Genomic DNA, 45,968 nt, shown 5'->3' on the forward strand with positions numbered 1-45,968 from the left:
CGATCGCGGCGATGAGCACCGCTCCGGCGACCACGAGACCGATGAGTATCCGGTGGGTGCGTGTCAGCTGCATCGCGGCCACCCGCTTTCCCTCCCCGTTCTCCCGTATGAGACGTCATGTTCTGGCGTCGTGCTCCGACTTCTGGCGGGCACAGCCTGGCACACGAGGGCGCGGGGCGTTGCGCGGGGAGGGGCGAAGCCCGGTACTCGGGGGAGTACCGGGCTTCTTGAAGCCGCTTTTGTGCCGGGGCGTCGCCGACTGGTCCGCCGGGCCGGGCCGGGTGTGTGGCCGGCTCGTTCGCCGGGCCGGTCCGGGGGTTGCTAGCTCGTCTTCTTGACGGACGACTTGCGGGCGGAGGTCTTCCTGTCCGTCGACTTCTTGCGGTCGTCGGACCCGCTGTCCGAGGACTTGGAGTCGTCCGCCTTGTCGGTGGCCTTCTGGCTCGGCGCGGTCGAGCCGGAGTCCTTGTCGGCGGCGACTGCGGCCACCGCTTCCTTGGCCGCCTTCTCGGCGCCCTTCCGGATGTCGTCGGCGGAGGGGGTCTTCGCGCCCGCGTAGCCCGCGCCGTTGTAGGTGAGGGTGATGACGACGTTCTCCGTACGGGCCACGACCGTCGCGTACTTGAAGTCCTCGCTGGTCTTGGTGAGGTCGTAGGTGACCGTGGTGGCCTGGTCCCCGATGCCGCCGGCGGGCGTTTCGGCGACCTTCTTGGCGCCGTCGGCCGTCTTCGCCTTGTCGACCTGCTTCGCGAAGTCCTGCTGTGCGCGCTTGGCGCCGCTGCCCAGGGCCTGGTCCGAGTCGAAGCGGGTGAAGCCGACGTCGAGCCAGCGGTACTGGGAGCCCTTCACGCCGTTGTCGTCGAGGCCGTTCCAGGAGCAGCCCGCGCGTGAAGTGAGGTCGCTGGACTTGGTGGCCGTGCCGTTCTTCGACTTCGCCGAGGGAACCAGGGACGTGACCGTCTTCTTGGTGATCGACTTGCACGCGTCGGGCAGTTGGACGAATTTCGCCGGCTCGACGGTCGGTTCCGCCTTCTTGCTCGCGCTCGGCGCCGCGGACGAGGCGGGCGAGCCCGAATCCTTCTTGTCGCCGTCGGAGTCCGACGAGCAGCCGGCGACGACGAGCATCACCGGTACGGCGGCGCAGGCGAGTATGCGGGAGAGTCGCGGGGCTGAACGGTGCATGGTTCCTTCACTCGGGTGGCGCGGCGGGCGGGCTGCCAGGCGGTCGGGTGGCCGGGTGGGTGGCCGGGCGGGTGGTCGGCCGGGTTCCGGAGGGTGTCCCGGAAGCTGTTCCGGAGGGTTTTCCGGAGGGCCACGGTACGACGGACTGCGACCGGATGCCGCCTCGGCCGGGGACCCGGTGGCCGCGGGCGGCCTCGGTCAGGGGCGCCCGGGGCGGGGTCATTCGCTGAACTCGTCGACCAGCTTCCGGGCCAGTGCCTGGGCCTTCTCCTGCAGTTCCTTGCTGTCGGGGACGGCGGTGGATACGGCCGGCTGCTCGGTGTACTCGACAGTCACGATGACATTCGATGTGCGGAATACCACCTTCACCGTGCGGTGTTGTGCGGTGGAACCTGCCCGGGTGAGCAGATCGTCCAGAAATGCACTGTCGCCGAGGTCGTCGAGGATGCGTGGCTGAAGGCTCTCGTCCGGGGTTCCTGCGCCGTCGTCGGTGTTCTCGTCGTCGGTGCTCTTGCCGTCGGGGGTGGGGCCGGTCAGGGAGTGCGAGGTGGATTCGGAGGTGTCGCCGGACGTGTCGCCGGAGGCTTCGTCGGAGCCGGCTGGGGGCGTCTGCTTCTTCTCGCCCTTGCCGTCGCCGCTCTCCGCGCTCTCCGTGGCGTCGGGGGTCGCGGAGGGGGAGGAGAGGCCGGCGGCGGTCTCCTTCCTCGTGTACACCTCGCGGGCGCGGTCGTCGTCGCTCACCGCGGGGTCGTAGGACACGACGCGCTCGAAGTCGATGAACAGGCTGTGCGAGGAGGAGGAGCCCTCGGACTTCCAGCGGCAGCCGACCCGGCGGTCGGTGTCGTAGGTGACGGTGGCGGTGCCCTCGTAGACCTTTCTCTGCTGGTCCTCGGCGAGTTCGGCGGCGCCCGGGAGCAGGTCCTTCAGCGTCGATGACTCGACGGCGCGGCACGGCTCGGGAAGAGTGCGGTACTTGCCGGGGGCCGCGGCGGCGACGGTTTCCGTGCCGGACTTGCTGTCAGCTGCGGAACCACCGGTTCCGGTGTCGGCGCTGCAGCCGACGACGAACGCTGCCAGTAGCGCGGTGCCGGTGACGTAGGCCATTCGTCGCACGGTCCTGGGCTCCCTTCGTGCGAAAAACGGTTGCCGCCCGATGGCGACCGGTGGACACAATGTGTATCGCACGCGCCGCTGTGAATGCCGGTCGGCCGACTTATTTGCCGACCTTGGCACCGGTTTTGCGCTTTCAGGCTTTTCGGGGGAATCGAGGAACTATGTCGTATGTAGAGGTGTCGGGGGCGAAGGTTCCCATCCGCATGTGGGCCGACCCGGCCTCGGTCGAGGACGTCGCGATGCAGCAGCTGCGCAATGTTGCCACGCTGCCCTGGATCAAGGGTCTCGCCGTCATGCCGGACGTCCATTTCGGCAAGGGCGCGACGGTCGGTTCGGTGATCGCGATGCACGGCGCGGTCTGCCCGGCGGCGGTCGGCGTGGACATCGGCTGCGGAATGTCCGCGGTGAAGACCTCGCTGACGGCCAATGACCTGCCGGGCGACCTGTCCGGGCTGCGGTCGAGGATCGAGCAGGCCATTCCGGTGGGCCGGGGCATGCATGACGAGGCCGTGGAGCCCGACCGGCTGTACGGCTTCCGGGCGCCGGGCTGGGACGACTTCTGGGGACGGTTCGACGGAGTGGCCGATGCGGTCAAGTTCCGTCAGGAACGTGCCACGAAGCAGATGGGGACGCTCGGATCGGGTAACCACTTCATCGAGTTCTGCCTCGACGAGGCGGGTTCGGTCTGGCTGATGCTGCACTCCGGATCGCGGAACATCGGCAAGGAACTGGCCGACTTCCACATCGGGCAGGCGCAGAAGCTGCCGCACAACCAGGACCTGATCGACCGGGACCTGGCGGTCTTCATCGCCGACACCCCGGAAATGGCGGCGTACCGGAACGACCTGTTCTGGGCGCAGGAGTACGCGAAGCACAACCGGGCCATCATGATGGCGCTCTTCCAGAACGTGGTCCGCAAGGAGTTCAAGAAGGCCAAGGTGACCTTCGAGCCGGTCATCTCCTGCCACCACAACTACGTGGCGGAGGAGCGGTACGAGGGAATGGACCTGCTGGTCACGCGGAAGGGTGCGATCCGCGCGGGTTCCGGGGACTTCGGGATCATCCCGGGTTCGATGGGCACCGGTTCGTACATCGTGAAGGGGCTCGGGAACGAGAAGTCCTTCAACTCGGCCTCGCACGGGGCCGGCCGGAAGATGAGCCGGAACGCCGCGAAGCGGCGCTTCTCGACGCGCGACCTGGAGGATCAGACGCGGGGCGTGGAGTGCCGTAAGGACTCCGGTGTCGTGGACGAGATCCCGGCCGCGTACAAGCCGATCGAGAAGGTCATCGAGCAGCAGCGGGACCTGGTGGAGGTCGTCGCCAAGCTCAAGCAGATCGTGTGCGTGAAGGGCTGAAGCCAGGCCTTCGGGCACGGGCGGACGAAGGGGCCGGGGACGCGGGTGGGGTGTCCCGGGCCCCTTCCTGTCTGCCCGCTTCCGGTTCAGTCCGGTCGGGTCGGTCGGGGTCGGGTGGGGTCGGTCCGGTCCGGCCTGGTCGAGGCCGGTCCGGTCAGGCGGTGCGGTGGACCTTGGAGTTGGAGGCCTGGGCGCGGGGGCGGACGACCAGGAGGTCGATGTTGACGTGGCTGGGCCGGGTGACGGCCCAGGAGATGGTGTCGGCCACGTCGTCCGCGGTGAGGGGGGCGTCGACGCCCGCGTACACCTTGGCAGCCTTCTCGGCGTCGCCGCGGAAGCGGGTGGTGGCGAACTCCTCGGTCTTGACCATGCCGGGGGCGACCTCGATGACGCGGACCGGGGTGCCGACGATCTCCAGGCGCAGCGTCTCGGCCAGGACGTGCTCGCCGTGCTTGGCGGCCACGTAACCACCGCCGCCCTCGTACGTGGAGAGGCCCGCGGTGGAGGACAGGATCACCACCGTGCCGTCGCCGCTCGCGGTGAGGGCGGGGAGCAGTGCCTGGGTGACGTTGAGCGTGCCGATGACGTTGGTCTCGTACATCTGGCGCCAGTCCGCAGGGTCGCCGCTGGCGACGGGGTCTGCCCCGAGCGCGCCTCCCGCGTTGTTGACGAGGACGGCGAGGGTGCGGAACGCCGTGGCGAACTCGTTCACCGCATCGCGGTCGGTGACGTCCAGCTCGTAGGCCGTGGCCTGGTGGCCCGCCTCGTTGATCTCGGCGGCGAGCGCCTCGATGCGGTCCTTGCGGCGGGCGGTCACCACGACGCGGTAGCCGGCGGCGGCGAGCTGTCGGGCGGTCGCGGCGCCGATGCCGCTGCTCGCTCCGGTGATGACGGCGATCGGGGTGGCGGCCATGGCGGACTCCTCGGACAGCTGATCGGTACGGGGGTCAGGATAGGCGGGTACGGGGTGGAGCCGGGCGGCGCGGGGTGCGCTGGGGCGAGGCGCTGCGGGGCACGGCGGGGTGGAGTGGTGCGAGGTCAGGGGTTGCGAGGGGCGTACATGATGACCGCCATGCCGGCCAGGCAGATCAGGGCCCCGATCACGTCCCAGCGGTCGGGACGGTAGCCGTCGGCGACCATGCCCCAGGCGATCGAACCGGCGACGAAGACCCCGCCGTACGCCGCGAGGATGCGGCCGAACTCGCCGTCCGGCTGGAGTGTGGCGACGAAGCCGTAGGCACCCAGCGCGATGACGCCCGCCCCGATCCAGACCCAGCCCCGGTGCTCACGCACGCCCTGCCAGACCAGCCAGGCGCCCCCGATCTCGAAAAGCGCGGCGACGACGAACAGAGCAACGGATCGGGCGATCGACATGGGGCAAGGCTGCCATGTGAGGAGAGGAGCAAGGCGCGCCGAACGGGTCGGTAAATAAGGATGATTCGGGGCGATCTGTATCTTCGGGACATGCTAGTGACGCATAGAGCTGCACGGGCCGTCTCCGCGACGGCGATGCTGGCCGGGAGCGTGGTGCTGGTGGCGGGGGCTGGGGCGGGAGCCGCGGTCGCTGCGCCCTCGGGTCTTCCCGGCCCCTTCGCGGTCATTGCGCCTGAGGCCGATGTGGCACACCACGGGCATGTCGTGCTGTGGGGGGCGGGGCTCAAGGTCCGGGTGCGGACCGAGAACCACGGCCCGTCGAACCTGGCAGGTGTGACCGTGCGGGTGCGGACATCGGTGGCGCTCGCCGGACGGCAGGAACTTCAGCAGAGCTGTCTGCAGGCCGACCGGCGGACCGTGCTGTGCCGGACCGGCGGCCTGCGCGCCGACGGGGCACAGGAGCGGCGGCTCGCCCTCGAACTGCGGCTTGCGGCACGGCTGGACGAGGTCGTCGTGCGGGTCGACACGCTGTGGAACGGCGGAGCGAGCGACCGGAACCCCGGGAACAACGACCACGAGGTGCTGGCTCCGGCCACCGGGGACGAGTACGTGTTCTGAGCCCTGGCCGGCGGGGCCGGTGAGGCGGGACCCACGCTCGTCGGGGCCGGCGGGGTCCGTGGGGCGCTCATCGGGGCCGGCGGGGTGGGCGCCGGGCTCATCGAGTGAGTGCGGCCTGCAGGGCCGCCGGGTCGGGGTGGTCGCTCGCCCAGGCGATGTAGCCGTCGGGGCGGACGAGCAGGGTGGTGGTGCGGTCGCCCTGCCAGTGGGCGTGCACCAGCGGGGCCGGTGATGCCGGAGTGGCGGCGCCGGTGGGGGTGACCAGGACGAACGTGCCGTCGCGCAACAGCTGGTGCAGGCGGCCCTCGCGCAGGCTCAGGTCGGGGGCACGCTTCGCGGTCAGCGGGTGCGCGCCGCGCGGGGCCCGGTAGGCGATGGCGATGCCGGAGACCATGCCGATGGCCTTGTCGGAGGCCGGCCGGATGGTGGACAGTGTCCTGGCCGCTGTGGTCCTGACCGTCCGCTGGAGCGCGGTGCGGGCCATGGCGAGGCGGACGAGCGCGCCGCTGGTGCGGAGCACGGTCGCGCCGACCGGGTGCCGTTCGGTGTGATAGCTGTCGAGGAGCGCCTCCGGGTCGGCCGTGTGCCCCCGCAGTGCGGCGGCGAGCTTCCAGGAGAGGTTCGCGGCGTCCTGGAGGCCGGTGTTCATGCCCTGGCCGCCCGCCGGGGAGTGGACGTGGGCGGCGTCCCCGGCGAGGAAGACCCGACCGGTCCGGTAGGACGGCACCTGGCGTTCGTCGCTGTGGAAGCGGGAGATCCAGCGGGCGTCGTGCATGCCGAAGTCGGAGCCGAGGGCGACGCGGCAGATCTCGCGCAGCTCGTCGAGGTCGACGGGGTCGCTGTCGGCGGCCTGGCGCGCGCGGTGCCACCCCATCACGCGGTACCAGCCGTCGCCGAAGGGGGCGATGAAGGCGAAGGCGTCTCCGCCACCGCTGACCGTCAGGATGTCGGAGGGCTTCTCGGCGAGCCGGACGTCGGCGAGGACGATCGACCGGATCACGGATTTGCCGGGGAAGGGGAGCCCGAGCGCATGGCGCACGGGGCTGCGCATCCCGTCGGTGCCGACGAGGTAGCGGGCGGTGAGGGTCGTCCGGCTGCCGTCCGGCTCGCGCAGTTCGGCGGTGACGGATTGCGATCCGGGGCTCTGGTGGAGCGTGGTCAGCTCCGTGTCGTGCCGGAAGCGGACGCCGGCGGTGCGGGCCCGGCGCTCCAGCAGGCGCTCCACCTCGTACTGCGGGGTGATCAGCACGAACGGGAAGCGCGTGTGCAGCCGGGAGAGGTCGAGCGAGAGCTTCCCGAAGAAGCGCAGGTCGGTGAGGGGGGTGCCCGTCCTGATCAGCTCGTCGGCCAGGCCGCGGCTGTCGAGCAGTTCGAGCGTGCGCGCGTGCACGGCGAAGGCGCGCGTCATGTTGCTGGTCCGGCTCGGGCGGCGCTCCACGAGCGTGACGGAGACGCCCTGGGCGGCGAGATCCCCCGCCAGCAGCAGGCCGGTGGGGCCCGCGCCCACGATGAGTACGTCGACGGTCTCGGGTGCGGTGCTCGGGGTGGTGGTCATGGCTGCCTCCTGGGCCCGTCCATCAGCTGTCACCTTTGCGCCGACGTGTGTCGGTCAACGCATGTTGGTCAACGGACGTTGGTCAACGCTTGTTGGCAACGGTAGCTCCGATGCGACTGGCATGTCAACGGATGTTGGCCTACAGTTGTTGGCATGACAGAGCCCGTCGCCGCGCCCCGCCGTTCGGACGCCACCAAGGCCGCGATCCTCGATGCCGCGCGCGAGCGGTTCGCCGCCGACGGGTACGAGCGCGCCACCATTCGTGCCATCGCCCGTGACGCGAACATCGACCCGTCGATGGTCATGCGCTACTACGGCAACAAGGAGGGGCTTTTCGTCGCCGCCTCAGCGATCGACCTGCGGATACCCGACCTGGGGGCGATGCCGGGCAAGCACGTGGGCGCGGTGCTCGTCGGGCATTTCCTGGACCGCTGGGAGGGCGACGGCGTCCTCACGGGCATGCTCAGGGTCAGCGTCACCAACGAAGCGGGCGCGGAGCGAATGAGGGCGATCTTCGCCGAGCAGATCGGCGCGATCACGACCGGGGTCTGCCCCGTCCCGGCCGAAGCGGCCCACCGTGCGGCGCTCGTCGCCTCGCAGATACTGGGGATGGCCCTCGCGCGCTACGTGCTTCGGTTCGGGCCCGCGGTCGAGATGTCGCGCGAGGAAGTGATCGCCTGGCTCGCGCCCACCGTCCAGCGCTACCTGACCGCCGAGAAGCCGTAGCCCGAGCGGGCAGGCCGGGTCAGGCCGGGCCGGGTCGATCAGGCCGGGGCAGGTCAGGCGGAGGCCGGCTCGACCGGAGTCGGTTCGACGGGGCCGGTTCGGCCGGGCGGTCGGGCGTTGTCTGCTTCGTACACTCTCTGCATGTCGCAGAAGTCGCAGCCCGGCCGCAGTGCGCTGATGGCCGAGCTGACCGTCGAGTCACGCCGCTACATGGCCGCCTACGCGCTCTTCAACCAGGCCGTCGCGGACCATCTGCGGCTCCACCCGACCGATCTCCAGTGCCTCAACCTGCTCGGCCTGGAGTCGGGACCGGTCACCACGGGCCGCATCGCGGAGCTGACCGGGCTGACCACGGGATCGGCGACCCGGCTGGTCGACCGGCTGGAGCGGGTCGGGTACGTGAGGCGCGAGCGGGACACCGCCGACCGCCGACGGGTGCTCGTCGCGACCGTGCCGGAGCGGATGGCGGAGATCGGTGCGGTGTGGGAGCGGCTGAACGGGGCCTGGGCGGCGATGTTCGAGGCGTACGAAGACGAAGAAGTGGCCCTGCTCATCGCCCACATGCGGCGGACGGTCGAGCTGAGCGCACTGCAGGTCGAGGCATTGCGGCAGGCCCACGGTGGTACGTGACGGCCGACGCCGGGTCTACGCGCCGTCCGTCGATGTGGGCGCGAATTCCTGGAGGGCCTTCGTGACGATCGCTTCCAGACGCGAGTGGTGGGCGCCCCGCCAGTAGACGCGGTCGCACTCCGTGCACTGCGCGAAGACGTCGTAGGAGCGCCGGGTGCCGTGTTCCAACTGGTTACTGACCGTGTCCTTGTCGGCCTCCTTCAGCGGGCCGTTGCAGGCGGTGCACCTGGTCCAGGGCGCGAGGCGCGGGGCGAACCGCTCCAGCACATCGCGGAGTTGCTCCTCCGGGCGGTCGCTGTAGACGTAGGCCCCGGCCCAGATCTCCCGCCGGTGCAGCAGCCCGCGGTCCCGTGACAGCAGTACGCGCCGCTCCTGTGCCGACCGGGCGGCCAGCGCGGGGTCGCCGATGTCCTCGCTCTCGTACGCCGCATCGACCCCCAGCAGCCGCAGCCGCCGGGCGAGCGTGCCGAGGTGCACGTCGAGCAGGAACCGCAAGGGCGCGCCCGGGACCTGCTGGGGGCGTTCCACGGCACGCACCTCGACCAGTTCACCGGCTCCCGGGATGTGCGAGACCGGTACGGACCGGCCGTCGACCAGGATCTGTCCGGCCTCGGTGAGCGGGATGCCGAGCGATTCCACGACATGGCCGAGAGTGGAGGCGCCGTCCGTGGTCACGGCCGTGCGCCCCCGGCGGCGTTCATGCGCGACGAAGAGCCGCAGCTCGGGGGCGACTTCGAGGTGGATCTCCGGTCCGTTCACTCCGCCAGGATGTCATCGGCCGGGTGCGCCAGCCAGGGGGTTTCGGTTGTCGGGGTGAGCCGGACGCGTACCCGGCGGGCGAAGGCTCAGGGGCGGAAGGCGGCGGCGTTCTCCTCGGCCCAGGCGGCGAAGGTGCGGGCCGGGTGGCCGGTCAGCTTCTCGACATCGCCGGTCACCTCGTCCGGGATGCCGTCCGAAGCGGCCGTGTACGCGAGCAGCGCGTCGGCGAACGCCTCGGGCACGAAGCCGGCGACGGACTTCTTCCAGGCCGCCCCGGTCACGGTGTTGATGGCGATGGGGCGCCCGGATGCCGCCGCCAGCAGGCCGACCTGCTCGGCGGCGGTGAGCGATTCGGGGCCGGTCAGGTGGTATGCCTCGCCCTGGAGGCGAGGGTCGGTGAGCACGGCGAGGGCGGCCTCGGCGATGTCTGTCGCGTCGATGGGGCTGGTGTGGCTGTTGGGGTACGGGAGGTCGACGGTGCCGTGGGCCCGTACCGACTGCGCCCACTGGTACGCGTTGCCGGCGAAGGCCCCCGGGCGCAGCAGCGTCGTGGTGAGGGGTGAGGCGAGCAGAGCCTGCTCCACCGCGTGGTGGGAGGCGGCGATCGGGTTGTCCTGGGCGTCCGGGGCCAGGACCGAGCTGGAGGAGAGCAGCACGATGTGGCCGACCCCGGCCGCCCCGGCCGCCGACAGGAAGGCGTCGATGCCGGACGGCTCGGCGTAGAGGAAGACGGAATCGACGCCGTCGAGAGCGGCCCCGAAGGTGGCCGGATCGCCGAGGTCGCAGGCCACGACGGGTACACCGGCGGGCAGTGCGGTGGCTGTGGCGGCGAGGTCTTCGGGGGTGCGCGAGGCGGCGCGGACGGCGTGGCCGTCGCTGTGCAGCAGCGAGACGAGCGTGGAGCCGATACGGCCCCGGCATCCGGTGACGAGAGTGAGCATGGTGGAGGAGTCCCCTCTGCAGGTGCGGATAGGGCAGAACCGTGGATCCGCGGGCATGGCAGATCTGCGGCCCCAGCAGACCCACAGGCATGGCAGATCTGCGGCCACGGCAGATCCACAGGCATGGCAAATATGGCTGTGTCGCGAATAAGCTGCGTGACGCAGATAAATATCCAGGGGTGGGACCGGTCCGTCAAACGTTTTCGAGGTCGAGCCGCCAGTCGTTCGTCAGCAGCGCATGGCCGGGCGGGTACTCGAAGTCGCACTCGCCGAGGAGGGTGAAGCCCGCCTTGCGGCACACCGCGTTCGACGCGCCGTTCCCCACGGACGGATAGGCGTGCAGGAAACGGTGCTTGCGCTCGGCGCGGGCCTGCTCGGCGACGGCCGTCGTCGCGGCCGTGGCGATGCCCAGCCCCTGGAATTCGGGGAGGACGGCCCACCCCGTCTCGTACACCTCCTGGCCCTGCCAGGTTCGCTCCCAGAAGCCGATCGTGCCCACGGCGCCGTCCCCGTCCGTCAGGGCGATGCGGAACATCCTGCCCCGGCCCGCGCGGTCCGCGCTGAGCTTCACGTAGCGCTCGTGACGCGCCAGGAGTTGTTCCTCGGTCTCGGGGCCGCCCAAGTGGTCCATCAACTCGGGCGCGTTGGCACGGCGGAGCAGCTCCAGATCGGCATCCGACCAGGCCTCGATCCGTACGGACGACGAAGCGGTGCGTTCCATACCGGAACTGTAGGACGCCGCACTGACACCCGGCGTCAGTGCGGCGCGAATGCCGTCGGGGGCACGCCGACCGTGGCGGTGAAGTCCCTGATCAGATGGGCCTGGTCGCTGTAACCGAGCTCCGCCGCGAGTGCCGCCCAGTCCACCCGTGGGTCCGACTCGGCCCGCTCCAGCGCCTCGTGGATGCGGTAGCGGAGGATGACCCACTTGGGGCCGACGCCGACGTACGCGGCGAAGAGCCGCTGGAGCGAGCGCGGCGACAGCCCCGCCGCGCGGGCGAGTTCGTCGACGCGGCGCACCGTGCGGTCCGTGCGCACCAGGTCGGCCAGGGCCGTCGCGCGCTCGGCCTGCGGGTCGGGTTCCGGGCCGAGCGCCAGCAGATACCGGTCGAGCGCCGCCACCCGAGCATCCTCGTCCGCCGGGCCGAGGATGTCGGAGGCCGGAGCGGGCGGGGTGAACACCTCGTCGGCGGGGAGCCGCCGCCCCGTCCATTCCGAGACCGGCCGGTCCGGTGCGAACGGCCGGAAGCCGCCGGGCCGGAACTTCACCCCGCAGACCCGTCCCCGGCGCTCCAGCTTCTGCGTGAAGAGCTCCAGCCCGATGCCCGAGACCTCCACGAACCCGGCGGGGCCGGGCCGGGCCGTGCCGTCGTCCTGCTCGAACCGCTGGAAGACCAGGTTCACGGACGGGTGCGGCACCACATGGGAGGCGTACGGCTGGGACAGGTCCCAGTCGATGAGCCAGTAGTTGTCGATGTAAGGCCGTAGCTCGGCGGCGGGTTCACGGCGGCGGAAACGTACCTGGGCGAAGAGTTCGGGGGCGTCGACGATGCCCCGGGTGTCGCGTCGAGGACCGGCCATGGCGGCGATCCTATGATCCGCGGGCCGCCGGGGTGGGGGGCGATGTCGCGTTTCTTCAAGCGCCCGTCCGCCCGGTCGTGCATCGTCGAACGATGACGAAGATCAGTGAGTTGCTGGATTCGGCCGTCGGACCGGCCGTGGCCGTGCTGGACGGGATCGACGACAACAGCCTCGGCGCGCCCACGCCGTGCGCGGAGTACGACGTACGGGCCCTGATCAACCACCTCTTCCAAGTGATCGTCAACTTCCAGGCCCTGGCGGCCAGGCAGGAGGCCGACTTCGGTACGGCGCCGGACGTCGTCACCGGGGACTGGCGGACCCGCTTCGGCGAGGAGGCGGCCAAACTGGTGGCGGCCTGGGCCGTGCCCGGCGCGGACGAGGGGACCACGGGGGCCATGGGGCTTCCGGCCAGGACCGTCGGGAACATGGTGCTGGGCGATCTGACCGTCCACGCCTGGGACCTGGCGCGGGCCACCGGCCAGGAGTTCACCCCGGACGAGTCCGTACTGGGCGAGATCGGTACCGCGCTGGCCTCGATGGCCCCGATGGCCAGGGAGGCGAAGGTGTTCGGCGAGCCGCACCCTGTGCCGGACGGGGCCGGCCCGTTCGACGAGGTGCTCGCTCTGACCGGCCGGGATCCCGGCTGGCGGCCTCCCCTCGCCTGACCTCGGCGGCCGGAGGGCGGGGGGCCGGGGACCCGCCCTCCGGGGCATCCGGGAGGCCGTCCAGCCTGGTGAGCACGCCGTCCACGACGCCCCCGGCGTCCACCAGAATCGCGCGTTCGTCCAGCCGGGCCGGCTGGAGATCTTTCATCGGCCAATGATTCGGCCAGTGATTCAGCCATCGACTGTTCGGCCGGTCTACCGGCTCCACACATGCACTGCGTCGCCCGACCCCGACACCGTGTACCAGGTGCCGTCGCCGAGCGCCGTGGGCGCGCCGGATATCGGGAACGGGTACGTGACCTGCGCGGCCACCCGCATTTCCGCCCCGGCCGTGCTCACCAGCCAGTGGCGCGGCTCGCCGTACTCCTCGTCCCGCTCCGCCGTCCCGGCGATGACGGTCTCCTCGTCGAGGAAGCCGCACTCGTAGTCCCAGAGCGTCTCGTCGGCGTCCTGGTCGTCGGGATCCGCCTCGGGGTGGCGGGGGACGGCGTGCTCGGTGGCGAGTTCGGCGAGTACGGAACCGTCCTCGATCCGGTGCACGCCGAGCATCTCCTCGTAATGGGTCACCGTCACGAAGCGGTCCCCCGAGGGGCTCACCCCCGTCAGGATCCGTTCGTCGTTGCAGAACTGCTCGACGGAGAGCTTCTCGCCGTCCCACCGGCCCCACCGCAGCGGCACCCCGTCCTGGCCCTCGCCGACGCTCAACCCCATCCGGGCAGGGTCGGGATGCGGGACGTGATCGGAACCGGCCGCCACCGTCTCGGTCTCCGCCCGGCCGAGCACCCGCCCGTCGGCGGCGTCGATGACCAGCCACTCGTCCAGTGCCTCGGGATCGGGTCCGGACGCGGCGACCGGCCCGCGGATGTGGGCCCAGACCAGTGCACCGTCCGCGGAGAACACGGCCGACCCGCTGTCCGCGTACAGATGCCGGCGGTCGGCCGCGTACTCCTCGTACGCGCTGTGGAGCATGCGGCAGCTGCCGTCCCAGCAGCCGTGCCGCACCTCCCAGCGCACCGCCCCCGTGGGATCCACCGCGCGCACCGCGTGTACCCCGGCGAAGACCGCGAGGTCGCCGCGCGGCGCCACCGTGAAGGTGCCGAAGTCGCGGGGCCAGGGCGCGGGGAAGCGGACCGGCGCCGCGTCCGGGGCGCCGGGGTCGACGGCGACGAGTTCGGTGTCGCCGCGCTGGACGAGCAGGCGTCGGCCGACTGCCCGCGGCCCGTCACCGGGCGTGGGTTCCGCGTCTGGCCAGTGCAGCAGCTGCGGGGCGTCCGCCGTGTTCTGCGCGCGGTCCAGCGGTGCGGCGAGCGTGGTGACGAGGCGTGCGGCGGCCGTGTCGGCCATGGGGCGGGCCCTCTCCTTCGTGAGCGTGCGAGTGCGTGCGTCTGCGCCGACCCGTGCGTCGGCGCATCGGTACATCGGTACGGGGAGAACCGTAAGGCCGGCCGTCGGGTGCCCGGTCGGCGCCCTCAGTCCTGGTATGTGTCCGGGACGATGGCGACGGGGCAGGGCGAGTAGTGCAGCACCGCGTGGTTGACCGGGCCCAGTTGGAGTCCGTGCCATCCGCCGGCCCGCCGGGCGCCGACGACCAGGAGCTCCGCGGTCTCGGCGGCTTCGATCAGTACCTGGTGCGCCGGTCCCTGCGCCACCGACCGGTGGATGACGACGGCTCCGGAGCCGTCGGCATGGGCCTCCTGGCTGTCCTGCTTCTTCCGCGCCTCCAGGGTTTCCAGGGCCTTCAGGACGTCTTCGAGGTGTTCCTCGGCCTGGTGGCGGTAGGCGGATGAGGAGGAGCCGGGGAGCGGCGGGTGGCTCAGGAGCGCGTGCGCGGGGCGGCGCCAGGCGCGTACGGCGGTGAGCTCGCCGTGTCGCGACGCGGCCTGGGCCAGGGCGAAGACGGCGGCGGCCGACGGACCGGTGGCGTCGCTGATGCCGACGACGACGCTCCCGGGTGTCGCCGGTGTGCCGGGCTGCCGCGCCGGAATCACCACGACCGGGCAGTGCGACCGGCCGGCCAGCGCCAGTCCCACGGACCCCAGGAGCATTCCGGCGATACGGCCCCGGCCACGGGAGCCCAGGACGACGAGTGAGGCCTCGTGGCTCTCCCGTACGAGGGTGGCCACCGGGTCCTCGGGCTGCACGTCGGCCACCACGCTCACCTCGGGACTGAGATCCCGCACCCGGTCCCGGGCCGAGGCGACCAGATGTTCGGCGAGGAGCTGTTCGCCGGGGACCTGGGGGTCGGCGGGGGGCCGCAGGCCCTCGTAGTGCTCCCACAGCGACGCGTGTACGAGGCGCAGGGGGAGCCGGGTGCGAGCCGCTTCCGCCGCGGCCCAGTCCAGGGCGCGCAGGCTGCCCTCCGAGCCGTCCACCCCGACGACCACCGGGAGCCTCATCGCTCCCACCGCCTTTCCCGCTTCCGCGTCGGTCCGATCGCCTCCACGGTGCGTCGACCGTCCCTACGGCTCGATCGTCAGTACCCGGTCCGGGCGGCGGCGCGGTGTCCGCGGCCCGGTGGGCCCGTAACCCAGGCGGATGATCATCTGGGGGTGTCCGGTGCCGTGGAGCGGGTCGCGCAGGACCCAGCGCAGGTCCGGCCATTCGATGGGCTGGGTCGCGAACGAGGTGGACACCGCGTCGAGCGTGGCGGCGAGCAGGACGCGCTCCAGCGCCTGACCGGCGCGGAGCCAGTCCGCCGGGCGGTCGTTCTCGGTGCTCAGCAGGGCCAGCTGCGGTCGCCGCTCGAACAGGACGCGGGCCCGGCCGTCGGGGGCGCGGGTGCCGGTGAAGTCGCGGTTGATCGCCCGCCCGGAGGCGTCGCGCGGGCCGAAGGCGTAGTCGGGGATGCCGTCGTCCGGTGCGTCGGTCTTGGTGAACCGGGCCCAGTGCTCCTGCTCGGCCTCTCGCGCCGGGTCGCCCCGGTCGTATCCCTCGGCGTCCCGGATCAGGTCGAGCACGGTCTCCAGATGGGGCGGGACGAGGAACGCGAGGTCCGCGCCCTCGGCACGGGCCGCGCCCACGAGGCGTGCGCGGACGTCGTCGGGGATCGGCTGCTCGTCGAACGGGTAGCGGCTGGTGTGCCGCTCCGCGATCGCGGGGTGGAGGGCACGGAGCGCTTCGTCGGCCCGATCGCTCGGGGTGCCGGGGCGGCTGCCTAGGGCGGCGTCGAGCCGTACGGCTGCCAGGAACGCCGGATCCGACGGTGCGGGCAGCAACGTGGTGGCCGCGGCCAGGCCGTGGTGGGCGGCGGACACCCGCAGGTTCAGCAGGGCCGCGCCGCAGCCCACGTGCAGGGCGCGGGCGGAGGGGTCGGCCGCCGGCAGCGCGCGTTCGAAGTCGGCCCGGAGGGCGAGAGTGCGGTCGCCGCGTGAGTACCGGAAGAGCCAGGGCTGGGCGTTGTGCATGGATGGTGCGGCGGTGGCGTCGGCGACGAGGTCGGTCACCACCGTGTCGGTGAGCGTCTGGGCGGACATCTGACCCCCCGCGGATCGGGAACTGTCGATGTCTTTCCAGCATGTATCAAGTGCCGCCGGGACGGTACGGGAGACGGTCCGGGTTTCCGGGGCCTCGCCGGGCGGGGACCGTGGTCGAGGAGCCCGGGACCGGGCATTTGCCCCGGAGTGGCCGCGGACGGTCGCCCCGAGGCGTCCTCAGACGCCTGCCCCCAGGCGGGTGACCAGGTGGTGCCAGGCCTCCTCCAGGCGCTCCACCGGCATGCCGCGCTCGATGGTGAGGTGGTGGACGAGGGCGGCGTCGATGGAGGCCAGCAGCGTGTGCGCGAGCAGCTCCGGATCGCCGGGCACCTTCGCCTGCCGCAGCAGCATCGCGAGGTGGTTGAGACGCAGACGGAGCGCCGGGACGGTGTAGTTGCGCAGCGGGTCGGTCCGGCTGGCCAGGATCAGCGGGTGGTTGTCGCGTTCGTGGCGAAGGACGGCGGGCCCGAAGGCGTGCAGCCGCTCCGCTGCGGGGGCGTCCGGGCCCAGTGGCGGCGGGCCGGAGAGGAAGGCGGCCTGGAGCTGCTTCTCCCGGTGGTCCAGGAGCGCGAGCAGGAGCCCGGCCCGGTCGCCGAAGCGCCGGAAGACGGTTCCCTTGCCCACCCCCGCCGCGGCGGCCACCGACTCCATGGTCAGGTCCGCCGCCCCGCATCCGGTCAGGAGCCGGGAAGCGGCGTCCAGCAGGAGCGTGCGGTTGCGTGCTGCGTCCGCCCGCAGCTGCGGGGGTTCGTCGATCGGGGCGAGCGGGAGATGCGTCCGCACTTCTCCCGGTTCGGGCAGCCTCGGCGTCGGAGGAGTGGCGGAGCCGGTCATGTCCTCAGCGTAACGCCCGGAAGCGACAAGTGGACCGCGGTCCGCTTAGGTGGTACAACTTTAAACGGACCACGGTCCGCTTGATACGGCTCATTCGACGTATTCGATGTACCTGCCTCTCCGCCTCCCGGGAGTTACCCATGTCCGTACGCATCCTCGCGCTCGTCGGCAGCCTCCGCGCCGGTTCGCACAACCGCCAGCTCGCCGAAGCCGCCGCCAAGCACGCCCCTGAGGGCGCCGAGATCGAGCTGTTCGAGGGCCTGGCCGAGGTGCCCTTCTACAACGAGGACATCGACGTCGAGGGAAGCGTCCCCGCCGCTGCCGCCCGGCTGCGTGAGACGGCGGCGAACGCCGACGCGTTCCTGCTCTTCTCGCCCGAGTACAACGGCACCATGCCGGCCGTCCTGAAGAACGCCATCGACTGGCTGTCCCGCCCGTTCGGCACCGGCGCCATCTCCGGCAAGCCGGTCGCCGTGGTCGGCACCGCCTTCGGTCAGTACGGCGGCGTCTGGGCGCAGGACGACGCCCGCAAGTCCGCCGGCATCGCGGGTGCCACGGTCCTGGAGGACGTCCAGCTGTCCATCCCCGGCTCCGTGACGCGCTTCGCGGAGACCCACCCGGCCGACGACGCCGAGGTCGTCACCGCCCTCACCGACGTGATCGGCAAGGTGCGCTCGGCCGCTTCCGTGGCTGCCTGACCTTGCTGTTTCAGCTCTGATTCATCCGCGCGCGGCCGCGGGGTGGGCAGGACGCCCCCACGCAGCCGCGCGCAGTGCTGTTCCAGAGGGGCTGCGCTTCCTCACTCCCCGGGGTCGCCGCCTTGCCGCTGGGCGCCCCGTACGGCATGGCCCCGACCCCGGGTCAGGGCCAGACCAGGCAGTACGCCTGATGCCCCGCGTCGTGCAGCCGGTGCGAGAAGTCCTGCCACTCGTGCAGGAGTTGATAGACGTTGAACGCGTCGCGCGGGCCGCCGCGGTCCGGGACCGTGGACCAGATGAACGCCGCGGCACCCACCGACTCCTCGCCGACGCCGCGCAGCGGGTCGACGACCGTCATCGGAAGCTTGACCACCGCGTAGTCGGGGTGCAGCACCACCAGTTCGAGCGGCGGGACCCTGTGCAGGGGTACGCCCTGAATTCCGGTGAGAACCATCGCCGCCACCGTCTCCGGCTTGATCTTGGTGAACATGCCGCCCATGCCCAGCTCGTCACCGCCGAGCTCCTCGGGGCGCATCGAAATCGGCACGCGTGCCGCGGTGGCCCCGTCGGGGGCACCGAAGTACTTGTAGGTCACCCCCACCCGGCCACCACTCCTGCTTCCGGCTTCACCATGCTGCGCCCCACCGGCCCGTATGCCTTGCTCGCGCTCCGCATCACGCCGGTGCCGACCCCGCCGGGCAGGCTCGGGCCCCAGGCCGTCGGTCCCTTCGCCCACTCCGCCACCGCGATGCATATCTCATCCACCCGACTACTACTTAGGAGACACAGCCCCCGCCGCGCAACCCGATCATCGTGTCAGTGACCTCCCCCACGGGCGTGCGGTGAAACACCTGTCCGCAAGACCGTCCGTGGCTCTGACACCATGGCTTGTGTGAGCTTTCCCTATGACGCCCCAGTTTCGCAGACGCTTTTCGACCGCGCGTCCCTCGTGACGCCCGGCGGCGTGAACTCTCCCGTACGTGCCTTCCGGGCCGTGGGCGGTACGCCCCGCTTCATGGTGTCCGGCAGCGGCCCGTACCTCACCGACGCCGACGGCCGTGAGTACGTCGACCTCGTGTGCTCGTGGGGGCCGATGATCCTCGGCCACTCCCACCCGGAGGTCATCGCCGCAGTCCAGGAGGCCGTCGCCCGCGGCACCTCGTTCGGTACGCCCGGTGAGGGCGAGGTCGCGCTCGCCGAGGAGATCGTGGCCCGGGTCGAGCCCGTGGAGCAGGTGCGGCTGGTGTCGTCCGGCACCGAGGCGACCATGTCCGCGATCCGCCTCGCCCGCGGATTCACCGGCCGGGCCAAGGTGGTGAAGTTCGCCGGCTGCTACCACGGCCACGTCGACGCGCTGCTCGCCGCCGCCGGTTCCGGGGTCGCGACCTTCGGCCTCCCGGACACCCCGGGGGTCACCGGTGCGCAGGCCGGCGACACGATCGTGCTGCCGTACAACGACCTGGAGGCCGTCCGCGAGGCGTTCGCCGCGCACCCCGGCGAGATCGCCTGTGTGATCACCGAGGCATCGCCGGGCAACATGGGTGTCGTGCCCCCGCTGGACGGTTTCAACGCCGGGCTCAAGGAGCTGTGCGCCGCGAACGGTGCGCTCTACATCTCCGACGAGGTCATGACCGGGTTCCGTACGTCGAAGGCCGGCTGGTTCGGCGTCGACGGGGTGCGGCCCGACCTGATGACCTTCGGCAAGGTCATGGGCGGCGGCTTCCCGGCCGCGGCCTTCGGCGGGCGTGCGGACGTGATGGCCCACCTCGCCCCGGCCGGTCCCGTCTACCAGGCGGGCACCCTTTCCGGGAACCCGATCGCCACCGCCGCCGGTCTCGCCCAGCTGCGGCTGCTCGACGACGCGGCGTACGCCAAGGTGGACGCGGTCTCCGCGGAGATCCGCGGCCTGGTCAGCGAGGCGCTGGCCAAGGAGGGCGTGGCGCACACCGTGCAGGCGGCGAGCAACATGTTCTCCGTCTTCTTCACCGACCGCCCGGTGCGGAACTACGAGGACGCCAAGCAGCAGGAAGCTTTCCGCTTCACGGCCTTCTTCCACTCGCTGCTGTCGCAGGGCGTCTACCTGCCGCCGTCGGCCTTCGAGTCCTGGTTCGTCTCCACCGCCCACGACACGCAGGCCGTCGAGCGCATCGCCGCCGCCCTGCCCGCCGCCGCCCGCGCCGCCTCGGAGGCCATCGCATGAGCGAGAACGGAAGCGGTGAGCAGGAAGCCGGAGCCCGCAAGGGCAAGAACGGCAAGGACATCACCGTCGTCCATCTGATGCGGCACGGCGAGGTGCACAACCCGGAGGGCGTGCTCTACGGGCGCCGCCCCGGCTACCACCTCTCCGAGCTCGGCCGGCAGATGGCCGACCGGGTCGCCGAGCACCTGGCCGGCCGTGACATCACCCATGTCGTCGCCTCGCCGCTGGAGCGCGCCCAGGAGACGGCCACCCCGATCGCCAAGACGCACGGCCTGGACCTGGCCACCGACGGGCGGCTCATCGAGGCGGCCAACGTCTTCGAGGGCAAGACCTTCGGCGTCGGCGACGGCGCGCTGCGCAAGCCGGACAACTGGAAGCACCTGACGAACCCGTTCCGCCCGTCGTGGGGCGAGCCGTACATCGAGCAGGTCGTACGGATGATGGGCGCACTGGACGCGGCGCGCGACGCCGCCCGTGGCCACGAGGCGGTGTGCGTCAGCCACCAGCTGCCGATCTGGATCGTGCGCAGCTTCGTCGAGCGGCGGCGGCTGTGGCACGACCCGCGCAAGCGGCAGTGCACCCTCGCCTCGCTGACCAGCTTCACGTACCAGGGCGACAAGATCGTGTCGGTCGGGTACTCGGAGCCGGCGCGGGACCTGGTGCCGGCGCATCTTCTGGCCGGGGCGAAGCCGGTGAAGGGGAAGTCGAAGGCGTTCGGCGCGTAGCCGGCCCATGGGCCGGCGGGGGCGGCGCGGGATGCGGGGGTCCCGGGCCCGGTCGCCGGGTGCCGGTTTGTTCCTGGCCGATGTTTTGTCCTCGATCGCCGGACGGGCTTGATTTTCGCCCGTCCGGCGATTCGTTCGCGGACCACGATGGCGGTCGAGCGCTGCTCCCGCCCTGTCTCGTCCTGCCTCGCCCCGTCCCGCCTGCTAGGTCATGTGTTCGGTCATGGCTGGGGCCTGGTCACGCAAAGAATTGTGTGTTAATCAGCGGAACCCCTTGGCTGATTTCGCCATCTAACCCATCGCCAGTTTGTATGGACTTAAGGCAAAACGACCGCAGATGGGGTAATCATGCGCGACATCAGCCGAAGGGGTCTGCTCGGAGCCGGGCTTGGAGCCGCCGCCGCCGTCGGGGTTGCGGGCTGCGGCACCTTCGGCTCTTCCGGCTCTTCCGGCACGAGTCGGTCGGGAACCACGGGGGAGAAGGGGTCCGACGGGAACACTCGTGGAACCGGGCCCGCGAAGAAGGACGTGCGCGAGATCGGGGACGGTTCCACCGCCGACACCGGAAAGCAGCCGCACCAGCCCGCCAAGCCGGTGCCGCTCGAACCCGGCGAGACCCCGCCGCAGTTCGTGATCTTCTCCTGGGACGGCGCGGGCGAGGTCGGCAACGGACTCTTCCCGCGCTTTCTGGAACTCGCCAAGGATCATGACGCGGCGATGACCTTCTTCCTGTCGGGGCTCTATCTGCTGCCCGAGTCGAAGAAGTCCATGTACCGGCCGCCCAACAACCCCGTCGGCGCCTCCGACATCGGTTATCTCACCGATGCCCACATCAAGGAGACGCTGAAGAACGTCCGGCAGGCCTGGCTCGACGGGCACGAGATAGGCACCCACTTCAACGGGCATTTCTGCAGCGGCTCCGGATCGGTCGCGAACTGGTCGTCCGAGCAGTGGCGGAACGAAATCGATCAAGCGGTCTCGTTCGTCACCGAATGGCGCACGAACACCGGCTGGACCGACCTCGACCCGCTGCCTTTCGACTACCGCAAGGAACTGGTCGGCGGCCGCGCCCCCTGTCTGCTCGGCCAGGAGAATCTGCTGCCGACGGCGCGCAAGCTCGGCTGGCGCTACGACGCCAGCTCGCCCGGCGGCACCCAGGTCTGGCCCAAGCGGCGGGACGGCGTCTGGGACCTGCCGCTCCAGGCCATGCCGTTCCCGGGGCACACCTTCGAGGTCCTCTCGATGGACTACAACATCCTCGCCAACCAGTCGCTGAATTCGACCAAGGGCATGCCCTCGCGGTATCCCGAATGGCGCAAGCAGGCCACCCAGTCGTACCTCGCCGGTTTCAACCGCGCGTACTCCTCGAATCGCGCACCCTTCTACATCGGAAACCACTTCGAGGAGTGGAACGGCGGCATATACATGGACGCCGTCGAGGAAGTGCTGAAGAAAGTCGCGGGGAAGCCGGATGTGCGCCTCGTCTCCTTCCGGCAGTTCGTCGACTGGCTCGACGTCCAGACCCCGGCAGTACTCGACAAGCTCCGCACACTGGAGGTCGGACAGTCGCCCGAAGGCGGCTGGAACGCCTTCTTTAAACAAGCCTGACAACGGGCTTTACGGGCACCGAGGGGGGTGCCCGAGATCGCCGGAACCGCCATGCGAAACTTTTCACATGAGCTATGGCCGCGCACCTCGACGCCGCTTCACCCTGCTCGCCGCCCCCGCTGCGGTCGCCGCCCTCGCCCTCACGCTGACCGCGTGCGGCGGGGACGGCAACAAGGCCGGCGGCGGTGGCAACACGAACTTCGTCACGGGCAGTGGCGGCATTTCCACCGTGGACAAGGGCGACCGCAAGGCCGCCCCGAAGCTGGACGGCGAGACCCTCGACGGCAAGCAGCTCGACGTCGCCGACTACAAGGGCAAGGTCGTCGTGCTGAACATGTGGGGCTCGTGGTGCGGTCCCTGCCGGCTTGAGGCGCAGTACTTCTCCCGGGTCGCGAGGGAGATGAAGGACAAGGACGTCCAGTTCGTCGGGATCAACACCCGGGACCCCCAGAAGGGCCCCGCGGTGAGTTTCGAGAAGGACTACGGAGTCCCGTACCCGAGCCTCTTCGACCCGACCGGCAAGCTCATGCTCCGCTTCCCCAAGGGCACGCTGAACCCGCAGGCCATTCCGTCGACCGTGGTGCTGGACCGGGACGGGAAGATCGCCGCCCGCTCGCTGGCCGCGCTCGACTCCGAGCAGCTGCACAAGATGATCGACCCGCTGATCGCGGAGAAGTGACCAGGTGATCGCCCTCGCCGTCGCCGGCCAGAACGAGACCGTGATGAGCGGGGCCCTGCTGGTCGCCCTGCCCCTGGCCGTGCTCGCCGGGCTGGTCTCGTTCTTCTCGCCGTGCGTCCTGCCGCTCGTGCCCGGCTACCTCAGTTACGTCACCGGGGTCAGTGGCACGGACCTGGCGCAGGCCCGGCGCGGGCGGATGGTCGCGGGGGCCTCGCTCTTCGTGCTCGGCTTCACCGCGGTGTTCGTCTCCGGCGGCGCGCTCTTCGGCTTCTTCGGCCAGACCCTTCAGGCGCACAGCGAGGTGCTCACCAAGGTCCTCGGCGTGCTGATGATCCTGATGGGGATCTTCTTCATGGGCCTGATGCCCTGGATGACGCAGCGTGAGTTCCGTATCCACAAGAGGCCGGTGACCGGGCTGGTGGGCGCACCCGTGCTAGGCGCCCTCTTCGGGATCGGCTGGACACCGTGCCTGGGCCCCACGCTCAGCTCGGTGAGCATCCTCGCGGTGGAGCAGGGCACCGCCGGACGCGGGGCGATACTGACCGTCGCGTACTGCCTCGGCCTCGGCGTCCCCTTCGTGCTCGCCGCCGTCGCCTTCCGCAAGGCGCTCGGCGCGTTCGGCTGGGTCAAACGGCACTACGCATGGGTCATGCGCATCGGCGGCGGCATGATGATCGTGACCGGTCTCCTCCTGCTGACCGGTGTGTGGGGCACGATGATGCAGCAATTGCAGGTCTGGTCCAACGGCTTCACGGTGGGGATCTGAGTTCCATGAGCAACACCAAGTCCACCCCCCCCGCTCCGGAGCGCGAGCGCCCGGACGAGTGGGACGGGGAGAACGCCCGCGAACTGGGCGCGGCCGGTTCCCAGCTCTCCACCGCCCCGAGCGAGGAGAGCTCGGCCGGACTGCCGGCCATGGGCGTCATCGGCTGGGCCCGCTGGTTCTGGCGGCAGCTCACCTCGATGCGGGTCGCGCTGATCCTGCTCTTCCTGCTGTCGCTCGGCGCCATCCCCGGCTCGCTGATCCCGCAGAACAGTGTGGACGAGCTGAAGGTGGAGACCTTCAAGAAGGCCCACACCACCGTCTCGCCGATCTACGAGAAGCTCCAGTTCTTCGACGTCTACAGCTCGGTGTGGTTCTCCGCGATCTACATCCTGCTGTTCATCTCGCTCATCGGCTGCATCGTGCCGCGCACCGGCCAGTTCGTGGGCCAGCTGCGCAGCCGCCCGCCGGGCGCCCCCAAGCGCCTGACCAGGCTGCCCGCGTACACCACCTGGCGCACCGGGGCAGAGCCCGAGCAGGTCCGCGAGGCCGCGCTCGCGATGATGCGCAAGCGGCGCTACCGCGCGCACACCGTGGGCGACGCGGTCGCCGCCGAGAAGGGCTATCTGCGCGAGGCCGGGAACCTGGTCTTCCACATCGCCCTGATCGTGATGCTGGTGGCGTTCGCCGTCGGACAGCTCTACAAGTCCGAGGGCGGCAAGCTGGTCGTCGAGGGCGACGGCTTCTCCAACACGCTCACCCAGTACGACGACTTCAAGTCCGGTTCGCTCTTCGACACCGACTCGTTCGCCCCGTTCAGCTTCAAGCTCGACAACTTCGTCGGCACGTACGAGCGCAGCGGCCCCCAGCGAGGTACGCCCAGGACCTACGAGGCCCGTGTGACGTACGAGAAGGGCGCGTACGGCAAGTCGCAGAAGGCCGTCATCAGGGTCAACGAGCCCCTCGTCATCGACGGCACCAAGGTCTACCTCAACGCGCACGGCTACGCGCCGATCGTCTCCGTCAAGGACGGCAAGGGCAAGGAGGTCTACCGGAGCGCGGTGCCGCTGCTGCCCATCGACAACAACGTCACCTCGTCCGGTGCGATCAAGGTCTTCGACGGCTACCGCGACAAGAACGGCAAGAAGACCCAGCTGGGCTTCCAGGCGTTCTTCGTGCCGACCTTCGCGGGCAACGGCAAGGGCACGATGTTCTCGCAGTTCCCGGCCGCCGACATGCCCGTACTGGCACTCAACGGCTTCCACGGCTACCTCGGCCCCGACTCCGGGCTGGCGCAGAACGTGTACCAGCTGGACAAGTCCAAGATGACGGAGTTCAAGGACGCCGACGGCAAGCAGCTCAAGCAGCGGCTGCTGGTCGGCGAGACGATGAAGCTCCCCGACGGCGCGGGCTCCATCACCTTCGAGGGCGTCCAGGAGTGGGCCAGCTTCCAGATCACGGAGCAGCCGGCCAGCGGCTGGGCGCTCGCCGGGGCCGTCGCCGCCATCGCCGGACTCGCGGGCTCGCTGTTCATCCAGCGGCGCCGGGTCTGGGTGCGGGCGGTACGCGGCGCCGACGGCGTCACGGTCGTCGAAATGGCGGGTCTCGGCCGCAGCGAGTCCGCGAAGCTTCCCGAGGAGCTGGCCGACCTCGCGGGCACGCTCATCGAATCGGCACCCCCCAAGCCGGACGCCGAGCCCGGAATCGAGTCCGGCACCGAGTCCGATTCATCCCCCGAACCCGAACCCGATTCCGGATCCGACTCCGTCGAAGAATCCTCCGAAGAACCTGCCGAAGGGGCTGAGAAGTGAATCTCGCCGCCGCAACCAACGAGAACCTGGCGCACACCAGCAATGTGCTGATCTATTCGTCGATGGCCGTCTACACCCTGGCCTTCTTCGCCTACATCGCTGAATGGGTGTTCGGCAGCCGCAGCAAGGTCGGCCGCACCGCCGCCGCGCTGACCGGGGCCGGGGCCGAGGGCGCCGACGCCGCAGGCTCGGTGAAGGTGCAGGTCGCGCAGCAGGGCGGCGGCACCGCCGTGCTGGACCGCCCGAAGATCATCACGCGCGCGGCGGCCGGAACCCGTGACGTACCGGACGGGCCCGGCGCGGCCGGCGGCACGTTCAAGGGCGACCTCTACGGGCGGATGGCGGTCTCCATGACCGCGCTCGCCTTCCTCGTCGAGGCCGGCGGGGTCGTCGCCCGCGCGCTGTCCGTGCAGCGTGCCCCCTGGGGCAACATGTACGAGTTCTCCATCACCTTCTCCACGGTGGCGGTCGGCGCGTACCTGGTCCTCCTCGCGCTGAAGAAGAACGTCCGCTGGATGGGGCTGCTCCTGGTCACCACCGTCCTGCTGGACCTCGGCATCGCGACCACGTGGCTCTACACCGACAGCGACCAGCTGGTGCCCGCGCTCCACTCGTACTGGCTGTGGATCCACGTCTCCACCGCCATCCTGTGCGGCGCCGTCTTCTACATCGGCGCGGCCGGCACCCTGATGTACCTTTTCCGCGACAGTTACGAGAACAAGCTCGCCAAGGGCGTGCAGCCCGGCTCGTTCGCACAGTCCGTGCTCTCCCGGCTGCCCGCCGCCGCGACGCTCGACAAGTTCTCGTACCGCATCAACGCCGCCGTCTTCCCGCTGTGGACGTTCACGATCATCGCGGGCGCCATCTGGGCGGGCGACGCCTGGGGCCGCTACTGGGGCTGGGACCCCAAGGAGGTCTGGTCCTTCATCACCTGGGTCGCGTACGCCTGCTACCTGCACGCCCGCGCCACCGCCGGCTGGAAGGGCCGCAAAGCCGCCTACCTGGCGCTGATCGCCTTCGGCTGCTGGCTCTTCAACTACTACGGCGTGAACATCTTCGTCACCGGCAAGCACTCCTACGCCGGCGTCTGACCCGTTCCCCGTACGGGTGCGGATCCCGCGCCCGAGGGCCACGCTGGAACCATGACCGACGCGACCGAGGTCATCGAGCCCGGAACCAGCGAGACCCACGGTGACCTGCACACTCTGAGGTTCACGCTACGGCTGCCCCACCCCGTTCCGCGGGTGTGGGCAGCCGTTGCCAGTTCCGGGGGGCTGGTCGGCTGGCTCGCCGCCGCCGACCCCTTCGAGCCGCGCATCGGCGGGGCGATCACGCTTCGCTGGCTCAACACCGGCCAGGACGGGCAGGCCACGGTCGCCTCCGGCACCGTCACCGCCTGGGACGTCGAGCGGGTCGCCGAGTACACCCTCGAAGGGCTCCACGGCCGCATCCGCTTCCACCTGGAGCCACCGCGCGGCGACCATGTGCTGCTGCGGTTCACCAACGAGTTCCGGGGCGACGACGAACTGCGCCTGGACTGTCTGGCCGGCTGGCACGACCATTTCGGCTACCTCGTGGACGCGCTGGACGGGTACCCCGCCGACTGGTCGAAGTGGACCCCGCTCCGGTGGGCCGGGCTGCGTGAGGAGTACGTGGCGGCCGAGCGGTGACCGGTCACGGCGCCGAGGACGGCGGCAGGCACTTCGGGTCCGGTGGCCCGCCCTCCGGCCAGGCGATCGCCACGAACCGCTGACGGGCGTCCTCGGGCGCCAGCTCCACCACCGGAACCGCCTTGTTGTACGGGTTGCCGTGGTTGTCCAGGCAGATCCAGCCACCGGCCCCCGACACCTTCAGCGAGCTCTTCACCCGCGGCCACTGCTCGCCCACGTCCGCGAGGAGCGGCAGCCGTGCGTCCTTCGGGGTCGCCTGCCGGACGGCGTGCACCGCCAGGGTCATCGCGTCGTGCGCGACGATGACCTGGCCGTCGGTCAGCGCCCGGTGGTCCGTCGGGCCGATCGGACCGGCCGGCTCCTTCGACACCGTGGCCAGCAGGTCCAGGAAGGCCCGGTAGTCCGCCGGGGAACCGCCCGTCGCGCTCGCGCCCTTCCGCCCGGCCACCCAGGTGTCCGGGTGCGCCAGCGAGGCGTAGCGGACGGTCACCTTCCGGCGCAGTGCGCTCCGGTCGAGCTTCTTGTCGCTGCCGAGGTACGAGCCCTCGTCGCCGGTCAGGACCGTGATCGCGCGACTCTGGCAGCCGCGGGCCCCGAGCGCGTTGATGAACTGCCGCAGCTGGACGTGGCGCCCCGCGAAGAACACCGTCTCCGCGTCCGTGTCGCAGATCAGGTGGGTGATCTGCTGGAAGGTGTTGGCCGTGGTGCCCTCGTCGTTGGGGTCGCCGCGCGAGGTGAACAGCTCCGGCTGGTACCGGGTGCCCTTCACCAGCTCGGTGAAGGCCGCCCGCAGGGTGTCCGTGTAGTGGTCCCCGGTACGGGTGTCCTGCACCAGCAGCGCCCTGTCCGCCCTGACCTGCCCGAAGTGGGCCAGGGCGCGCGCCTCGTCCCGGTTGGTCGGTGAGACCCGTGCCAGGCCGGGGAACGGGTCTCCTTTCGGGCCGTTGGCGATGTCGTCGGCGGTGATCGTGGTGCCGACGACCGCGATGCGCGCGGCGGTCAGCTCCCTGACCGCCGACTTGATCTGCGTACTGCTGGTGGCGACGCCCGAGACGGCCCGCAGGTTGTCCGGGGCCCCGGTCATCGTCTTCAGCCGGTCCACCGCCGGCCGCCACAGCAGGTTGTTCTTCCCGGTGTTGGCGAGCACCAGACGGATCTTCGGCACCTGCTCGTTGGAGAGGCGGTTGGCCCGGTACTGCGCGGCGAACGCGCCCTGCAGCTCCCGCTGCATCTTCGTCTGCATCGCCGCGTTTGTCGACGTCAGCGGCAGCAGCAGCGCGATCGTCGCGTACCGGCCGGACTTGAGGGTGGCGTTCTCCCGGGCGATGGCCGAGGCGACCTCGGTCAGCTTCGAGCGCCCGAAGTCGTAACCGTCGCCGGAGACGCCGACGCACTCGTCGCTGCCCTGCGGCCGTTCGACCCCCTTCGCGCAGGAACGGTCCTCGGGGGCGGTCAGCCGGCCGATGCCGTACCAGCCGGACGTGATCACCAGGGCGCCGGCCAGCACCGAGGTGACGACCTTCTGCCGTGTCGTGTACCAGAGGCGGTAGCGCAGTGGATTACGCATCCGGGCCGCCGTTCCCCCGCTGTCGCCGCTGCCCGCCGCCGTCCGCGTCCGGCTCTCCGGGAGGCATGGACAGCGGACGCCAGGCCCTGATGTCCCGCGGCCAGTGCGTCGCCGCGTCCCACAGCACGCTGTTGCCCGTCGGATGCCGGCCGGACAGTTGCCGCAGTTCGTGCGCCATCTTGTCGATCACCTCTTCGTCCGGCAGGGCCAGTGGGTCGGACAGCAGCCAGATGCCGTGCAGCAGCCGGCGCAGCAGTACATGGAGCTCCGCGACCGCCGGTTCGAGCCCCCTCGGCGCCGCGTTGTCGGCCCGGCCGAGCGCGACCGCGCGCCGCGGATCGGGGCCGGTGTGTCCCCGGACGCGGGGATACGGTGCCGAGGCGATGAAGCGCAGCGATTCGAGCCACTGGGTCACGTCCGGCCCGTCGAACCGCAGCCGCAGATGCCCCACGCACGCCTCCGCGTCGCCCAGCACCAGTTTCTGGTGCAGCAGGTGCGGGACGCTGGGGCGGCGGCCGCCGGGCCCGTACGCCCCGCGCAGCGAGACGTGCACCGCCTGCCACACCGCGTACGAGGGATGGTCGTCGTCCCGGAACCGCAGGCGGTGCAGCAGCAGGGCGCGCAGCAGCGGATCGGCGACGAAGTGGCCGGGCCCGACCGGCCAGTCGTCCGCCCGCAGCGCGTCGCGCATCCGCAGCGCCACGTCCCCGTCCGGCGACCCCCGGCCCAGACGGCTCTCCGCGAGCAGCCGCGCAGACTCCTCGCCGTGCGCGGCGGCCAGCACGGCGAGGAAGTCCAGCCGCTGCCCGGGGCCGGGCAGCAGCCGCGCCAGCAGTTCCTCGGCGACCTGGGCGGGCGCCCGGTCCTCGCGCACCTCCACCGTGCGGTCCAGCAGCGACCCCGGTACCAGCGAGGCGGGCTCCGGCGCCTCGCCCGCCGCCAGCGCCAGCAGCTCGACCGCCAGCGGACGCCCGCCCGTCAGCCGGTGCACACCACGGGCCAGCCCGGCCGGGATACGGCTCGCCCGGTCGTGCCGGTCGAACGCCGAGCGCACCTGCTCCGGGGTGAGCGGGGTCAGCTCCACGGCCAGGATCCCGGCCGTCACCCCCGTGCCCCTGGACCAGTGCGAGCCGTGCGCCACCTCCGGCAGCCGCCGCCGCACCGCATGGCTCAGCCCCTCGTGGTCCCGGACCCGGGACGAGGCGAACACCGCGATCCGGTCGAGCACCCCGGCGGCCCGCTGCCGCAGCAGCGGCTCCACCAGCTGCCGGCCCAGCGGGGTGTGCGCGTTGTCGACGAGCAGCACCGGGCGGCCCCGGCGGGCGCCCCAGGCCAGGCCCCCGTACGCGGCGACCAGGTCGGCGGCGAGCGCGAGCACCAGATGGTCCTCGGCCCGGCGGCGCAGATCGCCGCCGCGCTCGAAGTCGACCGCCAGCTGCCGCAGCCCGGCCCGGCCGTTGCCGCCCGCGTGCGGATAGCTCCCGTACCAGTCGGCCGAGCGCCGCTGGAGGCGGCTGAACGACACCTCCAGGACGGTTTCGACCGTGGCCTCCGCGACCATTCCGGCCATCGGGGCCACCGAGTCGAAGGCGCTGGCGGCCAGCTTCGTCAGCACCTTGGTGACCCAGCCGGTCGCCGCCTCCCCGCGGCCGTCCACGGTCGCCAGCATCGGTCCGAGCGACTGGAGATCCCGCCGCGCCCGGGTCTCGTCCTCGCGGGTCCAGGAGATGGAGGCCACCGCCACCAGCCCGAGGCTCAGCCGGGGGAACTGCACCGGACGGGCGGCGCGCACCTTCGCCGTCAGCTGGGTGGCGAGCTCCGGCAGCGCTCCGGTGACCGGGGTCCAGCCGGGGCCGGCGTCCTCGGGGGCCACGACGGCCTCGCAGTCGACCAGGGCGACCGGGGTGATCTCCCGGTACAGATGGCGCAACTGCTTGAGGACGGCCGTCTTGCCCATGCCGCGCCCGCCGGTCAGCACGGCGACCGGGAGATCGTCGCGGTGCTCGTAGCCGACCCGGGCGGAGTTGTGCGGAGTGAGTCCGGTCAGGCGCGCCGCAAGTCCGTCGTTGCCGAAAATCGCCTCGCGCCCGTACAGCTCTCTCTCCACAGCGCCCCCAGCGTCGACGACCGATCCGATCTGTCACACCGTCAACACAAGGGTATCGCCCAGGTGTTGGAGGGGAGAGAGGAATTTCGAACGATTACCGGCCGCACGGCGGCGGATCAGCCGGCGCCGATGTCCTCGTTCCAGAGCCCGGGGTGCTCGCGTACGAACTCCCGCATGAGCGCGACGCATTCGGCGTCGTCGAGCAGCACGATCTCCACCCCGTGCAGGGCCAGCCAGTCGTGCCCGCCGCTGAACGTCCGCGCCTCCCCGATCACCACCCGCGAGATCCCGAACTGCCGCACGAGGCCGCTGCAGTACCAGCACGGGGAGAGCGTCGTCACCATCGTCGTGCCGCGGTACGAGCGCTGCCGTCCGGCCGCGCGGAACGCCGCGGTCTCCGCGTGCAGGGACGGATCGCCGTCCTGGACACGGCGGTTGTGACCACGGCCGAGCAGGGCGCCGTCCGCTCCGTACAGGGCGGCGCCAACAGGAACGCCGCCCTCGGCAAGACCCGTGCGGGCCTCGGCGAGGGCGGTGGCGAGCATGTCCGCGTCCTTCACGGTCGTGGGAGCTACTCGCCGGAGGCGCTGGGGCTCTCGCCGTTCTCACGGCGCTTCAGCTCCTCCTCGCGGCGGCGCAGGTCCGCCTCCCAGTCCTTGAGGAGCGACTCGTCCTTCTTGTTCTCGTCCTTCAGCGCCTTCAGGAACTCCGGATTGTCGTCCGGAGCCACCCACTGCGAGCGGTGGTTGCGGTGCCATTCGGAGGGCGTACGGCCCCCGGCGGGCGCGTGGCGCATCTTGCCCGCGGCGAGCCACACGATCGGGCCGACGATCCAGAACAGCAGGATGATGAAGACCCAGGCGATCTTCGGCAGGTGCTTGGCCTCGTCCTCGGGGGTGTTCAGGCAGTCGATGAACGCGTAGATCGTCAGCGCCAGAGGCAGGAGATAGATCAGGGCCCGGAACATGATGGAAAGGTCCCCCTGCGGAGAGTTGGCGGGGCTTGTCCCGCCCCGGTTCGGGCCCAGGGTAACCGGTGGCTGTGACATATCACGGCGAGCCGGGTGAACCGGCCGCAGGACGCGGCGGCGACCGGGTCGCGGACCGGCCGGGGTGGGGTCCTCCGGGTGATCGACGACGGTGATGACAAACTGGACCGCATGGCTTACGACGATCTTCGTTCCCTCCTCCGGGCCCTGGAGCGCGAGGGCGAGCTCAAGCGCATCAAGGTTGAGGTCGACCCCTACCTGGAGGTCGGCGAGATCGTCGACCGGGTGAACAAGGCGGGCGGCCCCGCGCTGCTCTTCGAGAACGTCAAGGGGTCCTCGATGCCCCTGGCCATGAACGTCTTCGGGACCGACAAGCGGCTGCTCAAGGCGCTCGGCCTGAAGTCGTACGCCGACATCAGCGACAAGATCGGCGGGCTCCTCAAGCCGGAGCTGCCGCACGGCTTCGTCGGGGTGCGGGAGGCCTTCGGCAAGCTCGGCTCGATGGTGCACGTGCCGCCGAAGAAGGTGAAGCAGGAGAGCGCCCCGGTGCAGGAGGTCGTCCTCACCGGCGACGACGTGGACCTGGACCGACTGCCCGCGCTCTTCACCTGGCCCGAGGACGGCGGCTCCTTCTTCAACCTGGGTCTCACCCACACCAAGCACCCGGAGACCGGCGTACGGAACCTGGGGCTGTACCGGCTCCAGCGGCACGACAAGCGCACCATCGGGATGCACTGGCAGATCCACAAGGACAGCCGCAACCACTACCAGGTCGCCGCCAAGCGGGGCGAGCGGCTGCCGGTCGCCATCGCGTTCGGCGCACCGCCCGCGGTGACGTACGCCTCCACCGCGCCGCTGCCTGGGGACATCGACGAGTACCTCTTCGCCGGGTTCATCCAGGGCAAGCGGATCGAGATGGTCGACTGCAAGACCGTGCCGCTCCAGGTCCCGGCGCAGGCCGAGGTCGTCATCGAGGGGTGGCTGGAGCCCGGGGAGATGCTTCCCGAGGGACCGTTCGGCGACCACACCGGCTTCTACACGCCGCAGGAACCGTTCCCCGCGCTGACCATCGACTGCGTGACCATGCGGAAGCGTCCGCTGCTCCAGTCGATCGTGGTCGGCCGCCCGCCGACCGAGGACGGGCCGCTGGGGCGGGCCACCGAGCGGTTCTTCCTGCCGCTCCTCAAGGTCATCGTGCCGGACATCGTGGACTACCACCTGCCCGAGGCGGGCGGCTTCCACAACTGTGCGATCGTCTCGATCGACAAGAAGTACCCGAAGCACGCCCAGAAGGTGATGAGCGCCGTCTGGGGCGCGCACATGATGTCGCTGACCAAGCTGATCGTGGTCGTGGACTCCGACTGCGACGTCCATGATCTGCACGAGGTGGCCTGGCGGGCGCTCGGCAACACGGACTACGCGCGGGACCTGACCGTCACCGAGGGGCCGGTCGACCATCTCGACCACGCCTCCTACCAGCAGTTCTGGGGCGGCAAGGCGGGCATCGACGCGACGAAGAAGTGGCCCGAGGAGGGCTACACCCGGGACGGGGGCTGGCCGGACATGGTCGAGTCCGATCCTCAGACGGCGGCGAAGGTCGACCGCCGGTGGAAGGAATACGGACTGTGAGCGCCGCCGAAGCAGCACTGGGCTCAGAGCCCGTACAGCCGAACAGCAAGGTCAAGGCGTTCCTGCGGCTCGTGATGATCGAGCACTCGGTCTTCGCGCTGCCGTTCGCGTACATCGCCGCCCTGACCGCGATGTTCCAGGCGGACGGGTCCATCGACTGGGTCACGCTGCTGCTCGTCACCGTCGCGATGGTGGGGCTGCGGACCTTCGCGATGGCCTGCAACCGGATCATCGACCGGGAGATCGACGCCCGTAACCCGCGCACCGCGAGCCGGGAGCTGGTCACCGGGGCGGTCTCGGTGAAGTCCGCGTGGACGGGGGCGCTCTTCGCCGTCGTACTCTTCCTCGGTGCGGCCGCGCTGCTGAACCCGCTCTGTCTGGCGCTCGCACCGGTCGCCGTCGTGCCGATGGTGGTCTATCCGTACGGGAAGCGGTTCACCCACTACCCCCACGCCATCCTCGGCATCGCGCAGGCCATAGGGCCGATCGGCGCCTGGCTGGCGGTGACCGGCAGCTGGTCGTGGGACGCGGTGATCCTCGGTCTCGCGGTGGGCATCTGGATCGGCGGCTTCGACCTGATCTTCGGCTGCCAGGACGTCCAGGCGGACCGGGCGCACGGGGTGCGCTCGGTGCCGGCCCGCTTCGGCATCCCGGCCGCGCTGTGGGGCGCGCGGGTCTGCCACGTGGTGACGACCGGGCTGCTGGTCTGGTTCGGGCTGGCCACCGAGGCCGGGCTGTTCTACTGGATCGGCATGGCGGTCGTCGCCGTCGCGTTCGTGTACGAGCACCGGGTGGTGCGGCCGCACGATCTGTCCCGGCTGAACCGGGCGTTCTTCTCGGTCAACGGGTTCATCGGGATCGCGCTCTTCGCCTGCGCGCTGCTGGATCTGCTGGTGCGGGGCCTGACGGTCTGAGCCGGTTTTGTGCCTGTCGGGCGGCGTGTCGGGGCGTGTCCGTCCGCGTGTGTAACAGGGATGTCTTAGGGATGTATTAGGGGGTGGCCGGGCGGAACGCGTTGCCCGGCCAGGTGGCTCTTGGTGATCAGGAACGCTCGCTCGTACGGACTCGTACCGGGCGACCGGCACCTCCCACCGAACCACCGAACCTGAGGACGAAATGATGCGCGTACGCAAGCTCACCTTCGCAGCACTGGCCGTTGCCGCAGGCCTCTCGCTCACGGCCTGCCAGAACGGCGAGGACGACATGGGGCAGAGCGCCCCGTCGTCCGCGGCCGGAGCGTCCTCCACGAGCGGCGGTTCGGGCTCGGGCGGTTCGGAGCAGGACGGCGCGAAGGACTCCGCCGGGAAGGGCTCCGGCGGGCAGGGCACGGCCGCCGGGACCGGCTCCAATGTGAACGGCAAGGTCGGCAAGTGCCGCACCGACGAGCTGGAGATCACGGCGTCGGACAGCACCATCGACGGCGACACCGACGGGACCGTCGCGGTGCAGCTGAAGAACGGCGGCGGCCGGGACTGCGTGCTCTCCGGGTACGCGGGCGTCGACCTGAAGACCAGCGCGGGATCGCTGTCCGCGGAGCGCACCGGTGAGAAGGCCACCCCGATGACCCTCAAGGACGGGAAGTCGGTGTACTTCGGCATCACCTACCCGGTCAACGAGTCGGGCGGCTCCGGCGTCCGCATCACGGGGCTGGTGGTGACCCCGCCGGACGAGACGAAGTCGGTCACCCTCGACTGGCCGGGCGCCGCCACGCTGCCGGTCACGGACGGCTCCGGCTCCCAGGTGAAGGTCGGCCCGATGGGGAGCGCCGGTCAGGGCGAGGGCTGAGCCGGACGCAAGAGGATCCGACCGCGCGCGGGGCGGCGGAAGACGAACGCCGCCGCCACGCCCGCCGCCAGTCCGAAGAGGTGGCCCTGCCAGCTGACCGAGGTGTTGGCGGGGGAGATCCCCACCAGGATCGACGAGCCCCATACGGCACCTATCGCCAGGCCGGCGCCGATGTCGAGCACTCTGCGGTCGACGAAGCCCCGGACCAGCAGATAGCCGAAGAGGCCGAAGACCAGTCCGGACGCCCCCGCCGTGTTGGATCCGGCCGGTGAGACCAGCCAGACGCCGAGCCCGTCGACCACGATGATCATCGCGGCCACGGCGGCGAACCTGCGGAGGCCGCCGAGCGCGGCGAGGAAGCCGAAGACCAGCAGCGGCACGCTGTTGGAGGCGACATGGCCGAAGCCGAAGTGGATGAAGGACGCGGGCACGACGTCCACCAGCTCGGCGGCCCGGCGGGGCTCGATCCCGAAGGCGTCCAGCGAACGGCCGGTAGCGGCGTCGACGATTTCGAGCAGCCAGAGCAGGGCCACCCAGCCCAGCATCACCTTGGCCGCGGCCCCGGCGCGGCCGCCCGCACTCCACGCCGGTGCGGATCGATCCGGCATCGCGGCCATCGTGCCCCCCGGTAGTCCCTGGTAGTCCCTGCTCCCGTCCCTGGAACGGCCGGGGCACCTTACTCGGTTCCGGTTTCGCACCGCCGGATAGGCTCGGGTGTGTGGATTCCGGTACTTCAGTGAGTCAGCACCAGCGGCAGCCTTGGATTGTCGGGGTTTCAGGCGCTTCGGGCACCCCATTCGCCGCCGCCGTGCTGCGCGGTCTGCTGGCCGCCGGGGAGAGCGTCGATCTGGTGGTGAGCCGGGCCTCCCGGCTGACCCTGCTGGACGAGACCGGAATCGCGTTCCGCGACGGGCACTGGCAGGAGGATCTGCGCGGCTGGCTGGCGCGCGGGGCGGACGGGAAGCCGCACACCTTCGACGTGGACGTCGAGAACGTACGGCACTGGGCGGCCGGCGATCTCGCGGCGGGACCGTCCTCGGGTTCGTACCCGGCGAAGGGGATGCTGATCGTCCCGGCCTCGACGGCCTGTGTGGCCGGAGTGGCGCTCGGGCTCTCGAAGGATCTGCTCCAGCGGGCCGCGAGCGTGACGCTCAAGGAGCGGCGGAAGCTGGTCGTCACGGTGCGGGAGACTCCGCTGAACGGGCAGACGCTGAAACATCTGGTGAGCCTGGACGAGGCGGGCGCCGTGGTGCTGCCCGCCTCTCCGGCGTTCTACGCGGGGGCGACGCACATCCAGGATCTGGTGGACTTCGTCGCCGGGCGGGTACTGGACGCGGCGGGGGTGCCGCACGACCTGTACCGCCGGTGGGAGGGAGAGCTCGGTGGCGGCTCCCGTGACTCCCGTGGCTGAGGCTGTGGTCAGCGCTTCTTCATGGCGCGCGGCTTACGGGTCCGGTCGACCCGGTGCGCGGCGGCGGGCTGGTGGGCACGCGAGCGGTTGGCCAGGTCCTGCAGCTCGCGCATTCGGGCGTAGGCCATCTCGATCGTGTACACGGTGGTTTCACTCCTGAAGATTCGAAAGCATTTTTTGGGTGTTCGGAAAGATTTGCAGGCGATGAAGCCTGCATGCCTTAGATTCTACACGTAGACTCGCGATACTGCTGAACAATGGAAGGTTTCAGTCACATGGACGCGGTGGACAGGCAGCTCATCCAGGCCCTCAGGGAGAACGGCAGGGCCTCGTACGCCGAGCTGGGGCGGCTCGTCGGGCTCTCCGGGCCCAGCGTCACCGACCGCATCAACCGGCTGGAAAGCGCCGGTGTCATCACCGGCTACCGCGCCACCGTCGACGCCGCGTCCCTGGGGCTCGGGGTCACGGCCCTGATCGGCATCTCGCTCTCCGACGCGGCCGACCACGAGGACGTGGCGCGCCGGCTGAAGGACCTCGCGGAGATCGAGGACGCCTGGTTCATCGCGGGCGACGACTCGTACATGCTCAAGGTGCGCGTCGGTGACGTGGACGGGCTGGAGAAGACCATCCGCCGGCTCAGCGGTACGCGGGGCGTCTCGCGCACCCGGACCACGATCGTGCTCTCCACCAAGTGGGAGAACCGGGTCGGGGAACTTCCCGAGGAGTCGTAGGCGTAACGTGGTGGAGCCCCCGGGAGACCGGGGGTTACGCCCGGTATCAACGGTCACCGGGAAACGCACGGCACTACGCACAGCACGTGGACAACTGGGAGGCAGCCGCATGGACGTCGGGCTCAAGCGCGAGCTGGAGGAGAAGGTCCGCGCAGGAGAGCGGCTGACCCGGGAGGACGGCATCGCCCTCTACGAGTCGGACGACCTGGCCTGGCTCGGCGGCCTGGCGCACGAGGTGCGGACGCAGCTGAACGGCGACGTCGTGCACTTCAACGTCAACCGGCACCTCAACATGACCAATGTGTGCACGGCGTCGTGCGCCTATTGCTCGTTCCAGCGCAAGCCGGGCGAGAAGGACGCGTACACGATGCGCATCGAGGAGGCCGTCCGCCTCGCGAAGGCGATGGAGGGCGAGAACCTCACCGAGCTGCACATCGTCAACGGCCTGCACCCCACCCTGCCGTGGCGCTACTACCCGCGCTCGCTCTCCGCCCTGAAGGAAGCGCTCCCCCAGGTCTCCCTCAAGGCGTTCACCGCCACCGAGATCCACCACTTCGAGACCATCTCCGGGCTCTCCGCCTCCGAGATCCTGGACGAGCTGATCGAGGCCGGTCTGGAGTCGCTGACCGGCGGCGGCGCGGAGATCTTCGACTGGGAGGTCCGCCAGCACATCGTGGACCACGCCACCCACTGGGAGGACTGGTCGCGGATCCACCGCCTGGCGCACGAGAAGGGGCTCAAGACCCCGGCGACCATGCTGTACGGGCACATCGAGGAGCCCCGGCACCGTGTCGACCACGTGCTGCGGCTGCGTGAGCTCCAGGACGAGACCAACGGCTTCCAGGTCTTCATCCCGCTGCGCTACCAGCACGACTTCGTGGACATGAAGGACGGCAAGGTCCGCAACAAGCTCCAGGCGCGCACGACGATGGCGACCGGCGCCGAGGCGTTGAAGACCTTCGCGGTCTCGCGGCTGCTCTTCGACAACGTCCCGCACGTCAAGGTCTTCTGGGTGATGCACGGCGTGCAGACCGCCCAGCTCGCGCTCCAGCACGGCGCGGACGACATGGACGGCTCGGTCGTCGAGTACAAGATCACGCACGACGCGGACAACTACGGCACGCCGAACAAGCTCGGCCGCGAGGATCTGCTGGACCTGATCCGTGACGCGGGCTTCCGTCCCGTCGAGCGCAACACCCGGTACGAGATCATCCGCGAGTACCCGGGCCCGGACGCCGGACGGCGCGAGTCGCCGCAGCCGATGCGCGTCTGACCCACCGGTCCCCAGCAGTGCAGAAGTACGGGAGCCCCGGCCGCCAGAGCTCACGCCCGGCCGGGGCTTTCTCGCGTGCTGGACAGGGCTTGAGGCGGCGGAACGGTAATAGCTACTCTGCGCTTATGGCGCTTACATTTGAGCTGGATCCCGAGATCGACGGCACGCTGCGGGACGGGATCGCCGGGCTGTGGACCGATGTCTCCAACGCGGGCGGCGCGGTCGGCTTCGTACCGCCCGTCACGGATGACGACGTCCGGCCCGAGCTCGCCAAGCATCTGGCCGCCATGACCGAGGGGCGCACCCGCCTGCTGATCGGCCGCGACGAGCACGGCGCCGTCGCCGCCACGGCCTTCCTCGCCCTCAACACCCACCGGCTGATGACCCACTGGCTCTGGCTCTACACGGTGATGGTCCACCCGCGCCACCAGGGCAGGGGCTACGGGCGCGACCTGATGGAAGCGGCCGCGCGGGCGGCCCGCGGGATCGACGGGATCGAGGCCGTCCGGCTCACCTGCCGCGGCGGCACCGGCGTCGACCGGTTCTACGCCTCGTGCGGGTACAAGGAGGTCGGGCGGGTGCCGGACGCGATCCGGGTGGCCGACGGGGACGACCGCGACGACATCGTCATGCTGCTGCCGCTCGGCCTCTGAAGCGCGCCCCGCCCCTTTGGCGGAGCCCTGCGAACTGATCGATTCCGGGGCATGCTTCACTGGTCGGGCAGGATCGAAGGACCGTCACACGTCGAGAGAGGGGCCAACTGTGTCCGCTGCCAAGCCGAGCGCGACCATTCGGTACACCGCGATGCGCCTCAGCATCTTCGTCGGCTGCTTCGTCGTCGCCGCCGTGGCCGTCCACTTCGGCCTGCTGCCCTCCGGGACGAACGGTTCCAATGTCGTCTGGGTGATCCTGCTGGCCCTGGTCCTGTCCGCGCCGCTCAGCTACGTGCTGCTGCGCAAGCAGCGCGACGAGATGTCCGAGCAGATCGTGTCCAAGGTCGACCGCGCCAAGGAGCGCCTCGAGGCGAACCGCACCCGCGAGGACCACGTCACCCCCTGACGGCCGCGGCGCCGCGAAGGTTCCGCAGGGGCTGCGTAACCTTCCTCACAGCCGCATGGTTTCCGTTCGAAACCCCAGCGCCGGAGCATCCGCTCCTGTACTGGGGTTTTGTCGTTCCCGCCGGGGTTCGGGGCGCGGTGACGGCACCGGTGCGGGGCCATCGGGGTCAAAGAAGAGCTTTGAGCTTCTCAAAGTTCAAGTGTTAACGTGTTCGGCATGAAGACAGCAGTGCGCCATCGATTCGCCGCGAGCGTCCCGCTCGTGGAGCGCCTGCATGTCGATCTCTGCCGCTGTATGTCCGCGGTCTGTTGCCGCAACGTCTGAACCGGCACCATGCAGCGGCGCCGCCCCTGACGCGGGCGCCGCACCCGTCCCCCCGCACGGCCGTCCCCGTGCGCCCCGATGCGTCACATCTGGAGTGTGTCCGTGTCCGCGAACCCCGCGTCCACCGCCGCCGGCAGTCGGTCCGGCTCCGGTTTCCGCATACCCAAGGTCCCGTTCTGGGCCCAGATAGTCGCCGGTCTCGTCCTCGGTGTCGTACTCGGCTGGATCACGCGTACGTACGACATCGGCTGGCTCTACACCACGCTCGACAAGGTCGGCCACATCTTCGTCCAGCTGCTGAAGCTGGCCGTCGCGCCCCTCGTCTTCTTCGCGATCCTGGTGTCGATCACCAACCTGCGCAAGGTCAACAACGCCGCCCGGCTGGCCACCCGCACCCTGCTCTGGTTCATGATCACCTCTCTGATCGCGGTCGCCATCGGCCTCGCGATCGGCCTGATCACCAACCCCGGCTCCGGAACGGGGCTCACGCCGAAGGACGGCAAGCTGCCGGAGCACGCGGGCTCCTGGCTCGACTTCCTCACCGGCATCATCCCGGACAACGTGATCACTCCGTTCACCGAGCTGAACGTGCTCCAGATCGTCTTCATGGCCGCCGTCGCCGGTATCGCCGCGCTCCAGCTCGGCGAGAAGGCCCAGCCGATCCTCACCCTCAGCGAGTCCGTCCTGGAGCTCCTCCAGAAGGCCCTGTGGTGGGTCATCCGCCTCGCCCCTCTCGGCACCGTCGGCCTCATCGGCTACGCGATCGCCGACTACGGCTGGGACCTGATCGGCAAGTACGCCACGTTCACCGCCGACGTCTACATCGGCTGCGCGCTGGTGCTGTTCGGCGTGTACCCGCTGCTGCTCGCCACGGTCGCCAAGCTCAGCCCGGTGCAGTTCTTCAAGGGCGCCTGGCCGGCCATCCAGCTGGCCTTCGTCTCCCGCTCCTCGGTCGGCACCATGCCGGTCACCCAGAAGGTCACCGAGCGCCTCGGCGTCCCGAAGGAGTACGCCTCCTTCTCCGTCCCGTTCGGCGCCACCACCAAGATGGACGGCTGCGCCGCGATCTACCCGGCGCTGGCGGCGATCTTCATCGCGCAGATCTTCGACGTCCAGCTGGGTGTCGGTGACTACATCCTGATCGCGTTCGTCTCGGTGATCGGTTCGGCGGCCACCGCCGGTCTCACCGGTGCGACGGTCATGCTGACCCTCACGCTGTCGACCCTGGGCCTCCCGCTGGAGGGCGTCGGTCTGCTCATGGCCATCGACCCGATCCTGGACATGATGCGCACGGCCACCAACGTGGCGGGCCAGGCGCTGGTCCCGGTGATCGTCTCGGCCCGCGAGAAGATCCTCGACCACGACGCGTACAACTCGGCCACGTCCTCCCCGGTCGACGACGAGGTGCGCGAGAGCGAGCCGCAGAAGGTGGCGGTCGCCGCGTAACCACGCGCACGCCCGGCACACAGGAGCGCCCCCGGTCCGCCTCGCGGCAGGACCGGGGGCTCCTGTGCCGTACCGGCCCGCGTGCGGCCCCGCGGGCTCCGCCGCGTACGACGGGGCAGGGGCTCGCGCCGTACCCTTACCGGGGAGTGGCACACGGGGGTGGGAGGAAGTCGACGTGGGTGCTGTGAAGAGCAAACGGATGCCGCGGGCCGTGCGTGAGCAGCAGATGATGGACGCCGCCGTGCAGACCTTCGGGCAGCGTGGTTACCGGGCCGCCTCGATGGACGAGATCGCCGAGCTGGCGGGGGTGTCCAAGCCGCTCGTCTATCTGTATCTCAACTCCAAGGAAGAGCTCTTCACCGCCTGCATCAGGCGCGAGGCGAAAGCCCTGGTCGGAGCGGTGCGGGCGGGGGCGGAGCCGGGGCTGCCGGCCGATCGGCAACTGTGGTCCGGACTGCGGGCGTTCTTCACGCACACGGCGGAGCACCCGGACGGCTGGGCGGTGCTGCACCGTCAGGCGCGTACGCACGGGGAGCCGTTCGCCAACGAGGTGACGGCGATGCGGGACGAGCTCGTTGCTTTCGTGACGGAGCTGATCGGGGCCGCGGCGCGCGAGGCGCACCACGACCCGGCGCTGCCCGACCGCGATGTGTCGGGGCTCGCGCAGGCGCTCGTGGGGGCCGCGGAGTCGCTCGCCGGGTGGGCGAACGAGACCCCGGGCGTCTCGGCGAAGGAGGCCGCGGCCACCCTGATGAACTTCTCCTGGGCGGGGCTGGAGAACCTTATGAACGGCCGTCCCTGGCAGTCGCCGGGCCCGGCCGCGGACCGTCCCCGCCGAGGATCCGGCCGGTGAGGTGGACGCGGCCGGTGCCGCGCAACTGGAAGCCGGTGGCGTCCGCCGCGTAGGTGACGGTGGCGGGCAGCAGGACGGGGGCCCTGAAGTCGGCCCGCGTGACAGCTGCCCGTACAAGTGACACGTTCAGATTCGGCATGGGTTCACATCCCCGCCGGGGCGCTGGCCCACTTGAGCGGGGACGTGACACTTGCCCGTACAAGTGACACGTTCGGATTCGGCATGGGTGTCACGCCCCCAGCAAGCTCTGGCCGCGGACCCGTACGACCTGGCCGTTGACGGCGGTCGAGGCGGGCTGGGCGAACCAGGCGGTGGTCTCGGCGACATCGACCGGGAGGCCGCCCTGCGCGAGGGAGTTCATCCGGCGGCCCGCCTCGCGGATGAAGAGGGGGACGGCCGCAGTCATTTTCGTCTCGATGAAGCCGGGGGCCACCGCGTTGACCGTGACGTCGTGGTCGGCGGCGGCGCGCGGGGCCAGTGAGCGGACCAGCCCGATGATGCCCGCCTTGCTCGCCGCGTAGTTCGTCTGGCCGTTGTCGTCCAGCACGACCCCGGCGGGGCGTTCGGCGCTCCCGGTGACTTCGAGGCCGGTGGCCGCGAGGAGCGTGCCGAGCTCCTCGGTGGCCGCGGAGTCCCCGGCAGTGAGGTGCGGCAGCGGGCCGTCCAGCGTCGGGGTCCCGCGCGACCAGCGGCGCAGCGGGGCGGGCTGCGGGAGCCCGAGCCTCCGGGTCAGAAAACGGCCGGGTGCTGTGCCGGTGAAGTGCAGATAGCGGTCGGCCATTGTCCAGACTCCCTGCTCGGTCGTAGATTTACTCCGGAGTAAGGTTACTCAAGAGTCAGGAGCTGGTCGAGATGATCCCCCTCGAACTCCCGCACCCCCGCAGGGGCGCGGTCATCGGAGGCAGCCGCGTTCCGTTCGCGCGCTCCGACGGCCCGTACGCGCACTCCTCCAACCAGCAGCTGCTGCTGGCGAGCGAGGAGTGGGCCCGCGCGCACACGACCTGGAGCCGCTCACCCATCTCTCCCTGTACGAGACCGCCGCCGTCGACTACGTGAACGGCGACGACGGGCTCCTGATGGCGCCCGCGTACGCCGTACCGCGCCTGCTGGAGCGCGCCGGGCTCACCATCGAGGACTTCGACCTGTTCGAGATCCACGAGGCGTTCGCCTCCCAGGTGCTGGCCACCCTCGCGGCCTGGGAGAAGCAGGGGCTGGCCCCCGTCGACCGGGACCGGCTCAACGTCGCGGGATCGTCGCTCGCCACCGGCCACCCGTTCGCCGCGACCGGCGCCCGGATCGTCGCCACCCTCGCCGAGCTCCTGGCGGAGCGCGACGGACCGTCCCGGGGCCTGATCTCGATCTGCGCGGCGGGCGGCCAGGGCGTCACGGCCATCCTCGAACGTCCCTGACCCCTGGTCCCCGAGGTGTCCGAGGCGTAGGCCATGCCTCTGATTCCTCCTGACGTCCGAGGCGTCCGCCACGCCTCGGACGCCTCGGACGAACCGGCCGCCGGACGGACCCGGCGGGATCACCCGACCCCACGTTGAGGAGCCGCACCGGCCGGGCCACCGCCGAGAAGATGGGCCGCGCCTCGTCGTTCGACCGCGCCGCCCGGATCGCCCAGCGGTACGGGGAGGCCGTCGAGGCCGCCGAACACGGCACCGGCCCCGGCCCCGGGCTGGGACTGCGGGCCGCCCGCGCCCTGCACGACCCGCTGGTCTACCGCCGGATCCGGGCCGCGCTCGGCGGCCATGTCCGGTACGCGATCTGCGGCGGCTCCCCGCTGGGCCACCGGCTCGCGGCGTTCTACGCGGGCGCGGGCATCGAGATCTTCGAGGGCTACGCGGACGACGGAGAGGTGCTGCTCAGCGGCGGTCAGGTGTGCCAGGGCTACTGGGACGCCGAACGGGGCCGGCCGGTACCCGTGCAGGAGGGCGGCTGGTTCGCCACCGGGGACCTGGGTGCGCTCGACGAGGACGGCTACCTCACGATCACCGGCCGCAAGAAGGACATCATCATCACCTCCGGCGGCAAGAACGTCACCCCCGCTCCCCTGGAGGACTGGCTGCGCGCCCACCCTCTGGTGAGCCAGTGCGTGGTGGTCGGCGACAACCGCTCTTTCATCACCGCCCTGTTCACCCTGGAGCCGGACGGGCTCGCCCACTGGCGGCAGATGAAGAAGAAGCAGCACTTGCCGATGCGGGAACTCGTCGACGACGAGGAGCTGCGCAAGGCGCTGCAACGCGCCGTCGACGAGGCCAACCGGCTGGTCTCCCGTGCGGAGTCGATCCGTAAATTCGCCGTCCTGCCCGTGGACTTTACCGAGGAGGGCGGCCATCTGACGCCCTCGCTGAAACTGAAGCGGGACGCGATCGCGCGGGACTTCGAGGCCGAGATCGAGGCGCTGTATCGGAAGTGAGCGCCGGGGGCGCGACGCGGTGTCTCCGGGGCGGCCTGCTCGGTTCCGTACCCGAATTCCCTCAGTTGTCCGACACAGTCCGCCGAAATAACCAATAGATCCAATTACATTGAGAATAAGGGCAGATGGTTGTGGCGGCCTCACTCCCAAGAGGTGCGGTCCGCGCTCAAACGGCAGATCAGCGCGTGGCGCATATGCCGATCACTCGCCGCGGCTGTCACATTCACGGCTCCAATCCCTGCAGAAGCGGTTAGGAACCGAGATGTGTAAATCGAGAAGTTGGGAAATTCTGTCTCGCTCGACTCTGGGCGCCATGTCGCTGGGCCTGACTCTGGCGCTGTGTCCCATGAGCGTTGCTCACGGGACGCCGAACCCCACGAGTACGCAGGCATCCAACCGAGCGATGGCCAGCCGGGTGCTGGCCAGCGTGTCCGGGACGGTCATCGCCAACACCTCTCAGAACATCCGCAGCGGTCCCACCACCCAGTCGGCGATCGTGGGCAGCGTGCCGTCCGGCGGCCAGGTGTCCATCGCCTGCCAGGTGACCGGTCAGAATGTCGGTGGCAACAACCTGTGGTACCTGCTGTCCAACGGCAGTGGCTGGATGAGCGCCCGTTACATCTCGACACAGACCACGGTGCCGTTCTGCGACGACTACCCGGGGACCGGCGCCACCGGTCCGACTGGGCCCACCGGTCCGACGGGTGCGACGGGTGCGACGGGTCCGAAGGGTGCGACGGGTCTGCAGGGTCCGACGGGTGCGACGGGCTTGCAGGGCGCGACGGGTGCGACGGGTCCGAAGGGTGCGACGGGTCTGCAGGGTGTGCAGGGTCCGACGGGTGCGACGGGCTTGCAGGGCGCGACGGGTGCGACGGGTCTGCAGGGTGCGACGGGTGCGACCGGTGCGACCGGTGGGACGGGTGCGACCGGTGCCAATGGCCTTGATGGCGCGACGGGTCCGACGGGTGCGACCGGTGCGGCTGGTGTCGATGGTGCGACGGGTCCGACGGGTGCGACCGGTGCCGACGGTGCGGCTGGTGCTGATGGTGCGACGGGTCCGACCGGTGCGACCGGTGCGGCTGGTGTCGATGGTGCGACGGGTCCGACGGGTGCGACCGGTGCCGCTGGCCTTGATGGTGCGACGGGTCCGACGGGTGCGACCGGTGCGGCTGGTGTCGATGGTGCGACGGGTCCGACGGGTGCGACCGGTGCCGACGGTGCGGCTGGTGCCGATGGTGCGACGGGTCCGACCGGTGCGACCGGTGCGGCTGGTGTCGATGGTGCGACGGGTCCGACGGGTGCGACCGGTGCCGCTGGCCTTGATGGTGCGACGGGTCCGACGGGTGCGACCGGTGCGGCTGGTGTCGATGGTGCGACGGGTCCGACGGGTGCGACCGGTGCCGACGGTGCGGCTGG

Annotated in this window: 47 protein-coding genes and 2 pseudogenes; 27 read left to right on the forward strand and 22 right to left on the reverse strand. The window is 70.6% G+C overall.

Annotated features, from left to right (window positions below; genetic code table 11):
* Positions 1–321: 321 nt before the first annotated feature.
* On the reverse strand, positions 322–1,182 hold the full coding sequence (locus ACIRJP_RS34805; RefSeq protein ID WP_404183183.1) for a DUF3558 family protein: 861 nt from the start codon (positions 1,180–1,182) through the stop codon (positions 322–324).
* A 219-nt stretch (positions 1,183–1,401) separates the two neighbouring features.
* Positions 1,402–2,286: a DUF3558 domain-containing protein gene (locus ACIRJP_RS34810; protein ID WP_404183186.1), complete on the reverse strand. Its 885-nt coding sequence runs from the start codon at positions 2,284–2,286 to the stop codon at positions 1,402–1,404.
* A 170-nt stretch (positions 2,287–2,456) separates the two neighbouring features.
* On the opposite strand from ACIRJP_RS34810, the gene ACIRJP_RS34815 reads away from it, so the two are divergent.
* On the forward strand, positions 2,457–3,650 hold the full coding sequence (locus tag ACIRJP_RS34815) for an RtcB family protein (protein ID WP_404183189.1): 1,194 nt from the start codon (positions 2,457–2,459) through the stop codon (positions 3,648–3,650).
* Positions 3,651–3,804: 154 nt separating this feature from the next.
* Here ACIRJP_RS34815 and ACIRJP_RS34820 read toward each other — a convergent pair whose 3' ends face one another.
* Together ACIRJP_RS34820 and ACIRJP_RS34825 are read right to left on the reverse strand one after the other, a co-directional pair.
* Entirely contained in the window at positions 3,805–4,563 is a 759-nt protein-coding gene (locus tag ACIRJP_RS34820) for an SDR family NAD(P)-dependent oxidoreductase (protein ID WP_124722672.1), read from the reverse strand.
* 125 nt (positions 4,564–4,688) lie between these two features.
* Positions 4,689–5,024: a YnfA family protein gene (locus ACIRJP_RS34825; RefSeq protein WP_404183192.1), complete on the reverse strand. Its 336-nt coding sequence runs from the start codon at positions 5,022–5,024 to the stop codon at positions 4,689–4,691.
* Positions 5,025–5,114: 90 nt separating this feature from the next.
* Between ACIRJP_RS34825 and ACIRJP_RS34830 the strand changes: the two genes are divergently transcribed.
* A complete protein-coding gene (locus tag ACIRJP_RS34830) occupies positions 5,115–5,642 on the forward strand; it encodes a hypothetical protein (protein WP_404183195.1) in 528 nt (175 codons plus the stop codon).
* Positions 5,643–5,739: 97 nt separating this feature from the next.
* Here ACIRJP_RS34830 and ACIRJP_RS34835 read toward each other — a convergent pair whose 3' ends face one another.
* Entirely contained in the window at positions 5,740–7,197 is a 1,458-nt protein-coding gene (locus tag ACIRJP_RS34835; RefSeq protein WP_404183198.1) for an FAD-dependent monooxygenase, read from the reverse strand.
* A gap of 153 nt (positions 7,198–7,350) precedes the next feature.
* Here ACIRJP_RS34835 and ACIRJP_RS34840 point away from each other — a divergent pair, with 153 nt between their 5' ends.
* Entirely contained in the window at positions 7,351–7,923 is a 573-nt protein-coding gene (locus ACIRJP_RS34840) for a TetR family transcriptional regulator (RefSeq protein WP_404183201.1), read from the forward strand.
* A 141-nt stretch (positions 7,924–8,064) separates the two neighbouring features.
* Positions 8,065–8,553 carry a MarR family winged helix-turn-helix transcriptional regulator gene (locus ACIRJP_RS34845; RefSeq protein WP_404183204.1) on the forward strand — a complete coding sequence of 163 codons (489 nt, stop codon included), beginning with the start codon at positions 8,065–8,067 and terminating at the stop codon, positions 8,551–8,553.
* A 15-nt stretch (positions 8,554–8,568) separates the two neighbouring features.
* Here ACIRJP_RS34845 and ACIRJP_RS34850 read toward each other — a convergent pair whose 3' ends face one another.
* From ACIRJP_RS34850 to ACIRJP_RS34865, 4 genes are all read right to left on the reverse strand, one after another.
* Positions 8,569–9,312 (reverse strand): Mut7-C RNAse domain-containing protein, encoded by a 744-nt coding sequence (locus ACIRJP_RS34850; protein WP_404183207.1) that lies wholly within the window; start codon positions 9,310–9,312, stop codon positions 8,569–8,571.
* 86 nt (positions 9,313–9,398) lie between these two features.
* Positions 9,399–10,253 (reverse strand): NAD(P)H-binding protein, encoded by an 855-nt coding sequence (locus ACIRJP_RS34855; protein ID WP_404183210.1) that lies wholly within the window; start codon positions 10,251–10,253, stop codon positions 9,399–9,401.
* 193 nt (positions 10,254–10,446) lie between these two features.
* Positions 10,447–10,974: a GNAT family N-acetyltransferase gene (locus tag ACIRJP_RS34860; protein ID WP_404183213.1), complete on the reverse strand. Its 528-nt coding sequence runs from the start codon at positions 10,972–10,974 to the stop codon at positions 10,447–10,449.
* Between the two features lie 35 nt (positions 10,975–11,009).
* Positions 11,010–11,834: a DUF6597 domain-containing transcriptional factor gene (locus ACIRJP_RS34865; RefSeq protein WP_404183216.1), complete on the reverse strand. Its 825-nt coding sequence runs from the start codon at positions 11,832–11,834 to the stop codon at positions 11,010–11,012.
* Between the two features lie 92 nt (positions 11,835–11,926).
* Here ACIRJP_RS34865 and ACIRJP_RS34870 point away from each other — a divergent pair, with 92 nt between their 5' ends.
* Positions 11,927–12,499, forward strand: coding sequence for a TIGR03086 family metal-binding protein (locus tag ACIRJP_RS34870; RefSeq protein WP_404183219.1), 573 nt, complete (start codon positions 11,927–11,929; stop codon positions 12,497–12,499).
* 195 nt (positions 12,500–12,694) lie between these two features.
* Here ACIRJP_RS34870 and ACIRJP_RS34875 read toward each other — a convergent pair whose 3' ends face one another.
* The 4 genes from ACIRJP_RS34875 to ACIRJP_RS34890 all read right to left on the reverse strand — a co-directional run bounded on the left by ACIRJP_RS34875 (position 12,695) and on the right by ACIRJP_RS34890 (position 16,806).
* Positions 12,695–13,843, reverse strand: coding sequence for a hypothetical protein (locus ACIRJP_RS34875; RefSeq protein ID WP_404183222.1), 1,149 nt, complete (start codon positions 13,841–13,843; stop codon positions 12,695–12,697).
* Between the two features lie 125 nt (positions 13,844–13,968).
* Positions 13,969–14,895, reverse strand: a complete 927-nt coding sequence (locus ACIRJP_RS34880; RefSeq protein WP_404183225.1) for a universal stress protein — start codon at positions 14,893–14,895, stop codon at positions 13,969–13,971.
* A gap of 63 nt (positions 14,896–14,958) precedes the next feature.
* Positions 14,959–15,972, reverse strand: a complete 1,014-nt coding sequence (locus tag ACIRJP_RS34885; RefSeq protein ID WP_404183228.1) for an Acg family FMN-binding oxidoreductase — start codon at positions 15,970–15,972, stop codon at positions 14,959–14,961.
* Between the two features lie 177 nt (positions 15,973–16,149).
* Positions 16,150–16,806 carry a TetR/AcrR family transcriptional regulator gene (locus ACIRJP_RS34890; RefSeq protein ID WP_404183231.1) on the reverse strand — a complete coding sequence of 219 codons (657 nt, stop codon included), beginning with the start codon at positions 16,804–16,806 and terminating at the stop codon, positions 16,150–16,152.
* A gap of 140 nt (positions 16,807–16,946) precedes the next feature.
* Here ACIRJP_RS34890 and ACIRJP_RS34895 point away from each other — a divergent pair, with 140 nt between their 5' ends.
* Positions 16,947–17,504 (forward strand): NAD(P)H-dependent oxidoreductase, encoded by a 558-nt coding sequence (locus ACIRJP_RS34895; RefSeq protein ID WP_404183234.1) that lies wholly within the window; start codon positions 16,947–16,949, stop codon positions 17,502–17,504.
* A 163-nt stretch (positions 17,505–17,667) separates the two neighbouring features.
* Here the strand turns inward: ACIRJP_RS34895 and ACIRJP_RS34900 are convergent, their stop codons facing one another.
* Complete coding sequence (locus ACIRJP_RS34900) at positions 17,668–18,105, reverse strand: hypothetical protein (protein ID WP_404183237.1); 438 nt, start codon at positions 18,103–18,105, stop codon at positions 17,668–17,670.
* The gene (locus ACIRJP_RS34905; RefSeq protein ID WP_404183240.1) at positions 18,096–18,269 is read right to left on the reverse strand and encodes a hypothetical protein; all 174 of its coding nucleotides are present in this window, start codon (positions 18,267–18,269) and stop codon (positions 18,096–18,098) included. The genes ACIRJP_RS34900 and ACIRJP_RS34905 overlap by 10 nt, the downstream gene beginning before the upstream one ends.
* Positions 18,270–18,387: 118 nt before the next feature.
* Between ACIRJP_RS34905 and hemL the strand changes: the two genes are divergently transcribed.
* The 8 genes from hemL to ACIRJP_RS34945 all read left to right on the forward strand — a co-directional run bounded on the left by hemL (position 18,388) and on the right by ACIRJP_RS34945 (position 26,960).
* A complete protein-coding gene (gene hemL / locus ACIRJP_RS34910) occupies positions 18,388–19,704 on the forward strand; it encodes a glutamate-1-semialdehyde 2,1-aminomutase (protein WP_404183243.1) in 1,317 nt (438 codons plus the stop codon).
* Positions 19,701–20,429, forward strand: coding sequence for a histidine phosphatase family protein (locus ACIRJP_RS34915; protein WP_404183246.1), 729 nt, complete (start codon positions 19,701–19,703; stop codon positions 20,427–20,429). The genes hemL and ACIRJP_RS34915 overlap by 4 nt, the downstream gene beginning before the upstream one ends.
* A gap of 348 nt (positions 20,430–20,777) precedes the next feature.
* A complete protein-coding gene (locus ACIRJP_RS34920) occupies positions 20,778–22,037 on the forward strand; it encodes a hypothetical protein (protein ID WP_404183249.1) in 1,260 nt (419 codons plus the stop codon).
* Positions 22,038–22,104: 67 nt separating this feature from the next.
* Positions 22,105–22,716: a TlpA family protein disulfide reductase gene (locus ACIRJP_RS34925; protein ID WP_388663120.1), complete on the forward strand. Its 612-nt coding sequence runs from the start codon at positions 22,105–22,107 to the stop codon at positions 22,714–22,716.
* Between the two features lie 43 nt (positions 22,717–22,759).
* Entirely contained in the window at positions 22,760–23,482 is a 723-nt protein-coding gene (locus ACIRJP_RS34930) for a cytochrome c biogenesis CcdA family protein (protein ID WP_383719423.1), read from the forward strand.
* 5 nt (positions 23,483–23,487) lie between these two features.
* Complete coding sequence (locus ACIRJP_RS34935; protein WP_404183252.1) at positions 23,488–25,290, forward strand: cytochrome c biogenesis protein ResB; 1,803 nt, start codon at positions 23,488–23,490, stop codon at positions 25,288–25,290.
* A complete protein-coding gene (ccsB, locus tag ACIRJP_RS34940; RefSeq protein WP_404183255.1) occupies positions 25,287–26,381 on the forward strand; it encodes a c-type cytochrome biogenesis protein CcsB in 1,095 nt (364 codons plus the stop codon). Before ACIRJP_RS34935 ends, ccsB begins: the two co-directional genes overlap by 4 nt.
* Before the next feature lie 51 nt (positions 26,382–26,432).
* Positions 26,433–26,960, forward strand: coding sequence for a hypothetical protein (locus ACIRJP_RS34945; protein WP_404183258.1), 528 nt, complete (start codon positions 26,433–26,435; stop codon positions 26,958–26,960).
* Positions 26,961–26,964: 4 nt separating this feature from the next.
* On the opposite strand, the gene ACIRJP_RS34950 is transcribed toward ACIRJP_RS34945, so the two are convergent.
* The 4 genes from ACIRJP_RS34950 to ACIRJP_RS34965 form a co-directional block, all read right to left on the reverse strand.
* Positions 26,965–28,527 (reverse strand): hypothetical protein, encoded by a 1,563-nt coding sequence (locus tag ACIRJP_RS34950; protein WP_404183261.1) that lies wholly within the window; start codon positions 28,525–28,527, stop codon positions 26,965–26,967.
* On the reverse strand, positions 28,520–30,634 hold the full coding sequence (locus ACIRJP_RS34955; protein ID WP_404183264.1) for a hypothetical protein: 2,115 nt from the start codon (positions 30,632–30,634) through the stop codon (positions 28,520–28,522). Before ACIRJP_RS34955 ends, ACIRJP_RS34950 begins: the two co-directional genes overlap by 8 nt.
* A gap of 116 nt (positions 30,635–30,750) precedes the next feature.
* On the reverse strand, positions 30,751–31,179 hold the full coding sequence (locus ACIRJP_RS34960; protein ID WP_404183267.1) for a nucleoside deaminase: 429 nt from the start codon (positions 31,177–31,179) through the stop codon (positions 30,751–30,753).
* 26 nt (positions 31,180–31,205) lie between these two features.
* Positions 31,206–31,601 (reverse strand): PLD nuclease N-terminal domain-containing protein, encoded by a 396-nt coding sequence (locus ACIRJP_RS34965; RefSeq protein WP_266732058.1) that lies wholly within the window; start codon positions 31,599–31,601, stop codon positions 31,206–31,208.
* Positions 31,602–31,793: 192 nt separating this feature from the next.
* Between ACIRJP_RS34965 and ACIRJP_RS34970 the strand changes: the two genes are divergently transcribed.
* The 3 genes from ACIRJP_RS34970 to ACIRJP_RS34980 all read left to right on the forward strand — a co-directional run bounded on the left by ACIRJP_RS34970 (position 31,794) and on the right by ACIRJP_RS34980 (position 35,036).
* Entirely contained in the window at positions 31,794–33,251 is a 1,458-nt protein-coding gene (locus tag ACIRJP_RS34970; RefSeq protein ID WP_404183270.1) for a menaquinone biosynthesis decarboxylase, read from the forward strand.
* Positions 33,248–34,165, forward strand: coding sequence for a menaquinone biosynthesis prenyltransferase MqnP (mqnP, locus tag ACIRJP_RS34975; RefSeq protein ID WP_404183273.1), 918 nt, complete (start codon positions 33,248–33,250; stop codon positions 34,163–34,165). The genes ACIRJP_RS34970 and mqnP overlap by 4 nt, the downstream gene beginning before the upstream one ends.
* A gap of 205 nt (positions 34,166–34,370) precedes the next feature.
* Positions 34,371–35,036, forward strand: a complete 666-nt coding sequence (locus tag ACIRJP_RS34980; protein WP_404183276.1) for a DUF4232 domain-containing protein — start codon at positions 34,371–34,373, stop codon at positions 35,034–35,036.
* Here the strand turns inward: ACIRJP_RS34980 and ACIRJP_RS34985 are convergent.
* Positions 35,021–35,644: a rhomboid family intramembrane serine protease gene (locus ACIRJP_RS34985; RefSeq protein WP_404183279.1), complete on the reverse strand. Its 624-nt coding sequence runs from the start codon at positions 35,642–35,644 to the stop codon at positions 35,021–35,023. The genes ACIRJP_RS34980 and ACIRJP_RS34985 overlap by 16 nt on opposite strands.
* Positions 35,645–35,772: 128 nt before the next feature.
* Between ACIRJP_RS34985 and ACIRJP_RS34990 the strand changes: the two genes are divergently transcribed.
* The gene (locus ACIRJP_RS34990) at positions 35,773–36,447 is read left to right on the forward strand and encodes a UbiX family flavin prenyltransferase (protein ID WP_404183282.1); all 675 of its coding nucleotides are present in this window, start codon (positions 35,773–35,775) and stop codon (positions 36,445–36,447) included.
* Between the two features lie 8 nt (positions 36,448–36,455).
* Here the strand turns inward: ACIRJP_RS34990 and ACIRJP_RS34995 are convergent, their stop codons facing one another.
* Positions 36,456–36,590, reverse strand: a complete 135-nt coding sequence (locus ACIRJP_RS34995; RefSeq protein ID WP_256260259.1) for a hypothetical protein — start codon at positions 36,588–36,590, stop codon at positions 36,456–36,458.
* Positions 36,591–36,722: 132 nt separating this feature from the next.
* On the opposite strand from ACIRJP_RS34995, the gene ACIRJP_RS35000 reads away from it, so the two are divergent.
* The 6 genes from ACIRJP_RS35000 to ACIRJP_RS35025 all read left to right on the forward strand — a co-directional run bounded on the left by ACIRJP_RS35000 (position 36,723) and on the right by ACIRJP_RS35025 (position 42,133).
* A complete protein-coding gene (locus tag ACIRJP_RS35000) occupies positions 36,723–37,178 on the forward strand; it encodes an Lrp/AsnC family transcriptional regulator (protein WP_266732066.1) in 456 nt (151 codons plus the stop codon).
* 109 nt (positions 37,179–37,287) lie between these two features.
* Positions 37,288–38,451 carry an aminofutalosine synthase MqnE gene (gene mqnE / locus ACIRJP_RS35005; RefSeq protein WP_356082823.1) on the forward strand — a complete coding sequence of 388 codons (1,164 nt, stop codon included), beginning with the start codon at positions 37,288–37,290 and terminating at the stop codon, positions 38,449–38,451.
* Between the two features lie 125 nt (positions 38,452–38,576).
* The gene (locus ACIRJP_RS35010; protein ID WP_404183287.1) at positions 38,577–39,104 is read left to right on the forward strand and encodes a GNAT family N-acetyltransferase; all 528 of its coding nucleotides are present in this window, start codon (positions 38,577–38,579) and stop codon (positions 39,102–39,104) included.
* Positions 39,105–39,255: 151 nt separating this feature from the next.
* Positions 39,256–39,510 (forward strand): DUF4229 domain-containing protein, encoded by a 255-nt coding sequence (locus ACIRJP_RS35015; protein ID WP_376633032.1) that lies wholly within the window; start codon positions 39,256–39,258, stop codon positions 39,508–39,510.
* A gap of 426 nt (positions 39,511–39,936) precedes the next feature.
* The gene (locus tag ACIRJP_RS35020) at positions 39,937–41,280 is read left to right on the forward strand and encodes a dicarboxylate/amino acid:cation symporter (RefSeq protein WP_404183290.1); all 1,344 of its coding nucleotides are present in this window, start codon (positions 39,937–39,939) and stop codon (positions 41,278–41,280) included.
* A 199-nt stretch (positions 41,281–41,479) separates the two neighbouring features.
* Positions 41,480–42,133, forward strand: coding sequence for a TetR/AcrR family transcriptional regulator (locus ACIRJP_RS35025; protein ID WP_404183297.1), 654 nt, complete (start codon positions 41,480–41,482; stop codon positions 42,131–42,133).
* Positions 42,134–42,362: 229 nt separating this feature from the next.
* On the opposite strand, the gene ACIRJP_RS35030 is transcribed toward ACIRJP_RS35025, so the two are convergent.
* On the reverse strand, positions 42,363–42,914 hold the full coding sequence (locus ACIRJP_RS35030; RefSeq protein WP_404183293.1) for an SDR family oxidoreductase: 552 nt from the start codon (positions 42,912–42,914) through the stop codon (positions 42,363–42,365).
* A 179-nt stretch (positions 42,915–43,093) separates the two neighbouring features.
* On the opposite strand from ACIRJP_RS35030, the pseudogene ACIRJP_RS35035 reads away from it, so the two are divergent.
* The 3 genes and pseudogenes from ACIRJP_RS35035 to ACIRJP_RS35045 all read left to right on the forward strand — a co-directional run.
* A pseudogene (locus ACIRJP_RS35035) lies at positions 43,094–43,542 on the forward strand (acetyl-CoA C-acyltransferase); the annotation flags it as partial.
* A 146-nt stretch (positions 43,543–43,688) separates the two neighbouring features.
* Positions 43,689–44,552, forward strand: a pseudogene (locus tag ACIRJP_RS35040) (long-chain fatty acid--CoA ligase); the annotation flags it as partial.
* Between the two features lie 403 nt (positions 44,553–44,955).
* Positions 44,956–45,968: SH3 domain-containing protein (locus tag ACIRJP_RS35045; protein WP_404183299.1), on the forward strand; the 1,013-nt coding region annotated here is incomplete at its 3' end.

The sequence above is a fragment of the Streptomyces sp. NPDC102437 genome (assembly GCF_044765565.1).
In the GTDB taxonomy this organism is placed as follows: Bacteria; Actinomycetota; Actinomycetes; order Streptomycetales; family Streptomycetaceae; genus Streptomyces.

What these genes read in the sequence shown, in the direction of transcription:
- ACIRJP_RS34805 (WP_404183183.1), bottom strand. Translation starts at nt 1,182, where the DNA reads ATGCACCGTTCAGCCCCGCGACTCTCCCGCATACTCGCCTGCGCCGCC.
- ACIRJP_RS34810 (WP_404183186.1), bottom strand. Translation starts at nt 2,286, where the DNA reads ATGGCCTACGTCACCGGCACCGCGCTACTGGCAGCGTTCGTCGTCGGC.
- ACIRJP_RS34815 (WP_404183189.1), top strand. Translation starts at nt 2,457, where the DNA reads ATGTCGTATGTAGAGGTGTCGGGGGCGAAGGTTCCCATCCGCATGTGG.
- ACIRJP_RS34820 (WP_124722672.1), bottom strand. Translation starts at nt 4,563, where the DNA reads ATGGCCGCCACCCCGATCGCCGTCATCACCGGAGCGAGCAGCGGCATC.
- ACIRJP_RS34825 (WP_404183192.1), bottom strand. Translation starts at nt 5,024, where the DNA reads ATGTCGATCGCCCGATCCGTTGCTCTGTTCGTCGTCGCCGCGCTTTTC.
- ACIRJP_RS34830 (WP_404183195.1), top strand. Translation starts at nt 5,115, where the DNA reads ATGCTAGTGACGCATAGAGCTGCACGGGCCGTCTCCGCGACGGCGATG.
- ACIRJP_RS34835 (WP_404183198.1), bottom strand. Translation starts at nt 7,197, where the DNA reads ATGACCACCACCCCGAGCACCGCACCCGAGACCGTCGACGTACTCATC.
- ACIRJP_RS34840 (WP_404183201.1), top strand. Translation starts at nt 7,351, where the DNA reads ATGACAGAGCCCGTCGCCGCGCCCCGCCGTTCGGACGCCACCAAGGCC.
- ACIRJP_RS34845 (WP_404183204.1), top strand. Translation starts at nt 8,065, where the DNA reads ATGTCGCAGAAGTCGCAGCCCGGCCGCAGTGCGCTGATGGCCGAGCTG.
- ACIRJP_RS34855 (WP_404183210.1), bottom strand. Translation starts at nt 10,253, where the DNA reads ATGCTCACTCTCGTCACCGGATGCCGGGGCCGTATCGGCTCCACGCTC.
- ACIRJP_RS34860 (WP_404183213.1), bottom strand. Translation starts at nt 10,974, where the DNA reads ATGGAACGCACCGCTTCGTCGTCCGTACGGATCGAGGCCTGGTCGGAT.
- ACIRJP_RS34865 (WP_404183216.1), bottom strand. Translation starts at nt 11,834, where the DNA reads ATGGCCGGTCCTCGACGCGACACCCGGGGCATCGTCGACGCCCCCGAA.
- ACIRJP_RS34870 (WP_404183219.1), top strand. Translation starts at nt 11,927, where the DNA reads ATGACGAAGATCAGTGAGTTGCTGGATTCGGCCGTCGGACCGGCCGTG.
- ACIRJP_RS34875 (WP_404183222.1), bottom strand. Translation starts at nt 13,843, where the DNA reads ATGGCCGACACGGCCGCCGCACGCCTCGTCACCACGCTCGCCGCACCG.
- ACIRJP_RS34880 (WP_404183225.1), bottom strand. Translation starts at nt 14,895, where the DNA reads ATGAGGCTCCCGGTGGTCGTCGGGGTGGACGGCTCGGAGGGCAGCCTG.
- ACIRJP_RS34885 (WP_404183228.1), bottom strand. Translation starts at nt 15,972, where the DNA reads ATGTCCGCCCAGACGCTCACCGACACGGTGGTGACCGACCTCGTCGCC.
- ACIRJP_RS34890 (WP_404183231.1), bottom strand. Translation starts at nt 16,806, where the DNA reads ATGACCGGCTCCGCCACTCCTCCGACGCCGAGGCTGCCCGAACCGGGA.
- ACIRJP_RS34895 (WP_404183234.1), top strand. Translation starts at nt 16,947, where the DNA reads ATGTCCGTACGCATCCTCGCGCTCGTCGGCAGCCTCCGCGCCGGTTCG.
- hemL (WP_404183243.1), top strand. Translation starts at nt 18,388, where the DNA reads ATGGCTTGTGTGAGCTTTCCCTATGACGCCCCAGTTTCGCAGACGCTT.
- ACIRJP_RS34915 (WP_404183246.1), top strand. Translation starts at nt 19,701, where the DNA reads ATGAGCGAGAACGGAAGCGGTGAGCAGGAAGCCGGAGCCCGCAAGGGC.
- ACIRJP_RS34920 (WP_404183249.1), top strand. Translation starts at nt 20,778, where the DNA reads ATGCGCGACATCAGCCGAAGGGGTCTGCTCGGAGCCGGGCTTGGAGCC.
- ACIRJP_RS34925 (WP_388663120.1), top strand. Translation starts at nt 22,105, where the DNA reads ATGAGCTATGGCCGCGCACCTCGACGCCGCTTCACCCTGCTCGCCGCC.
- ACIRJP_RS34930 (WP_383719423.1), top strand. Translation starts at nt 22,760, where the DNA reads ATGAGCGGGGCCCTGCTGGTCGCCCTGCCCCTGGCCGTGCTCGCCGGG.
- ACIRJP_RS34935 (WP_404183252.1), top strand. Translation starts at nt 23,488, where the DNA reads ATGAGCAACACCAAGTCCACCCCCCCCGCTCCGGAGCGCGAGCGCCCG.
- ACIRJP_RS34945 (WP_404183258.1), top strand. Translation starts at nt 26,433, where the DNA reads ATGACCGACGCGACCGAGGTCATCGAGCCCGGAACCAGCGAGACCCAC.
- ACIRJP_RS34950 (WP_404183261.1), bottom strand. Translation starts at nt 28,527, where the DNA reads ATGCGTAATCCACTGCGCTACCGCCTCTGGTACACGACACGGCAGAAG.
- ACIRJP_RS34960 (WP_404183267.1), bottom strand. Translation starts at nt 31,179, where the DNA reads ATGCTCGCCACCGCCCTCGCCGAGGCCCGCACGGGTCTTGCCGAGGGC.
- ACIRJP_RS34965 (WP_266732058.1), bottom strand. Translation starts at nt 31,601, where the DNA reads ATGTTCCGGGCCCTGATCTATCTCCTGCCTCTGGCGCTGACGATCTAC.
- ACIRJP_RS34970 (WP_404183270.1), top strand. Translation starts at nt 31,794, where the DNA reads ATGGCTTACGACGATCTTCGTTCCCTCCTCCGGGCCCTGGAGCGCGAG.
- ACIRJP_RS34980 (WP_404183276.1), top strand. Translation starts at nt 34,371, where the DNA reads ATGCGCGTACGCAAGCTCACCTTCGCAGCACTGGCCGTTGCCGCAGGC.
- ACIRJP_RS34985 (WP_404183279.1), bottom strand. Translation starts at nt 35,644, where the DNA reads ATGCCGGATCGATCCGCACCGGCGTGGAGTGCGGGCGGCCGCGCCGGG.
- ACIRJP_RS35000 (WP_266732066.1), top strand. Translation starts at nt 36,723, where the DNA reads ATGGACGCGGTGGACAGGCAGCTCATCCAGGCCCTCAGGGAGAACGGC.
- mqnE (WP_356082823.1), top strand. Translation starts at nt 37,288, where the DNA reads ATGGACGTCGGGCTCAAGCGCGAGCTGGAGGAGAAGGTCCGCGCAGGA.
- ACIRJP_RS35010 (WP_404183287.1), top strand. Translation starts at nt 38,577, where the DNA reads ATGGCGCTTACATTTGAGCTGGATCCCGAGATCGACGGCACGCTGCGG.
- ACIRJP_RS35015 (WP_376633032.1), top strand. Translation starts at nt 39,256, where the DNA reads ATGCGCCTCAGCATCTTCGTCGGCTGCTTCGTCGTCGCCGCCGTGGCC.
- ACIRJP_RS35025 (WP_404183297.1), top strand. Translation starts at nt 41,480, where the DNA reads ATGCCGCGGGCCGTGCGTGAGCAGCAGATGATGGACGCCGCCGTGCAG.
- ACIRJP_RS35030 (WP_404183293.1), bottom strand. Translation starts at nt 42,914, where the DNA reads ATGGCCGACCGCTATCTGCACTTCACCGGCACAGCACCCGGCCGTTTT.